The organism is Daejeonella sp. JGW-45, from assembly GCF_029360805.1.
Taxonomy (GTDB): Bacteria; Bacteroidota; Bacteroidia; order Sphingobacteriales; family Sphingobacteriaceae; genus Daejeonella.
Genome location: NZ_JARKNC010000006.1, coordinates 347,784 through 405,454, shown reverse-complemented (window position 1 = coordinate 405,454; position 57,671 = coordinate 347,784). Strand labels below are relative to the sequence as shown.

Here is a 57,671-nt window from a genome sequence, read left to right as displayed (position 1 = left end):
TTCGGGTGAGATCGATCCATCGGAAGTTGTGCCCTTTTTCGGCTCGATACTGGTAACCCAATTCAGTGTGGATGTTGTTAAAGCTTACTATGCTAACAAATTGCGATACAGGATCAAGGAAAAGACGATTTCCAACCTAAATCGTATCGCTGGGGTTCTGATACTTGTTTTCGCTGCGAGACTTCTTTACAATTTACTGAGCGGGCACTCACTTATTTAGTTGAGAGTGGAGAATGGAAATAGTTCTCAACTCTCAATATGCTCTCTGATTCTTCCCTTCCATCCAGTTCATAAAGGCTTTATTCACTACTTTATTACCGCCCGGTGTTGGATAATTCCCTGAGAAGTACCAGTCGCCGAGATGTTGCGGAGTAGCTTTGTGAAGATTGTCAAGTGTCTGATAAATAACCTGAACTTCAGTTCCAATTTCTTTCGGAGTAATGATCTGAGCGATACGGTCGGAGATCTCCTGATCGGTAAACTGGTCGTAGATCTGCTGAACATAGTTCTTGACCTGCTTGTTTCCAAGCTTCTGTGATTCAATACAATTTTGGTAGACTTCGTCGATAACATTCTCCCTGCCCGTTTCCTTTAGCAAAGAAATAGCAGCCTCAAATGCAACAAACTCTCCCATCCTCGACATATCAATTCCATAACAATCCGGGTAACGTATCTGTGGTGCAGAAGACACCACAATTACCTTCTTAGGCCCCAGCCTGTCCAGAATCTTAAGAATACTTTGCTTGAGGGTAGTTCCCCTTACAATCGAATCATCCAGGACAACCAGATTATCGGTGCCTTTCTTTATGATACCATAAGTAGTATCATAAACGTGGGAAACCATCTCTCCGCGGTCGGCATCCTGGGTAATGAAGGTTCTTAATTTTACATCTTTAATAGCAATTTTTTCTACTCTCGGAGCCATGGCAAGCACTTCCTCAAGCTCCGCATCAGTCACACGGTCGGCCCTGTTTAAAAGCACGTCACGCTGGTATTGCTTTACATATTTGTGTACGCCCTCTACCATTCCGTAAAAAGCTACTTCCGCCGTATTGGGGATAAACGAAAATACAGTGTTTTTCAGGTCATGATCGATAGCGTTCAATATCTGCGGGCAAAGCAGGCGACCTAACTGCTTTCTTTCACGATAGATAGACGCGTCGCTTCCCCGGGAAAAATAAATTCTTTCAAAAGAACAGGACTTTTGTTCCTCTGTTTCGCGAAACTGCTCTTCTGTAACCCGGCCGTTCTTCTTAACGATAAGAGCATGCCCCGGTCTGATCTCTTTAACAGATTCGAGGGGAATATTAAAAGCCGTTTGAATAGCAGGCCTTTCAGAAGTAACAACTACGATCTCGTCGTCATAATAATAAAATGCGGGTCTGATGCCAGCCGGGTCACGCATTACAAATGCATCTCCATGCCCCAGAATACCACTGATGGTGTAGCCGCCGTCCCATGTTTTAGCTGATCTCTTTAAAATAGATGCGACATCGATTTGTTCGGCAATCTGGTGGCTGATCTCCTCATTGGAAAAGCCTTCCTTTTTATATTTATCAAAAAGCTCCTGGTTCTCTGTATCGAGGAAGTGCCCTATTTTTTCCAGAACAGTAACGGTGTCGGTACGCTCTTTCGGATGCTGCCCCAGCTCAAAAAGCTGCTCAAGCAATTCATCCACGTTTGTCATATTGAAATTCCCGCTGATAACCAGATTACGGGTCATCCAGTTATTTTGCCGAAGAAACGGGTGACAGCTTTCAATGCTGTTCTTTCCATGAGTGCCATAGCGCAGATGACCCATTAAGACCTCTCCGGTAAAGCTTATATTTTCCTTCAGCCACTCTGTATCCTGCAAAAGCTCCGGCGCATTTTTCTGAACATCGGCAAACTTATTCTGAACATATTCAAATATTTCGGCAACTGCATTAGACCCCATTGCGCGGTGCCGGCTGATATACCTTTTCCCAGGCTGAACATCAAGCTTTATCGTAGCGATACCAGCACCATCCTGCCCCCGGTTATGCTGCTTTTCCATTAACAGGTACAGCTTATTCAGCCCGTAAAGTGCCGTGCCGTATTTTTTCTGATAATAAGATAGAGGTTTTAAAAGACGGATAAGTGCGATCCCGCACTCGTGTTTTATCTGCTCGCTCATAAATGGTTGTGAGACTGCAAAAATAGATATTTATTCGCTAAGAAGCCAATGAAAATTGCCAGCTGCAACAAATTGACAATGTGATTATTAATGAAGGTTTACTGTTTCAGAGCATAATTTAGCTATGATCAGATCGTGGCGTTCAACCCCTCCGGGGTTGAGGTTAACCGGGTTTAATAACCACAGGCTTTGCCTGCGGTTATTAATATTCAAGCCCTTCAGGCTTGAGACAATCCTGTAATTAAAGCTCTATCCGCTCCGATTCCTAAAGATAGTCGCGATGTACAAGCCTGTAGCGCTTGAATAGCCATAACCCCGGATGAAGTCGGTGGACAGAGGAATAACATAGCCGACATCCCAAACCTGAAGGGCTTGAATAGCCATAACCATGGATGAAATCCGTGGACTAATGAATAACATAGCCGGCATCCCAAGCCTGAAGGGCTTGAATGCCCATAACCACGGATGAAATCCGTGGACTAATGAATAACATAGCCGACATCCCAAGCCTGAAGGGCTTGAATAGCCATAACCATGGATGAAATCCGTGGACTAATGAATAACATAGCCGGCATACCAAGCCTAAAGGGCCTGAATGTCCATAACCCCGGATGAAATCCGTGGACTAATGAATAACATAGCCGACATCCCAAGCCTAAAGGGCTTGAATGTCCATAACCATGGATGAACCCGGTGGATAGCGTCACGCCATCTCTACAAAAGCTTCTGTATCGGTGAAGGAAAAAGAATAAAAAAGATCAGCAGAAAAACCAGGAACAAGGTGATATAAACCTTTGGCGAACCTTTGATACCGGTGACCTGGTTCTCCCCTGTTCTTAAGAATGCATTCAGAGGAATCCTGAAATAATAAAAGAGCGACACAACCGTACTGATGGCTCCTGTGATGATAACGATCATCATTAACGCCGACCCTGATAAATTGTACGCTTCAATGGCGGCTGAAAAGATCAGGAACTTCGCAGTAAATCCCGCTGTCGGTGGTAAGCCGGTAAGCGACACCAGCACAACCACCATGGCGATCATGAGCACGGTAAACGATTTGCCAAGCCCTTTATAGTCGTCGATATTCTGCTTACCAGTCCGTTCTTCAATCTCGTCCACTATCATGAATGCAGCCATATTCATGATAGAATAGATCACCATATAAAATATAAGCGCCTTGAAACCGCTGGCCGAGAACACAAATAAGGCCATCAGCATAAATCCGGTATGCCCGATAGAAGAATAGGCTAACACTCTCTTCACATTATTCTGCCATATTGCTCCGAAATTTCCAACAACCATACTCGCTATCGCCATAACCGCCAGAACAGTGGTCATACTAAATATAGAGCTGTCAATACCTGATAAATTAAATGGCTGAAAAGGCGCTAAAATCCTGATAAGCAAAGCAAATCCGGCTATTTTAGGGCCGGTGGAAAGAAAAGCGGTAACAGGTGTCGGCGCGCCTTCATATACATCGGGCGACCAGAAATGAAAAGGCACCAGGGAAAGCTTAAACGCTATGCCTGTCAATAACATGATCAGACCCAGGCCCCAGGAAGCAAATGGTGTGGTGATCAGAAAGCTTGCAAACTGCGGCGAATAAATTTCGAGACTCCCGGTAAAGCCATAGAGCAAGGACATGCCGTAAAGCATGAATGCCGAGCACACAGCTCCAAATAAAGCGTACTTCATTGCGGCCTCACTTTGCTTGGGATTCCCCGACAGGTAACCCACCATTAAATAGGAGCCGACAGAAACCATTTCCAGAGAAAGATAGATCATCACCAAATTTTGTGACATCACCATAAGATGAAGGCCCAAATGTACAGCCAGCAAAATACTGTACAGGTCTCCCGTTCCTTTGCTGCTATTCTGCAGACTTTGATTATATCTCACGAATAACACAAAAAGGACGCTTACGAAGCAAAAAATAATCTTAAAAACCACTGCGAGACGATCCACGATGATCATACCCCCAAAGGCTGCCTCAGCGGGATACCCTAGCTGCGAAAAATTTAAACAGCCAACCAGGGCGAGACATAATATGGTTAGCATGAACGAAGCCTGAGGACTTCGCCTATGGAAGAAAAGATCCGCCAGAACAACGAGAATAAAGCCTGTTGCTATGCCAATCTCGGGATAAAATAAGGATAGGCTCCTGATCGTGTCGTTGATAGACGGCGATATATTTTGGATAAAATCATTCATCATCCGGAGAATAATTGAATGAAAGCCAGGATTGAAGCATTCATCTTGCTGAAAGCCAGGGATGGGAATATCCCCAAAGCAAGTGCAAGAACAGCCAGAGGCACGAGTGCAACTTTTTCACGGATATTTATGTCTTTAAGCTGCGACAGCCAGATGTCACCGCCCTTCAGCCGTGTTTGACCAAAAAACATCCGCTGCAGTGTCCACAAAAAGTATGCTGCACTTAGCAGTATTCCAACAGCACCGCCGATTGCCATCCAGCGGGGCAGCAGGCCATTTATTTCCGCAGAAGTAAAAGCTCCTATCAGGCTGAATGCCTCTGCCATAAAAGCTGAAAAACCAGGCAATCCGAGAGAAGCAAAAAAAGCGATGACCACGAATGCAGTAAATTGCGGCATAATTAGCGCCAGGCCACGAAAACTGGCTATGTCACGATCATGCACACGGTTGTAAATCATCCCAACCAAAAAGAAAAGCATTGCAGACAAACCGCCATGGCTGATCATTTGAAGCATTGCACCACTTACGCCTTCAACAGTACCGGAAGCTATGCCCAATAGTACAAATCCCATATGAGAGACGGATGAATAAGCGATCAATCGTTTTAAATCAGTCTGCGCCAGCGCGTTTAGAGCCCCGTAAAGGATCGATATCACGCCTATAAGGCCTAGCCACCATGCCGATTGAACGGCAGCTTCCGGGAAGATACTGATGCAAACTCGCAGTATTCCGTAGCCGCCAACCTTTAGAAGCAAGCCTGCGAGAATAATAGAAACTGGTGTTGGCGCTTCAACATGGGCATCGGGAAGCCATGTGTGCAACGGAACGACAGGAACTTTGATTGCAAAAGCAATAAATAAAACAATGAAAGCCAACAGCCTGGCTGAGATACCGAAAAGCTCCTGATTAGCAACAGTAGAAAATATGGAATTTCCAATATAATTGGATGGGTCCATCATCAGGATCATGTTAAAGGTGTGGTTCCCTGTAGCCGGGTTTATTACTGAGAAGTAAAGCCCGATTATAACCAGCAGCATAAACACGGAACCAAAAAGCGTATAAAGGAAAAACTTTATGGCAGCATATTCCCTCCTGGCGCCTCCCCACATCCCTATAAGGAAATAAAGAGGGAGAAGCATAAGTTCGTAGAAAACATAAAACAGAAAAAAATCAAGGGCACAAAAGACTCCCATGACCGCGGTGTTCAGCAGCAGCAGCAAGGCAAAAAAAGCTTTGTGATTAGTTTTGATTTCCCAGGAGGCCAGCGTTGCAACAAACATCACCAATGCGGAGAGTACGAGGAAGGGCATCGACAAACCGTCTATCCCTAAGAAGTAATCAATCTCCAGTTTCCCTATCGACCCAAGATCAAGCCTTATCCAGGGAATTTTCTCGAGAAGCTGAAACTGGCTTTCCTTATTTATTCCTGCAAAAGCAGTTGAACTGCTGAAATCAAGATATATGGCAATACTGATGAACAATTGGATAACCGTTACAGCCAGGGCAATATATTTAAATCGCTCCCTGAAAGACGAGCCCAGCACAATTATAAGCAGCGCGGCTACCAGGGGAAGAAAGATTAGTATAGAAAGTATATAGTCCATTTTTTTATTGCTCTTAAACTATTTTTTGCTCATGAATGCAGTCATTATAACTATATGAAGTATGTTAGAATGAAAAATCCTACAACCAATGTTAACATTGTAATGAGATAATGCTGGAGTCTTCCGCTTTGGAACTGGCGTGCGAAATTGCCTGTGTGGCGGGCAAGCACCGCTGCTCCGTTAACAGCACCATCTACGATATAACGGTCGAGCCAGTCTGCTACTCGAGACAGGACACCCATTCCAGCACCGGCTAAGTTGACTACTCCATCAACTATAAGTTTATCAAACCTATAGCTATAATGTGCGATGCGTTCAACTGGCTTAACAAACATTAAATTATATGCTTCATTAAGATACCAGGCACGATTTGAAAAACGATAAAAGAAACCTTTCTCGCGGAATGTTCTGCCATCGCGCTTTGCATATATCCTGAAACCAATCAATACCATGAGAATGCTGCCGATAGTTACAACTATTGGTACGATCGAATGAAATACCTCAAATGGCTTAACGCCTGAACCTGTGAAACCAGCCAGGATCCATGAACCCTCATACGATAAGGGATTAAAGGATACCAGTATAAACAGGCTGCATATTGCCAGGACAATAAGGACCCTGCTCATTGATGACGATGCCTCCGTTATTCCTTCGTATCGTAGCTTACCAAAAAAAACTTTAAAAATCAGCCTTGCTATATAAAAGGCGGTCAACCAACTTGTCAGCACCAACACGTATGGAACCAATTTCTTAAACCCATGGTATCCCGAGGCCCATTCGAACGACGTTATAAGGACCGCATCCTTAGACAGGTACCCGCCAGTCAGGGGAAGTCCGGCAAGTGCTGCTGCTGCAACACACATTGATATAAATGTCACCGGCATCTTCTTCCCCAGGCCGCCCATCAGACGGATATCCTGGTGATCAAATTCGAGCTGGTGATGCTCTTTGTAATGATGAAGCTGATGGATCACGGCTCCGGCTGATAGAAATAATAAACATTTAAAGAAAGCATGGGTTGCAAGGTGGAAAATACTCTCTCCGTAAGCGCCAATTCCCATAGCTGCAATCATGAAACCTAACTGGGAAATGGTAGAATAGGCAAGAATACGCTTGATATCGTTTTGAGTGAGCGCGATGGTAGCACCCAAAAATGCTGTCAGAACGCCTATAATTATTATAACATTGAACACAAGGCTGTCAAACAGGGGATATACTCTGCCCAGAAGGAAAACACCTGCGGCGACCATTGTAGCAGCATGAATTAATGAAGACACAGAAGTTGGGCCTTCCATAGCATCAGGCAGCCAGGTATGCAGCGGGAACTGAGCCGACTTCGCCATAGCACCTATAAAAAATGCAAACCCTGCAACACTAAGCCATACTACCGGCATCTGGCTTACAGGGCTTATCCAAATCCCGTCAATGATGGATGCCGAATCAACAAGCCCCATAGGACCAAAAAGCTTTACTACGTCGAAGGTTCGGAACTGAGCATACATGATCATAAGTCCGGTCAAAAGGCCAATATCACCTATCCGGTTTATGATAAAGGCTTTTTTTGCAGCCTGCGATGCAGCGTCCCTGGTAAACCAAAAACCGATTAACAGATAGGATGAAAAGCCAACAAGTTCCCAGAATATATATATGAGCAATAAGCTGTCGGATACCACCAAACCCAGCATAGAAAAGCAAAATAAGCCAAGATAAGCCCAATATTTGTTAATACCGGGATCTCCCTTCATGTACATAAGAGAATACACATGCACCAGCAATGATATCCCCGACACCAGAACCATCATTAATACAGAAAGATTATTCAACAAGATCCCCGCAGTGAAAACATTTTCACCAATCGTGAACCAACCGGTCTGCAGGTGAATAACTTCTTTATTCCATACGCAACAAAACACTATAAAGGATGCTATGAAACTGATGAAAGCATTAAAAATTGCTATATGCCCCAGACTATCTTTTGAACGCCAAAGGATAGTGAACAAAGAAATGAATGGAAAAGCAAGCGCTATCAGTGAAAAAGCGCCAAGTGTACCAGCTGAAAAACTTAATACTCCCATTTAATCCTTCAGTGAGTCAATTTTGGCAGGATTAATCGTCCTGAAATGTTTATAAACATTTAAAATAATAGCTAATGCAACAGCCACCCCCGCCGCAGCAAGAACAATAGTAAACAGGGCAAACATCTGTCCGCCTCCAGTTGCTTTATCAAACCTGCCAAATGCAACAAAATTCAGAATCGCTGCATTGATCATAAATTCGATGCCTATCAGCACCTGTATCGCATTCCTTTTGGTTAGTACAGCATATAGTCCTAAACAAAAAAGAACAGCGCTTATGAACATAAAATGAGACAAGGGTATCATGATCTTTTCTCCTTCCTGGCCAGGTGGGCCGCACCTATAAGAGCCATTAATAAAAACACCGATACCACTTCAAAAGGAAGAAGGTAGCGGGTCATCGTGTTAATCCCGATTTGATGGACGGTATTATCACCGGGACTGATCTGCTGGCTTTCTTTTATCCATGGCAGGTTTACAATATCTGTCGAGGCGATTGCCATATAAAGCAGAAAAAGAAATCCCAGGCTTATCATTAAGCCTGCAAAATGACTCATCTTAAAACCCGTCTGTACCGCTTGCAAGCCGCTAAGCAACTCCCTGTTTGAAAGCATAAAAGCGAAAAGCATCAAGACCAGCACCCCCCCAACATAAATCACCACCTGCGTAACTGCTATAAAATCTGCAAGTGCAAAAACAAACATCGCGGCGAGCGAAAAAATAGTCACAAAAAAAAGGAAGATACTCCTCACCAGATTCTGCATGGTTACCACCAAAAACGCTGAAATTAACGTTAAAGCGGCAAAAAAGTAAAACAGAATTTGTTCGGGGCTCATTATTTATCCTTAGTTGATTGCATTGCTGCTTCTTTAGCCGCGAGGCGTTCTGCATTTAATTTTTCCAGTGCTATCCTCTTTTCTTCAGCTTCTGCCTGAGTCATGTCTGAGAACTTATAAATCATCTCATTCAATTTCAATGTGCTCCTGTCATACTGGTCGGTCATGATGATACATTCTGTAGGGCATACCACGGTACACAGGCCGCAATACATACACTTTGCCATATCAATATCGAACTTTGCCGCGTATAAGCGCTTGGTTGTACCGTCCGATGTTTTACCAATAGCTTCTGTTGCTTTTATGCTTTCTATCTCGATACAATCTACAGGGCATATTTTTGCACAAAGGTCGCATACTATACAGTCGTCGATCTCAACATCCAATTGATATCGGCCTACTTCCGGCAGGGGTAGTTTTTGATGCGGGTATTGAATTGTCGTTGTACCGCTATCCTGTGCGAAGTAATTATTGTCCATGACAGGCTTTACTTTCCGGCTTTCGCTTGCTGCAAAGAAATGTCCGAGGGTAAGCCGCAACCCCTTTCCTACGGTTTTAATAACATTCAGCAATGCGCTGTTCATGACATCATGGTAAGCCTCCACACTCCGGATATTAGCATGCACAAGAACGCCAGAGGCGTTAATACTTTCCAGCAAAAACTCATCAGCTGATCGACCCTCAGCCGTGGCAAGGTCCACCTGATCCATATCTGCACCGCCACTACAATCAATGTTTTGACAACGATCCAGAATATGCCCCATCCTATCCCGGTAGTCCAGGCAGCCAGCTTTATTGAACCAATGTTTGGAACAGGACTATTCCAGCCGCCCAAAAACAAAATTACCCCGATCATACCTACCAGGAACATCATCGAATATTCTGCAAGAAATATAAATGCAAAACGGAGCCCGGAGTACTCAACATGGAAACCCGCTACAAGTTCAGATTCAGCTTCCGGAATATCAAAAGGTGCACGGTTACATTCTGCCAGGGAGGCAATGAAATAAATGACGTAAGCTATAATGAGATGCGGCGCCTGAAAAATACTCCAGGCCAGAAATCCTCCGATTGCTTTAACGTCCCAAACACCCAGAAAAAGAATTCTTTCAGGCGATAAAATGCCCTGTTTAATGCTTATCTCCTGCATATTAAGAGATTGAGATATCATCACAGCTGAGATCAATGCGATCGCGGCAGGAATTTCATAGGAAACCATTTGAGCTACAGACCGCATAGAACCCAACAGAGCGTATTTGTTATTTGACCCCCATCCAGCCATCAGAATACCTATTGTTTCCATGGATAGAATGGCAAAAATGTAAAATATGCCTAGGTTTAAGGATGAGGGAATCACGTCGGGCGCCCACGGCAACGCAGCAAATCCCAGGTACACCGATACAAAGATAACTATCGGAGCGAGCGTAAACAGGATCTTATCAGCGGCTGAAGGAATAATGAATTCCTTTTGGAGCATCTTCAGAATATCGGCGAAAGCCTGCAACGAGCCATATTTACCCACTTCCATCGGACCAAGGCGATCCTGTATGAACGCCGAAATCTTTCTCTCAGAATATAGGGCAAACAGGGTAAAAAGTGCTGTAAATGCGAATAAAGCGGTAGCTACTAATACATATGTCAGATAGAAATTCAATTCTCCGGGCTTATGTACGCAAACTTACATAATTTGAAGCGAGAATCAAGAACCAGGACAGTGCCCCTTTTAACAAATTATCCCCTTTTTGCTTATTGTTTGGAAGAATTACCTGTAGCAGTCGTATTTTCTCTTAGTCCCATATCGGATTAAGGATGAGATTGATCTTCTCGCCAAAAAACAACCTGGTACTCTTTGCAAATGAGGGGGTATAATCAGACACAAAGAACTGATGCTTCTTCGGTGTCCCGTCATTTAATAAATTAAGATCTTTCAAACGATCTTTGACATGCTCTGCAACAATCTCTGCAGTATTAACAATCCGTACCTTTTCCTTATAAAAGGCTGATATTTCTGATCGTATCAGCGGGTAATGAGTACACGCCAGGATAAGACTGTCGATCTTTTTCAATTTTGCCGAGGATAAATAAGAATTTATCACCGTTTTGCTGATATTATTATTGAAAAACCCCTCTTCAATCATTGGCGCCAGCAATGGCGTTGCCAGCGAGCTTACCTCCAGCTTAGGATTAGCCGCCTTAAACTTTTTTGCATAAATATCTGAGCGGATTGTTGACTTTGTTCCAATAACACCGATCTTCTTATCGTCGGCATTCTTTACCATCAGGTTGACCACCGGATCTATTACATTAATGATCGGGATCCGGTCACCTAAAAAATGTACCAGTTCATGAAATGCGTGAGACGAAGCCGTATTACAAGCTATCACGATAACCTTACATCCTTTATCCATCAGGAACTTAGCGATCTTAAGGCTGTAGAATTTTATGGCTTCGGGAGATTTATCACCATAAGGCATATGGGCCGTATCGCCGAAATAAATGAGTTGTTCATTCGGCAGTATTTTACGAATGGCATTCGCTACGGTTAGCCCGCCGATGCCGGAGTCAAAAATCCCAATAGGCAGTGCTGAACTCATTTGGTAAAATTATAAAAAACTAGTTGAAACCCGATAGCTATTGGGTTGAAAGGGGAAAGTGGAAAGCGAATTGAAACGTGCATTAGTCCTATTACTCCGACCACAAACATATTTCTTGAACCCCGAAGGGGGTTATATGTTTATAGAAAATCAACCTTGCCGTTTTTCCGACCCCAAAGGCGGTCGTATGTACCCGTCCTGGCTCCTGACTCTTGATTCTTGACTCCTGGCTCTTGATTCCCGACTCCTGACTCCTTTCTAAAAGACATAAAAAAAGCGTAACCACACGTGATTACGCTTCCTTCTAATAATATAGAGATGCTCTTATTTACTTGCAGTAGTGATGCCTAATTTGGTTTTAACCGCTGCTAAAAGGTCTTCGCCACCATCGAAATATACAACCCCTGGCTGAGAGACATCGAAAACGTATGCGAAACCTTTTTCTTTAGCTACAACCTTAACTGCATCCTCGGCTTTCTTAAATACCGGCTGATAAAGTTCAGTACGTTTTGTAGTTAATTCCTCCTGAGACTTTTCCTGAGTTTCAGTGATCCGTTTCTCCATATCCTGGATCTCCTTTACCAAAGCTTCGATCTCTTTGCCTAAAGTTTCCTTGTTCGCTTCGCTTAAGGCTTTTGTTTTGTCGTTGTATAGGGTGATCTTCTTGGTACGTTCTGCATCCATTAATTCTAACGCAGTTTGCTTTTGCTTAGCAAAGGTCTGAAAGCTTGCATCTGCTGTTTTCATTTCAGGCATAGATTGCAAAAGATCCGCAGAATTGATATGCCCGAATTTCTGCTGAGCATTTGCGGCGCTTCCAGCCATGAATAATCCTGCTGCAACTAATCCTATTCTTACTAATTTCTTCATTGTTTTTATTGCTTGTTCTGTTTTGTTTTTAATTTATATAGAGCTTTAATTGGTAACAAAAGTGCCTGGTTTAAAACCCAGCCGTGTAATAACGTCATTGCTTTTATCTAAACGCGGACTAGCATACAATAGTGTGATCTCACTAGTCTTATCAAAGATCATATCCAGTTGCTGCGCATCTGCTACGGCCTGTATGGCCTTGGCCACACGGTCCTGGATAGGTTTGATCAATCGTGTACGCGCCTGGAAAAGCTCGCCTTCAAATCCAAACTTAACCCGCTGGAATTCTTTTGCCGCGTTTTCTTTTCCAATAATTTCTGCCTCTCTCCTCTTGCGCATCTCCTCGGTTAATAACACCTGGTCTGCCTGGTAAGCTTTGAACAATCTTTCAATTTCCGCAAATTTTCCGTCTACATCTTTCTGCCATTGAGCCGATAAGGCGTCTAACTGCTTCTGTGACGAAGTGTATTCCGGAATATGCTTCAATATATAATCGCTGTCAACATACGCAAAACGCTGCGCAGATGCAGACAATGTTATACAAAATAATAATAAAATACCTAAAATTAATCGTTTCATTTTAATTAATTAAATCCTCCGTTTAACGCTTGTGATATACTAAACGTAAAAGGTTGTCTGCCATTGCTTTCCAGTCCAGGTATTTTATCAAACGCAAAACCGTAATCGATACCAAGCAAACCAAAAATAGGTAAAAACACCCTCGCTCCAAATCCTGCAGCACGTCTCACATTAAAAGGGGCGAAATCTCTGAACGAATTCCAGGTATTACCGCCCTCGGCAAATGCAAGAACGAATATTGTAGCCGACTGGCTTGCAGTAATAGGGTGCCTCAGCTCCAGAACATATTTGTTAAAGATCGGGCTTCCTGATCCCTGGGCAATTGTAGGATTGGAACCCGCCGGAATAACGGCATTGTTTGCATACCCACGCATGGCTATAATTTCTGATCCTTGCAGGTAATCAAATCCCTGCATACCATCACCTCCAAGCTTAAAACGTTCGAAAGCAGATTGTCCGACGGCCGTATTGTATATTCCCAACAAACCGAACTGCGCCTGGGCCTTCAGCACCAGCTTTCCGTAGATCCTCTGGAACCATTGAGATTCAAACTTCCATTTATGGTATTCGGTAAACTTATATTTTTCCTTATCGGTTGCTACCGCATAGTTCTTATTGTTTAGCAAGGAATATGGCGGTGTCGCCTGGATGGTCAGCTTAAGGTTAGACCCTGAGGTCGGGAAGATCGGCGCATCTACCGAACTGCGGCTAAGCTCCTGGGTCAGGTTGAAGTTATACGAAGTTCCTGTTGAGAAAATGAACTGGTTATAATTATTCAGCTTATACTGCTGAAGATTGATCGACGTATTTGCCTGGAAATAGTCATCCGGCCATTTTAACCGCTGGCCGAGGGTAAATGTCAAGCCGTTTAAGCGGATCTTCTGCTGGTCAATATCACTATCCCTTAATCCGTTCGACTGAAGCGAAGTAAATGCACTGATACCGAAATAAATAGGCTTCTTGCCGCCAAGCCATGGCTCAGAAAATGAAAAGCTGTAAGACTGATAGAATTTTCCATTGGTCTGGCCCCGGATGCTTAGCTTCTGACCATCGCCTTTAGGAAGCGGCTTCCAGGCGCTCATGTTAAATAAGTTCCTTGCCGAAAAATTATTAAAGGTTAAACCCAGAGTACCTACAACACGGCCGCCACCAAAACCACCTGAGAGCTCGATCTGATCGGAAGGCTTTTCAACCACATTATATTCGATATCTACTGTTCCCTCGTTGGGATTAATATTTATCGGACGGGGATCTGTTTTAGTATCATCAAAGTTCCCAAGCTGAGCGATCTCACGCGTACTTCTTACGATAAGCTCTTTGGAAAATTTCTGCCCCGGCTTAGTCCTTATTTCTCTCAGGATTACCTTGTCATTGGTCAGGTCATTACCCTTTACCATCACTTTATTGATCGTGTATTGAGGGCCTTCATACATCCTTATTTCAAGATCAATGGTGTCACCGTATATCTTGGTCTGCACCGGGTCAACATTAAAGGTCAGATAACCATCATTAAGATACAAAGAAGAAATATCGTCGCCATTAGGGCTGCTGGAAAGCTTTCTGGTTAATTTCTCTTCGCTGAAAACCTCTCCCTTTTTAATTGAAAGGAGGGTTTCAAGAAATTCCACAGGATATTTAGCGTTCCCCGCAAAAGAAATATTACCAAAATAGTATTTAGGCCCTTCATGAAGGTTTATCTGTACGGTTACCCCGTTCTCACTTGACCGGTAAACAGAGTCACTGACTATCTCTGCATCCCTGTAGCCCTTTTCGTGCATTTTAGCCACCATGGTGCGCTTATCCTCGTCATATTTAGACTGAAGAAATTTAGCTGAACCAAATACTTTGTAGAAAGCACGTTCTTTTGTCTTCTTTAGATATTTTTTAAGGCTTTTGTCCTTAAAGTCCTTATTACCTGTGAAGACTATCTCATCGACCTTTACACGTTTCTTTTTATCGACGGTTATATCCAGGATCATATTATTCGCTTCCGCGGTATCCTTTCTTTGTGCAATAGACACCTCTGTAAATAAATAACCCTTTTCATTAAAATGCTTCTTAATAATGTCAGTTGTTGTCTTTATCAGGTTTTCGTTAACCACCTTCCCTGTCTTATCGTTCAGCTTGGTACGTATATCCGTAATTTCGCCTTTTTTTAGACCAAGAAGGTCAATTCGCGTCAAACGCGGGCGCTCAACCACTACTATGTTAAAAAAGATAGAATCTCCCCTGATTTCAGCGATATTTAATTTTACATCATCAAATAATCCCTGAGCCCATAAATTCTTCACAGCATTTGAAGTCGCATCACTCGGTACTTCAATCTTATCTCCTTTTGTGAGCTTGGATATAGTTATGAGAACGTCCTTATCTAAAAATTCAGTACCGGTCACGGTAGTTCCGCCAATCGTAAATTCCTGCGGGTTCAGGTAACTGATTTCAGACCTGGTAGCCGTACTCCTCGGGGGTGTCGGTGTCCCCGTCCTTCCAAACTGCGCCATCGCAGAAGTACCTGAAATAAGTAAAAATATTATTATTAAAATGCGGTTCATTTGTCGTGTTTAACGGTGCTAAAATAAGCTAATCACTTGTTAAAAAGTGTTAAAGTTAAAAATTAGTTGAGCTGCTCGCTGGTCATTCCAAAACGCCTTTCACGTTTTTGAAAATCAATGATCGCTTCAAAAAGATCTTCTCTTCTGAAATCGGGCCATAGCTTAGGGGTAAAATACAGCTCCGAATAGGCCAGCTGCCATAAAAGATAATTACTTATCCGGTGTTCGCCGCTGGTTCGGATCATAAGTTCGGGATCCGGCATGCCAGAAGTGCTTAAATATGAAGCAAAAGCTTCTTCTGAAATGTCATCTGCCTTAATTTTTCCGTCTTTCACATCTTCAGCAAGCTTTCGGGCAGCATCAGTTATTTCCCATCTTGAGCTGTAGCTTAAGGCGAGAGTGAGAGTGCATGCTTTGTTGTCCGACGTCTTCTTAATTGTTTCCTGCAGCTGGCGGTAACATTTATCCGGGAGCGATTTCAAATTGCCGATTGCATTCAGCCTCACGCCATTTTGCATCAGCGTTTTGGTCTCCTTATTAATGGTTGCAACAAGCAGCTCCATAAGGGCCATCACTTCTAACTTAGGCCTGTTCCAGTTTTCTGTAGAAAACGCGTATAAAGTGAGGTATTTGACACCAAGTTCAACAGCTCCTTCAACGGTGTCACGAACAGATACCACACCATTCTGGTGACCGAAAACCCGGAGTTTTCCTTTTTCCTTGGCCCAGCGCCCATTGCCATCCATTATAATGGCAACATGCTGCGGCAAACGGTCTTTATCTATTTGTTCAATCAAACTCATTGACTCATATTGGTGCCTAATCTGTACAATTAGAATTACTCTAAAATTTAGAGCTGCAAAGGTATGAAAAAATGTAGTTCACAGTTCATATCCCATATCTAAAACGTAGGACATTTAACAGGGACAAAAGTATAGGTGAGGCTGATAGCGGTGATCATGTAGGTATCGCGCTTCCGGAAATCCCCCCGTTGCTGACCTCTGCGGTCTGCTGCCGTCAGAGAGCGATCTGACAGGGCAGGGCTCAGGGGGCTCACTGGTGGTGTGACCGTAAAATCAGGATATCGTCCGCTCAGGTCGTCGAGGTAATCCGTAAACGCTGTGCGGTAGCCGATCTCACCAATGACGTTCCAGTTGCCTTTAATGTTATATTTTACTCCCGCGCCATAAGGAATGCTGATTGCATTCCTTTTGTACTCAACTGCTTCAGTCTGAAGAGGCTGGAGTTCAATCTCACTTCCGTTATAATCGGTTACAGGGTTGTAGGAGAAGCCGCTTATGCCAGTAAAAATATAAGGACTTAATCTCTTTGAGCCGAAGCCCGGAAGTAAGCCAGGCAGATAATTAAAGAAGTTAAATTCCATTTGAAGCGACAGCTCAGTAATATCCGACCGGAAACTCAGATTACGGTTCACTTGATCCGCATTGTCTGATTTACTGTCATCCGCCTGGATCCTGCCGTGGGTAAAACCAACTTTAGCCGACCAATAGCCATTAAAATTGCGCTTAACAAGGGCACCAAATGCCGGGTCGGTAAACTTATAAAACTTAACGGGGTTGATATCGCCCATATAACCCGAAGCACCAACTGAAACACCGGCCTCCCATGTCTGAGCCAGGACAATCAGGCTCTGTGAAAAGAAACAAAAAAACAGGACCAGTCTGCGCATTAAAAAGAGTTACTTAATAGTTTCTTGTATCTATTCCCCAAAGTAATTTGTTTCTTAACGTAGATAAATAGTTTTCATTATTCAGCCTGATGAGATTTATTCCAAAATCAGCCTTCTTAACGGTTATCTTGATAGATGTATCTATAACCTCGGTTCGTGAATCACATGTTACCAGGTATTTAGAGCTTCGTCCCTCAATCTCAAACGACAGTATGTTACTGTCCGAAAGGACAATGGGCCTTACATTCAGGTTGTGTGGCGAGATCGGAGTTACTACCATGTTTCCCGATCCCGGGAATATAATAGGACCTCCACAGCTTAAAGAATAAGCCGTAGACCCTGTAGGAGTGGCGACAATAAGACCGTCAGCCCAATATGAATTCAGAAAATCGCCGTTAAGATATGCATGAACAATCATCATCGCCGACGTATCGCGCTTGTGGATCGTAATGTCGTTCAGTGCAAAATTCTCACTGCCGAAAAGATTAAGGTCTGATTCTAGCTTTATCTGTTCCCTCCTGTCCAGGGTAAACTCCCTGTTTACCAGCCTTTGAATAGCCGAATCGATATCAACCTTATTAATACTTGCGAGGAACCCGAGCCTTCCAAAGTTTATACCTATCACCGGGATGTTTGAATCACAGATAAGAGTAACCGTGTCGAGCAATGTGCCATCCCCTCCAAGACTGATCATCACATCTACTTTAGCGGTTGTGAGGTCATGGTAGTTTCTGAATATCTGGAACTTTTTCGGAAAGAAGATCTTGCCCGAAATAAAATGGTTGTACTTATCGTACACGAAAGTCTCTATATCATATTTTGCCAGGCTATCAAAAACCTGTTGAACATAAGGCAGAACCGTATTATTGAACTGCCTGCCGTAAATTGCAATCTTCATGCTGATTTTTTAGATATCAAGGTAATTCATAAGCTGATCATATCTGTCTGAAGTGCCACCATCTGATTTTGAATCATTAAAAGTAGCCCTTACATTATAATCATACCTCAAAAATGAAGCTAAGATGGATGATATATCTGTCCGGTTGAGTTTTAAAGTAACTTCCAGACGGGTTGAATCCGGGAAAGACTTTATATAGGAACTAAGGATCTGCGCATTATCTGACTCAACTATCTGAGCGATGTGAGAAAGAGAATTATTCCTGTTGCTGATCTCGAGAATAACAATGCCGCCTGGCTCCTTCACCGAGGTCATTGTGGCAATGTACTCCATCATAGTATTGATTGAAATAAGTCCCTTGTAATTCTTGTTTATATCCAGAACCGGAACGATGCTCAGCTTCTGCTCATAAAACAAGCGGATGACGTCATAAATATGCTGTTCTTCGAAAACAAAGGGATTATGAAGCGAAAGACTTAAACCACCGATCGGGAAGCTGCTATCGGGAACCTCGATCAGATCTTCGTCAGACACTAAACCAAGGAATTGCTTATCATTAACTATAGGCAAATGATTCACCCTGAACTCCGTCATCCGTTCCATAACTTTCTGAATGGTATCAGAAGTTCTTACCGGAGGTATGGCGTCGGATATGAGTTCATGTGCATACATAACTATTCTTTTTGCTTATCGAGAAACTTCCTCAGATACATATTAAATTCTTCAGGCTGCTCCATCATAGGCGCATGCCCGCATTTGTCGATCCAGTTTAATTCTGAATCAGGGAACAGCTGATCAAACTCCACGGCAACATCCGGTGGCGTTATCTTATCATCCTTGCCCCATATCAAACATACGGGAACTTTGATCTTATGGATGTCTTTCGACATATTATGCCGGATCGCAGATTTAGCCATCGCTAATATCCTGATTACCTTTACACGATCATTGACCGTCTGATAAACTTCATCAACCAGTTCTTTGGTTGCTGTTGCAGGATCATAAAATGTAAATTCTACTTTCTCCTTAATAAAGTCATAACTCTCACGCCTTGGGAAGGAGCCACCGAAAGCATTCTCATACAAACCCGAACTGCCGGTAAGAACAAGGGATTTTACTTCTTCAGGGTGATTGAGCGTGTAGATTAACCCAACATGCCCGCCGAGAGAATTACCCAACACCGTTATATTTTGAAGCTTCTTATACTTAACAAACTTATGCACAAATTTTGCGAGGGTCTTTACCCCGGTAGTCAGCAGCGGAAGGTCGTATAGCGGCAAAAGTGGTATAACGACCCGGTATTCTTTCCTAAATTCAAGAACCACATCAGTCCAGTTGCTTAAAGCACCCATCAATCCATGAAGCAGTACAAGCACTTCGCCTTCGCCTTCGTCAATGTATTTAAAACCGTTTTCTTCTTTAATCGCGAACTCCATAGAATCGTTAAGTGCGTATAATCGTGTTACTTGCTAAGATAAAAGTCTAAAAGTAAAATCAGTATAAAAACTAATTTATATGCTTATAAATATAAGTTTTTACGATCAATCCCTGAAATAGCCCTTCCTGGCTCAGGCCAGCAATTCTTTGACCACCTCGGAGATGGTTTTGCCGTCGGCCTGACCGGCCAGTTCCTTATTTACCTGTCCCATTACCTTGCCCATATCCTTGATGCCCGCCGCTCCTGTCCTGGCGATAACATCTTTAACATGGACTGCAACATCGTCGCGGCTCATTTGTTTCGGAAGGTACTTTTCGATCACCTGCATCTCTTCGACCTCTATCTGATAAAGATCGTCCCGCTTTTGAGACAAATAGATGTCTGCAGATTCTCTGCGTTGTTTGACGAGCTTCTGCAAGACCTTTATTTCGGCTTCATCTGTTAACACGTCTGAAGCTCCCTTCTCAGTTTTTGCGACCAGTAAGGCTGCCTTGATTGCCCTTAAGCCCCTCAGCCGCCCGCTATCCTTTGCCAGCATGGCAGATTTAATATCCTGATCTATAGTTCCCTGAAGTGACATTTGGTTATTTGTGAATTGGTTAATTTCCTGCAAAACTACGGAAATGATATGGGTTGAAGGGAATTTACCTCAAATCTCCCGCAACAAATGCGTCGTATTTGCCTGAGCTGTTGGCATCACGATCATATCATTTATATTCACGTGAGGGGGGCGTGATACTACGAACCAGATTGTTTCAGCGATATCCTCGGCATGAAGTGGCTCATAGCCATCATAGACCTTTTTTGCCTTTTCTGTGTCCCCTTTGAAACGGACTTCTGAAAATTCTGTCTCTACAGCTCCTGGATGAATGGCGGTTACCCTGATTTTATAAGGGAGAAGATCAATCCGCATCGCCCGGTTCAGCGAGTCAACAGCATGTTTCGTGGCACAATACACATTCCCGTTAATGTAAGTTTCCTTTCCGGCGATCGAACCAAGGTTGATGATATGCCCGCCGCCGTTCGAAATCATCCAGTTCGAGACTATTTTCGTAACGTACAACAGTCCCTTCACATTCGTATCGATCATAACATCCCAGTCGGTTGTACTCCCGGCGTTTATCGGATCGAGTCCCTGAGAAAGGCCGGCGTTATTGATCAGAACATCTACCTTTTTCCAATCTGCAGGCAGGGCCTCAAGGTTCTGAACCTCTTCCCTGATCCTCACATCTGCGACAAGCGTTTTAACTTCAATACCAAATTCTTCACTAAGCTTTCCGGCGAGAGACTCCAGGCGGTCCGCCCTGCGGGCCAGAAGGATCAGATTATATTTTTGTTGAGCAAAAAGGAGAGCACATGCTTCGCCAATTCCGGCGGTTGCGCCTGTTATTAAAGCTATTTTTGACATAATGGGATTAAAATCCGAAAGTAAGGAAAATAGTGGGGAAATGGAGAATGGGAAAATAGAGAATGGGGGAATGGGAAATGGAAAATGGGGAATGGAATTGAACGCTCGACTATTTTCCTATTCCCTATTCTCTATTTCCTATTCCCTATTCCCCTACTCAAAAAACAAACTAAACTGAAAATTCCGCAAAAACATCTTATCAATCGGAGATGTATAGGGGTTTTCAGCCCTGTCCCGGTCCAGCAATACACTTTTGGTTGTCTGCGCAAATTTAATCTCGGGGGAGAGTTTGAACCATTCAAAATAAATATCAAGGCCTACACCTGCTTCATACCACAATGAGTTGGGCACGCTTTTAAGAAACTTTTCAGAGCCGATGAATCCGCTGTCGTCTTTCTTCTTTCTGGAAACGATATCCATCGAATACTTCGCCCCGGCTATCAGGTATGCGCGGTAATTGTTTTGACGGTTAGATTTTAACTTGAAACTAACCGGCAGATCGACAAAGGTGGCCTGCACTTTCTTTTGGACATTATAAGATGGGTCTGCAAACTCATAATTTGCAAGAACGTCAGAAAACACAAGTCCCGGCGTAAAACGTATATTGGCATTTTCCGTCAGTTTATAATCGGAAACGAATCCCAAAGCAAAGCCCTGGGATACCGGTGAACTAATGCTCGTTAACGGGCTGGGAATAAACAATGTGCCATCTGCCGGATCCGCAAGAGGTTCCTTCCAGTCTGCCCTTTTTAAGATCTTATATTCTGCTGAAATGTACTGAAACTTAAACCCGAAATGCAGGGTCTCGTTATCAACTCCTCCTCCCCAATTCTGCTGTGCAACTGAACTAGCAGTAAATAACACAGTCAGCAATAAGACAAGGATAACGCCTTTTTTCATTTAGTACCGGTATAAATGGAACAAATCCCAAACGCCAGGGGACGCCATTTCGTATTTCCGTACCCAACTTTCTTCATCAGGTTTAAAAACTGCTCCCCGTCGGGGAATGCAGCCACAGACTCAGGTAAATAAGTGTATGCACTCGCGTCCCTGGAAAATAGCTTTCCTATTGCCGGGGTAACATATTTAAAATAAAAATTATAAGCCTGTTTCACCGGGAAAACCCGTGGTTTTGAAAACTCCAGAACAACCGCCTTGCCTCCCGGCTTTAATACACGCAGCATATCAGCAAGGCCTTTCTCCAGATTTTCAAAATTGCGAACGCCGTAGGCCACGGTAACCGCATCAAAACTTTCATCATCAAAAAGGAGCTTTTCGGAATCGCCAAGGTTCACCTCGAACTTGTCCTGCAACTTTCGCTTGATTATCTTCTCCTTCGCGATTTCCAGCATTCCCTCAGAAATGTCTACCCCAACAATTTTCTCAGGCTTCAGTATTTTTATCGATTCAAATGCAAAATCTCCTGTACCTGTTGCAACATCAAGGATATATTTCGGCTTATCAGGCAACAGTTCCCTGATCGCCATTTTCCTCCATATCACATCAATTCCCAGCGATAAAAAATGATTCAGGAAATCATAGGTGCCGGAAATATTATTGAACATCTTTGCGACCTGATCTTTCTTGGAAGCATCGGAATCGCGATAAGGGGTGACTGGGTTTGACATACGGGACAAATATAGTTATACGTTTTACGTTTTACGTTGTAAGTTGCTAAACGCCGTGATGCATGACGTCTATTTAAACACCCGGCTGAACACCGTTCGGACAGGCAGGGAGCGCATGGCTAAAAGCATAGGGCTAAAAGCGTAGAGCATGCATATAGCACTAAGCGATCTCCGCCCGGCCTCAGCGTCCTCTGCGTTTAAAAATGCCGGAGGCATTCGGTAGGAACGTATAACGTAAAACCCTTACCTTTGCGGCAATGATCATCAAAAGCGCAGAATTTCAATGCAGTAATACCCGGACCGATAAATTACCCCCGCCGGTATTGCCTGAATACGCATTTATAGGCCGTTCAAATGTTGGCAAATCCTCCTTGATCAATATGCTGGTTCAGAAAAAGGGGCTCGCCAAGACATCCCAAACTCCCGGTAAAACCCAGCTGATCAACCATTTCCTGATCAATGAGAACTGGCAGCTGGTGGATCTTCCCGGCTATGGCTATGCAAAAACTTCGCGCAGCAACCGGGCAGACTGGCAAAAATTCATCAGTTTTTACCTGCGCAACAGGGAAAACCTGCAATGTGTCTTTGTGCTCATCGACAGTCGTCTTGAGCCTCAGAAAATAGATATCGAATTCTGCTCCTGGCTCGGCGAAAATGGGCTTCCTTTCCAGCTGATCTTTACAAAAGCAGACAAACAGTCGCGGGTTAAAACAGATCAGGCCGTAGCTAAATTCAGAAAGGCATTGTTAACGATCTTTGAAGAAGTTCCTCAACACTACATTACCTCCTCAGAAACGCAGGACGGACGGGACGATATCCTGAATTTTATCAACGAGTTAAACAGGTCATTCTCGCGCTAGCTATGAAGAAATATTTATCTCTGGTATTGTTTGCACATACAGTGTTCGCCATGCCTTTTGCATTTATCGGCTTTTTTCTTGCTGTGACAACCACCAGTCATCATTTCAACTGGATCAAGCTTTTGCTGATGGTGCTGTGCATGGTATTTGCAAGGAATGCGGCGATGGCCTTTAACCGTTATCTTGACAGGGAAATTGACGCTGCAAACCCGAGGACCGTTGTACGCGATATCCCCTCCGGCCGGATATCATCCGGGGAAGCGCTTGCGTTTACGATTATAAACTGCCTGCTATTTATTGCTACCACCCTGCTTATTAACCGCCTTTGCTTTTATCTTTCCCCTGTTGCCCTCGCTGTTGTTTTGGGATATAGCTATACCAAACGGTTCACTCCCCTGTGCCATCTTATCCTGGGGCTCGGCCTGGCGCTTGCACCCATTGGCTCTTATCTGGTAGTAACAGGCGAATTTGCGATGCTTCCGGTATACTTTTCCCTGGCGGTTCTATGCTGGGTCAGCGGCTTCGATATTATATATGCCCTTCAGGATGAAGAATTCGACCGGCAAAATAATTTAAACTCCATACCCGCATGGCTTGGAAAAAGAAAAGCCCTGCAGGTATCAGCGGTCCTCCATTTTCTGGCTGTCGTATTTATCAGCATACCCTATTTCCTTTCCGGGCTGAGCTGGTTCTACCTGGCCGGGATCCTCTTCTTTATCCTGTTGCTGGTTTATCAGCACCAACTGGTCAGGCCCGATGACCTGTCGAAGGTAGACCGGGCATTCTTTACAACTAACGGCATTGCTTCAGTAGTGTTCGCAGTGTTCTTTATGTTAGACGTTTATTTGAGAAATCAATTATAATCATGAGTACCCTTAAGATCGAAAAAAAACCTCGCACCTATATCCCTGAAAATCTGAAGGTGAAATGGGATAGTCTGGAACCTATTTTTAAAGAATTACTGTCGCGGAAACTAGACTCAGTTCATGCTTTGGAACAATGGCTCAGGGACAGGAGCGAACTTGAGGCAGCCCTTGAGGAAGATTTTGCCTGGAGATATATCAGGATGACCTGTGATACCACAGACGAAAAGCTGCTGGCTGATTTCCAGTTTTTTGCAACCGAGATCGAACCAAAGATCGCGCCCCTGAATAATGACCTGAACAAAAAATTTATTGAGAGCGAATTCGCAGACCAGCTGGATAAAGGAAAATACTTCGTTTACACCAGGGGCATCAGGAAGGCACTGGAATTATTCCGGGAAGAGAATATACCATTGCAGACCCAGATACAGGTAGAACAGCAGAAATACCAGGCAATTACCGGAGCTATGTCGGTCAAGTTAAACGGAAAGGAATACACGCTCGAACAGGCAGCAGTATTTTTAAAGGATACCGACAGAAACGTCAGACAGCAAGCATGGGAAGCGATAACCGCGAGAAGGCTGCAGGATAAGGAGAAACTAGATGAACTGTTCAACGGTCTTTTAAAATTAAGACACCAGGTAGCATTGAATGCCGGATTTGAGAATTTCCGCGACTATATGTTCCAGGCTTTAGGCCGGTTCGACTACACGCCGCACGACTGCTATAAGTTTCACGAAGCAATAGAAAAAGAAATAGTGCCTGTTCTTCGTGAGCAAGCTGCGGCACGGCAGACGGCCCTCGGGTTAAAAGCGCTGAAGCCCTGGGACATGGATGTCGATGTTTCCGGCAAGCCTGCATTGAAGCCGTTCAAAACTGGCGAGGAGCTGATTGATAAATCTATAAAGTGTTTCCAGGGCTTGAGCCCCTATATCGGCGAACGGCTGGAAATAATGAAAGCTAATGGCTTCTTTGATGTGGAGAGCCGTAAAGGGAAAGCACCCGGCGGTTATAACTATCCCCTTGCTGAAAGCGGCGCACCATTCATTTTCATGAACTCTGCAGGTACATTTCGCGACCTAACAACGATGGTGCATGAGGGTGGCCATGCCGTGCATACATTTATTTCTGCTGACCTCGAACTGAACGATTTCAAGCACCTCCCTTCGGAAGTGGCCGAACTCGCTTCCATGAGTATGGAGCTGATCTCCATGGACCAATGGGATGTCTATTTTGACAAAGCGGAAGATCTCAAGCGCGCTCGCAAAGACCAGTTAAAGGATGTGCTGAAGACGCTGCCGTGGGTAGCAGTTGTAGATCAGTTTCAACACTGGATCTATACGAATCCGGACCACACGAGTGAAGAACGAAGCGAGGCCTGGAAAAAGATCTTTGAGCCCTTCGGAAATAACTTTTCCGACTGGTCGGGGCATCCTGAAGCTCTTGAGAACTTATGGCAGAAGCAGCTTCACATTTTTGAGGTGCCCTTCTACTATATAGAATATGGTATCGCACAGCTTGGCGCTATTGCGGTCTGGAAAAACTATAAAGCCAACCCGGAAACCGGGCTCAAAAACTACCTCGACGCCCTTAAACTGGGATATACGAAAACCATCAAAGAAATATATGAGACCGCAGGCATCGAATTTAATTTCAGCGCCCGGTATGTAAAGGAACTGGCGGAGTTTGTTAAGAAGGAACTGGCGGAGATTGAGACCCGATAGCTATCGGGTTGAGAGTTGAGAATTCAATTAAGGAGCCTCACCCAGTTCCAAAAATGACCAAACTGGAATTAGGGAACGCCAGGCTTGATCACCACGTCCTGTCTTTAAGCAACTCCTGCATTTCTGCTTTGGAGAAAGGCAGCTTACCCGGGTTGGCATTGATCCATTGTGCAAAATCTGCTTCAATAGCATCTGTCCAGCGGCTATCAATCTGCCCCGGAGTATATTTTCCCTCGCGAAGCCTTATCTGGCCAAATTCATCACGTACCAGTACCAGCTCCCCGGTTTTAACTACCCGCTCTACCAAATGGGGAGGAATGAACATGACGCCATCCAGATGACCTAATATTATATCCCCCGGCAACACAGTTACATTTCCTATCCGGATAGCGACATTGATCCCCGTAAGCATCATCTCCTGCTGATAAGACGGATGATCTCCCCTGACAAACGAAGTAAAACCAGGCATCGCTTCCAGGTCTCTCAGATCCCTGACAGCACCGTTAAAAACCACGCCGTTACCCGATTTCGCAAGAATTGCCGTTCCAAGGTTGCTCCCAATAATGGGGCCGTCTTCCAACTTTCCATAGGAATCGGCCACATACACATCGCCTTTGGTCAGCATATCGATCGGCCAGGAAACCATATCGCCCACCCTTCCGTCCTTTGTAGCTTCTTTTTGGATCTGTTCTTTTACCTCCGGACGTACCGGCATATACTGAACCGTTAAGGCCCGCCCAACCAGGACTTCTCCGGCACGGATATTTTTCCAGTTCTTTTCGTACTGGTGAGTATAACCCTCCGCCCTGAGAACACCCCAGGCCTGCTCAACGGGCACTCGCTTCATTCGCTTCAAAAGATCGTCAGACACCTTTGGCCTGCCGTCAGCAAACCGCTCACCTTTCCATTTGGGAGTAAGCCCGATCATTTCTTCCCGGCTTAAAGTCAGGTTCTGGCTAAAAAGATGTGTTGGAAGGAGTAAGACGGCAAGAAGAATATAAATATTCAGAAGATTATTTTTCATAAAAGGATTCATTTGTTTTTAATTCAAGTTTAAGTTTCTAATATCCAGCTACCTGGCCATCTTTCCTGGATTCCGAAGCTCCAAAATAAACCTTCCGCACGGGATCATATCGGATGGCCTGATACCCCCCATAGGCCGAAGGTGCAGCTGTATAGCCGACCAGGTGACCTTTCTGCAGCAGTTCACGGATAACCTCGTAAGGATACCCGCTTTCAAGTGTTATCATTCCCCCTGTCTCAACCATCTTCTCCCCTGTTGGTTCCGAGGATCCCTCATGATTCATTCGCCGAAAATCTCCGGCCTCCTGCACATTCATACCGAAATCAATAATATTCATCACTATCTGAACATGGCCAAGCGGCTGAAACGTCCCGCCCATTACGCCAAAACTCATCATTGGCTGACCATCTTTTGTCATGAAGGCGGGAATGATCGTGTGGAAGGGTCGCTTTCCGGGTGCATAAGAATTCATTTCCCCCTCAGTCAGACTAAACAATTCACCCCGGTTCTGCAGGATAAATCCAAGCTCATCGGGCATCATACCTGAACCAAAGCCCCGGTAATTACTCTGAATTAGTGAGACCATATTGCCTTCCTTGTCGGCAACAGTCAGATAAATAGTATCTCCATCCTTCAGGGCAGGATTTCCGGAATCAAAATGTACAGCAGCTTTATCAGGATTGATAAGCTTTCTTCTTTCCGCTGCATATTCATCAGAGATCAGCGATCGTACGGGAACCTTGGCAAAATCCATATCCGCATAAAATTTTGCCCGGTCTTCAAAAACCAGCTTTTTAGCTTCAGCAAAAAGGTGAATATGCTCTGCACTGCCTGGTTTGATCTTTGAAAAATCATACCCCTCGAGAATATTAAGCATTTGCAGAACAGCGATGCCCTGTCCATTCGGCGGCAGCTCCCAAACATCATAGCCGCGATAGTTCACAGAAACAGGATCAACCCAGGTCGAGGTATGACGGGACATATCTTCATAACTAAGAAATCCCCCGCTCTTTTTCATGAAAGCATCTATACTGCGGGCTATGTCACCTTTATAAAACACATCCCTTCCCTCCTTTCCTATCCTTTCCAGGGTATTTGCCAGGGCGGGATTCCTGAAGAGATCTCCTTCCTGAGGAAGGTGTCCACCCTGGTAATAATGTTTTGCCACATTGGGAAAATTAGTATATAGGGCTGGGATCCGCGGTAAGGCAGCAAATAATTCAGCATGGACTGGAAAGCCATTCCTGGCATAGGAAACAGCATTTTCGAGTACCTTATTCATTGGCATGGAGCCAAATTTTTTATGCAGTTCAAACCAGGCATCCACACATCCGGGCACTGTAACTGACAAGGGTCCGTATGGCGGTATATGCTTAATACCACGCTTTTGAAATTCAGCAAGCTGTAATGATCGGGGCGACCTGCCGGATCCGTTCAGTCCATATAGTTTCTTTGTTTTAGCGTCCCAAACTATCGCATAAAGGTCTCCGCCAATCCCATTCATGTGAGGCTCAACAACTCCCTCCATGGCACTTGCCGCAATCGCCGCATCAATAGCATTACCTCCGGCTTTCAAGATATCCAGCGCCACCTGGGTAGTTAATGGATGAGATGTGGCTGCCATTCCATTTTGAGCGATCACCTGCGAACGCGTTGCCCATAATTTCCCATAGTACCGATCCTGGGCATAAACGCCAAGCGGTAATAAAAATAAGATCAGAATATATTTCATTTCAGCTGATTAATTAACGGATATTGATCACCGCTCCAGGAATTCATAACCTTTCGGGGGCCACGGACCTATACTCGCTCCGGTTGGACGCGGGTTCCCGGGCAGGATGGGTTCATATCCTTCGGCTGTGTATTTAATGCCCAGGAACGGCGTCTGCTTGGGCTCACCATCATTGAGGGATCGAAGTACGGTGTCCATTATGCCGCTGGTCAGCAGATTGCGCTCTATTGGTGCTGTCGGCTTTCCCGTCACTATAAACTTCTGGATATTAAGCGGATAGTATCTTGAGATATTCTTGCTTCTGTCCAGCACAAATTCAGTTGCTACCATTTTGCCTTCAGCATTGGCGGCATAGGCCCAGTGTTCATCCATATATCCCTGCAGCATCAGTATTGATCCTTTGGTGCCATCAATGTAATGAATTAATACCGCATACGGCATTTTAACAAGATCCCGCATAGAACCTGCCGGCTTATTTTTAATCAAATTAACTCCCGCATTAACCAGTTCTTTGGAAATTTTGCCTGAATCTATCGCTGCCCAAACATCATTTCCCGCCAGCGTGTGTACGCTTCTGACACCCGTTTCCCCCCCTTTCCGGCGCTCAACCATGCACTGAAGGATTTCGATAGCATGAATGCCATACGAGTCAAGCGAAGCATAGCCTATAGCTACGGCCTCTTTAATTTTAGTTCCCAGAGGATGCTGAAATACGGGATCGCGCCACGCATAAGGCAGAGTTGAACCAGCCATCATGGGCACGTTCAATTCTTTAGCCCGGTCATATATCCACTTACTGTCCAGCCAGCTATACGACAGGTGCTTATCACTAAAAAGCGGAACAACTTTCTTAGAAGCGTCAAACACCCGGAAGATCTGTTCCAGATAATTCATCCTCGGATACATGGTCGCTCCAAGGCGGCTTTTTTTATACGTTCCGTGCTCGCCAATATAAATGACGGCATCAACAGCCAGTTTATCGCCTCCAAGTGTAAGGGCCTCCGCAATGGTGGGATAAACTGCTGCGCCATGCATTTCAGATAAACGAACGCCGGTATCCGTAGCATCAATCTGGTCAATCCACATAGACACAATTTTTACCTGGGGGCTTATCATGCCTTCATCCGTGGGAATCCCGAGAAAGAGTTTAGTCCCTATTACGTCGGCATGTGAACGGTTCCTGTAAACATTGGCGATAAAAGCCACGGTTTTGATGGAATTCTCCGTCTCATTGTTTTCTTTTGATTGCATAATCTATGTTCACCGTTATACGTTTATACTACCTGGCTTTCCCGTATTCCCGGGCTGCAATACCATTCAGATCCCATACTACTTTTCCGTCACGGATCGTCAGCACGGCCTGAAACTTTTGATCCCCCCCGAGCTTAAATCCCGCTGAATCAATAAAACCGAAATTTCCTTTCTCGATGTTTAGTATTGCTATGTCTGCCACGGCGCCTTCACTCAAATGCCCCAGGCCGAATTGCTGTATCGATTTGGCGGGCAGCCAGGTGGCCCGGGCAATGATGTCGTTCACACTCATCCCCATGGCCAGGAATTTTGACATAATATCCAGCATATCCTTCATCCCGGAGTTCATACTAAACCTGTGCAAGTCCATTCCAAACGAATCGGGCAAAAAACCTTGCTTTACTGCAGGTATGGCCTGGCTAAACCAAAAACCAGCACCCCCATGACCGACATCAAACAGTACCCCCTTATTTCTCGCTTCCAGAATAAAAGGCTGTACAGATCCCTTTTCGTCAACCAGGGTTTTTCTTTTATCATTGGGCACCGGCTTTCTTGCAGCAACATCCTGGTAAGCATGCGTTACTATGTCACCGGGCCTCAACCTTTCCAGGATCTTTTCATACGGGAGTTCGGGCAGCAAGCATTCTACGAGAATCGGGACTTTGCGATCATTTGCAACCTGGATACCCTTATCAAAGGGGATCCATTCTTTGCCGTGATAGTGACCGATAACGATCCCTACGATCAGGCCGGGGTATTCTCTAATCATGTCCGACATGCTGGCCGCGTCGATATCATCTATACCGGGAAAGCCTGTAAGCGCCGGCCATTCACCGGTCAGCCCCGCACCGAAAATATTCAAAAAAGAAAGTATCCGGGTTTTAGACTGATCAATGACCTGCTTCTTGAACTGCGGGAAATTACGCCAGCCTGATGTGCCCGCATCAACAACCGTTGTAATTCCTGAACGAAAAGAAAAATCATCAGGAGAAACACTCAAAACGCCATCGGCAAATGTATTAGGCTTGCTGCCGACAAAAACATGGGTATGTATATTTATCAAGCCGGGGGTTACCAGATAACCTTTCGCATCGATCACTTTAGCAGATTGCCCTGCCGAGATATCCTTGCTTATTTTAGCTATCTTCCCTCCCCTGATTGCGATGTCCATCTTTGAATCTATACCGTTCTTCGTGTCAATCACCTGTCCGTTCTTAATCAGCAAATCGAATTCCTGGGCGTGTACAAGCATCGGAACAAGGAATAAAAATGCGGCAAGCGAAACAGCGAAGGGCCTTAAGATCGCTGAGGGCTCTTTGACAATCTTCCTAACATCATTCATCGAATTCATGCATTATAGATTAAAATGATCATTATAATTCAGGGCTCTTTAAACGCCTTCTGTTACTTTCCGGATAACCCGCAGCCAGTTCAATCCGCAGATCTTTCTAATCCGCTGATCAGTGTAACCCAGGTCCTGCAGCGCTTTCAGCATTTCCGGATAATCGCTTACGTCCTTAATTTCTCTGGGGAGCTGCGGACCACCGTCGAAATCTGACCCTAACGCAACGTGGTCCTCCCCAAGTAAACGAACTCCGTAGTCTACTACTTTAGCAAGCTGGCTTACGCCCATCCAATACTTATCAGGGATCAATCCCTTAAAAACAAAAGGTAAACCGGTGGCAACCTGTTTATCGATATCCTCGATAGTTGAATCATGCGACACTTGCAATACCTTCGGTTTTTCAACTGGGTTCTGAGATTTTATCCAGGCAGCGTATTCAGGATTATTGAAACTGCTTCCAAATTGAATTCCGATAACACCCCCCTTCGCCGCAACGGCTTTTGCGCTTGAATCGCTTATACAACGCTGGTTATCCACAACCCCTCTGAATCCGCCGTGGCTGTAAATTACCGGGTGATCACTTGCAGCTGCAGTTTGAAGAATAGCTTCGTCAGATGCATGGGCGACATTGATCAGCATGCCCAGCCGGTTCATTTCACGAATGATATTCCGGCCGTGATCGTTAATTCCTCCCCATAACCTCTTGCCATAACAGGAGTCAATAAAAGCGTTGCTTTCGTTGTGCGCTGTCAGCTGGAGCGAGCGGACTCCCAGACGATAAAGCGCTCTCAGGAGCCCCAGATCACCGTCAAGGTCAAATCCCCCCTCAACATCAAGAAAAGCAGCTATCTTTCCCTTTTTGCTGATCTTCTCAATATCCCTGGCATTAAGGGCAAGTTCTATCACCCTGCTGTTCTTTTCGATCTGGTCCAGCGCCAGTTCTACCACCCTGAACGTATTTTTAATTTCATGCCGTCCGGGATAGTAGGGTTCAGGGGTATAAACTGAAAAAAATACGGCATTGAGCCCTCCTTCAATCATACGCGGAAGATCCACGGAACCATCTGTATACCTCTGACCAATATCCAGGCCCTGTAAAAGCTGCCTAGACATCACATGGATATGGCCATCCATCACAAAAGGCTTGGCAGCACTTGATGAAGTTAATTCAGAAAATGAAATATTGTCATCCATCAAGGGAGATATGTTTGCATTTGCCGGGAGTATCCTCCCGGCCAGCGGCAAAATTGTTAAGTACCTTATAAGGCTTCTTCGTTTCATGTTTAGATCAGATCCGGGCGCTATTTCCGCCAGCCCAAAAACTCATAGCCCTGGGGCGGCCATGGAACGGCGTTCGTCGGTAATGGATTTGGCGACCGGAACGGCTTATAGCCTTGTGCTGAATATTTAATATTCAGGAAAGGCGTCTCCTTTAGTTTACCCTCATTCAGGGATCGGATCCCCATGTCAATAAGTTCGCTTGTTAATAAGTTCCGTTCAAACGGTGCCTGCGGCTCCCCGGTCTGGATCATCCTGTCAACATTATAGAGTAAATAACTAAAATGAGAACTGCGTAGTCCGATGTCCAGGTAGAACTCTGTTGCAACGGTCTTGCCATTGGCTTTTGCAGCATATGCAAATCCACCCGGCCGCGGCGGCAGGTCATCGTTTCTCTTACCGGCCGTCCCGGTTAATATCAGGATAGCTCCTTTAAGGCCGTCATTATATTTCACAATCACGGCAGAAGGGTTTTTAACCAGTTCCCGCAAAGAACCCGGAACCCGGAAAGAAATGGTATCACAGGCTGCATTTACCAGGTCCCAGGAGATCTCCCCTGAGTCCATAGCAGCCCATACCGCATCACCCTGTAAGCCCCGTACACTGGCAACACCTGTTTCCCCGCCGGCCCGGCGTTCTACCATGCACTGAAGAATTTCTGTAACATGATGGCCGTAGCCATCAAGCGTACCGTAGCCCACTGCCACGGCTTCAGTAATTTTTACGCCCATAGGATGCTCAAGACCTGACGGGCGATAAGCGTACGGGAGCGACGAGCCCGACATCATGGGCACCTTTAATTCTTTAGCCCGGTCATAGACCCACCTGCTATCAAGCGCGCTATAGGACAAGGCCTTGTCGGAAAAAACCGGCACTGATTTTTTGGAAGCGTCAAACACTCTGAAGATCTGTTCCAGCGTATTCATCCTGGGATACATTTTTTGCCCCAGCCGGTTGTACGGATAATCACCATGCTCTCCGGTATATACAACAGCGTCAACAGCCAGTTTATCGCCGCCCAGCGTTAAAGCCTCGGATACGCTGGAATAAAGAGGTACCCCATTCATTTTTGCGATCCTGACGCCAATATCTTCGTCTGTTATCTGGCCAATATGCATGGAAACGACTTTTACATTCATACGTTTCATGCCGTCATCCAACGGAAGCCCGACAAAAAACTTAGTAAAAAGTACATCGGCATGAGACCTTCGGTAATAGGCGTGGCAAATTAAAGCCACGGTCTTCACACCCTCCTGCACAGGTGATACCTGGACTTTGTTATTATTGGCCGGGGTATTATTAAACTCCTCTCCAAAACCGAATGCAGGAATGATCGTCAAACCGGTAGCTGTCAGAACTGATTTTTTAATAAAATCCCTGCGGGTATTACTTTTATCTGTTTTCATAAAACATCTTTGTTAAATAGATTAATGAGTTAATTGCTTTGTCCTGTGCCCGGCCCTACATCCCACCACATTCTGCCTTGCAGGAGATCCGTATTTTGTTCAGTAAAGTTTTGTCTTTTAATAGCGTCTTGGTAATTGACGGAATTTACGTCCCTTTCACTGAGCGGTAAAGAGAACCTTCTGAACATTTTACCTCCCGTAACGTTTCCGGGCCATGGGATCCTGGCAGTACCGGATACCCAATTTGCGTAGTTGAACACAGGATATTTAGTACGGCGCCAGTTTGAATAAACTTCGAAAACATCGCCATGCATGCTTATCCACTTCTGGGTAGATATTTGCTCAAGCTGCTTCGCAAAGGTGTCATTAACTAAATAAGGATTTGCTGTCAAATATGCATTTACAGACGAAGCTGGAATCACTCCGGAGACAGAACCTACAGCCGGCCATAATGCCCATTCTGCCATCGCAGCACGTACCCCGTTTTCATACGCCGTTTTAGCTGTTGTTCCAACATTCCAACCTCTGGCGGCGCCTTCTGCCAAAAGAAGGTAAGCTTCGGCCGCACCCATGGTAATAATAGGCGCCGCACGGTTTAAGTAAAACAACGAGGGCTCAGAATAGGTATCAAAATCTGCCGGCAGTAAGTTCATAGTACCGTTTATCATTCCACGCTGCTTAGCCGGGGTATTATCCGGATTATAGGTACTGCCGGAGCGCACCCATACAACGGAAAGCATAGGTAAACGAGGATCATTCGTTGCTTTTAAGTGATCAATGAAGGTGGCAGCCCATTTGCCTCCGCTCGAATTGTCGCCTCCGGGGGTTGCAAAATCAACACTGATGTACTGATCTATCCGCGGATTTGTCTGCCCGGCAACATTTGCATACTTGATATATGCAATATCGCTGAAGTCGGCCATTACCCCCCCGGCGACAGCCTTTTCTACCCAAATCTTAGCAGTTGCAGGTTCAACATCCGAGAGACGCATGCCCAGGCGAAGCATCAGGGTATAGCCGAATTTCTTCCATTTGGTTATATCGCCTTTAAAATAGAGATCCGACGATCCAAAAACATTTGGTTTGGAAGCATCCATGGATTTTAAGGCTGCGTCCAGTTCGTTCAGCATGGCTGTGTAGATACTTTTTTGAGTATCATATTTTGGCTTTAAATTGTCCAGGCCCTTCATAGCTTCCGTATACGGCATATCGCCTGCAACATCAGTTACTCTATGTATGGCAAGTATCCTGAGTATGTTACATGCAGCTCTTTTATTGACGTTCTCGGGGCCCGGTATCTGGGCAACAATCTGAATAAGCCGGTTCCATTGATTTTTAAACACGTCGAAATTGGCGATGGTACCACCAAAGGAGGAGAACCGGTCGCCCGGGGATGATACCGTATTTTCCTTATAGGTAGAACGATATTGAAGGCCCGTTTCAAGAGTGCCGTAACTTTGAGTGGGGCCGGATTCCAATACCGCTGAAGTAAATGAATATTGAGGCACTGCATATTCTATGGCGTTCGGATTCTTGTTCAGGTCAGTCAGGTGTTCCGAATTGCAAGATGGAATAACGAAAGCAATAAGAAACATGCAAGCGACATATATCGATTTAATGAATATCTTTTTCATGTTCTGGGATTTATTAGAATTTTAAATTGAGGTTGAACCCAATATTCCTCGTGCGGGGCATAGAAATTCCCTGGGTACCCTGGGCATTCGTTACAGACTCCTGGATCTCCGGATCGATACCTGCCTCCTTGATGCGTTTATCCTGGTAGAGGATGGCGAGATTTAAACCGGTAATACCAACAGAAGCCGACTGGATTTTCAGGAATTTGAGAGAATTGACCGGCAGGTTATATTTTAAAACAACTCGCCGAAGCTTTACAAAATCCGTTTTATAAATAAATTCTTCCCGGTTATTATTTCCATAGTTATTATAATAAGTGGCAAGGGTTGCAACCGGCCATACTCTCGTGAACGGAGCGCCGGTCTGATCGACACCACTTACGGTCAGTCCATTTTCCCTGCCTGGCAACGTACTCTTCGTTTTACCAAACCGGGCGGCATATTGCATCATATTACTGTAGCCTACCGCACCAAATTTTGAATCGATATCCACTGCCATAGACAGACGTTTATACCTGAAAGAGTTACTGAGGCCCATCAGGTATGGCGGATTGCCTACTCCAACATCCTTAAGGCCGACCACCTGGAATCCGGATGTTCTGTTGAAGATCTGCACTCCGTCGGCATTCTTTAAAAATACATTTGCGCGTAAGGTCGAATAAGGCAGGCCAACTGCATTGATCATACTCACCCCCCCGATGCCGCTTCCCAATGAAAGAAAATCGATTCCTTCTGCAAGCTCAACGATCTTACTTTCATTATAGCTGAAATTGTAATTCACATCCCAATTGAAGTTGTCTTTCCTCACCGGGGTACCGCTCAAGCTTATTTCCCAGCCCTTGTTGGTTACCAGGCCCAGGTTTTGCCGGCCGGCAGCATACCCGGTCGTCACGGAGATAGGAGGAGTGAGAATATCGTCCCTGGTACTTCTGGAATAATAGTTCACGTCAAGACCTAAGCGGCTGTCTAACATCTGAACCTCGAATCCGCCTTCTACAGTGGTCACTGCAACCGGGCGAATATTTGGATTTTGCAAAGTATTCGGATTAGACAGGCCCGGTGCATTATACGCGTTCAACGTGTTAATTGTATACGTTTGATTTATACTTCCCGCATTCACCGTAGCGCTTCCTACCTCGGCCCACGATGAACGAAGCTTAGCATAATTAAACAGCGAAGGCAATTTCACTACATCTGAGAGAATAAAGCTTAATCCCACAGATGGGTAAAAGATGGAATTAAAGCCTGGATTTAAAACAGAGAACCAATCCTTACGCCCGGTAACTGTTAAATACAGAAAGTTCTTATAATCGATATTTGCTTCGCCGAAAAGAGAATTAGTTCCGCTTTTATTTTCATTTAAATTAACAAGTTCCCTGTTTACAAGATTGGAAGGGCTATAGAAATCAGGCACTATCCATTCGGTTCCATTTGCGGTTTGGACCCTGCCAAAATCTCTTTCACTTTGAGAACCGGCAAGAATGTTAACTCCTAGCTTGTCGGACAAAAACCTTTGATTATAGTTTACAATTCCCTGAAAATTGGTTTTATCTTCTCTCCTCGTTTGAGAATCGAAATAACCCAGCTGAAAATATTCGTTTGTATTAGGAACATAATTTGATTCGCTGTAATCATTATAATCCTTTGCGACCGTACCTTTGACATAGAGATTCGGAAGCAGATTAACCTGAACACTCGCCCTGCCTATTAATCTTTGAAGGTCGTCTTTGTTACCTAACTGATAAGCTGCGTAGTAAGGATTGACGGACGCTAAAGAAGAATTCCATCGCTGTTCCCGCCCGGTCGCAGGGTCAATGCCGGGATTTTCCGGATTGCCGATCATATTCCTGATATCAACTGAACTCGCCACCATGTATACACCCCATGCCGCATTTAATTCAGCATACCCCACATTCGGCCTGTTCCGGCCTTCGACCATATTGTACTGAACATTGGTTTCAACGGTGATAAAATCATTTTTTCCCATCTTTCCAATTACATTCAGATTCGCAGTTTTCCGCTTATACTCTGAATTCGGCTGCTGATCTTTGGCGCGAAGATCGCTGACAGATAATCTCATCCTTAAGTTTTGATTGCCCGCATTGAATGCAACGGTATTTGTTATATTTTGACTTGTCCTGAAGAAATTCCGGATATTGTCTTTAGCATAAAATGGAGAATAAGGGCGCATAACCCCATCAGCCTGCATTGCCAGTGACCCATCCATTTTTGCGCCGAATGATAAGCGGCCTGAAGCCACTGCTTCTGCCTCTGTTATTGGTTTTACGCCTGTAGAGCCCTGGCCGTATTCATACTGAAAATTGGGAAATACAGAGGGCATCCCAAAGTTTGAGTCTGAGGTAACGTCGATACCAACACCCTTTTGTATACTTCCTTTTTTTGTCGTAATAAGTATCACCCCATTTGCCGCCTGACTTCCATAAAGCGCCGCAGCTGCACCACCCTTCAGAACAGAAATTGTAGCTATATCGTCCGGGTTCATGCTGGATATGCCATCACCACGGTCCACATTCAAGCCGCTGGAACTTGGATTTGCAGACCGGTTTGTATTATTGATGGGCATACCATCAACAACATATAAAGGCTGCTGGTTACCATTCAGCGATGTATTTCCGCGAATAATAACACGGCTTGAGGCACCAACGCCTGAGTTGACCTGGGTGGCGTCGACACCAGCAATTTTACCGGTTAAGGAACTTGCAATATTATTCTGACGTGCCTCTGTAAATTCTTCTCCGCGAACCTCCTGTACCGCGTAACCCAGCCCTCTTTTTGACTTTGTTACACCCAGGGCGGTGACAACAACCTCACTCAAAGCTGCATTCGCAACTTCCAGCACCATATTGATCGACGTCCTGTTACCGATGGGAACTTCCTGACTTGTGTAGCCTATATAAGTGAAAACAAGGATGCCGGAATTATCAGGAACCGTAAGGGTATATTTTCCATTCAGGTCGGTTGTGGTTCCCATGGTCGTCCCTTTGATCTTTATACTCACACCGGGAAGTGTGATCCCATCTTTATCTTTAACCTCACCCGTGATAGTGACCGGGGGGATCACCTCTTCAACCGCAGCTTTAAATTCAACAGGCCTCTCTTTTTCTTTAATCGTAACTGTGTTTTTATTGATGCTATACGTAAGAGGCTGTACACTGAAGATCTCTTTCAGCACAGACTCCAGAGTTGATCCCTTTACTACGATATCAACAGGCCCGGCCATTTGCAGGAGGTCATCAGTATAAATAAAGTTAAACCCGCTTTGAATCCGCAGTTCCTTAAGCACTGATTTTAGCGGGGCATTCGACTTTGACAGGGTGATCCTCTGTGCGAAACCCGCCGCGCTGACCTGCATGAATGTAGCTATTAATATTACCGTTGTCAGGCGCATAACAAGCCCTATTCTTCTGGAATCGGGCATACCCAATTCCTTCATATAATTTTTATACATTTGTCTGTTTGGTTTTAAGCAGAATACCTTGGTTTCGAGGCTGGGGTATTTGCTGATGATCGTTGATAAGTTAATTATTGGCTTTGCCAAACATGAACCAGGAATGTTTCCGCATTTCTGGTTTTTTTGCCTTAGCTTTTCGTTCGTAAGTATTTCTCCATAGCGCTTATTTAAGTTAATAATGTTATTTCCTGGCTTATTTGGTCACAATGATGCGTTTTCCTTCTATCTTAAACCTGACCCTCCCCGTCAATTCAAGAGGCTTCAAAACTTCCGAGACGTTGTCAAACCTCGATACGGAACCTCCAAATTTGCTCTCGGGTATAGGCCCCCTATACTCTACCTCCACGTTATACCAGCGTGATACCATTCGCATAATGTAGCGTATGTCGTCACTTTCAAAAACGAACTGCTGGTTCTTCCAGGCAACGGCAAGTTCCGTGTCAATATTCGCGATATGTATCGTGTTTCCTGTTAAAGCTAACTGCTGACCTGGTTTCAATATTCTGTTGCTGCCATTATTAGTGTTTACTTTAACACTTCCCTCCAGCAGGGTCGTTTTAACAGCAGGCTCATCTTCATACGAGTTGACGTTAAAGTGCGTCCCCAGGACTTCAACCTCCTGTGTCGCCGTTTTAACAATGAACGGGCGTGAATGATCTTTGGCGATCTCAAAGTATGCTTCGCCGGTTAAGTCAACTTTACGGTTTGTATGAGAAGAGAAACTTGAAGGGTAAGTTAGCTTTGAGGCAGCATTAAGCCACACCGTTGAACCGTCGGGCAGATGTATTTGATACTGTCCTCCCTTAGGTGTCTCAATGGTATTAAACTGATTACCGGTGTTCAGGTCCTGCTGCGACGGGTCTAATATTTTATAGACTAACTGCCCGTCAGCGGTTTTACTAATTTGCACGCCGGCTTGTTCGGCAAGTGTGCCATTGCTGGCATCGCTTAAAATGATCTTCTTACCATTGGCCAGGGTAAGCATCGCCTTATTTCCGCCGGGAACGATCTGCTCCTGTTCAACACCCTGGCCGGCAAGCGGGGCTGGCTTATCTGCCTGCGGCTGGTAAAACAAGCCAATCGCGATTACAACTATCGCAGCGGCGGAAGCGGCCAGTCTGAAAACGATTCTTCTCTTCTTCCTGGTCATATCAGCCTGGTGCGATAAAATATTTTCGCTGATCGAGTTCTTCAGATCAGTTTTCAACTGTGCACGTTCGTTTTCCTCCAGACCGGCGGTATAGTCAGCGCGCAAGCCAAATGCTTTATAATAAGCGTCAAGAAACCCCACCTCTTCCTCAGAAGCGTTCCCGGAATTATATTTCTCAAGAATTTCAAGAAACCGTTTCTTTTCGAGCTGATCCATGTATGGGTTTTATATACATGTGTCCTGAAAGCCTGGTTTTGCCCAGCGGGATTGAAAATAAATTTTAAGGTTCCTTTTTAAGGGCGCTCAGTACTTGTCTGTAAGGATAATAAATAATTGGAGCAGCATGAAGGTTGTTTTCAACTTCAATAAGGCCCTGCCCAGGTGATTTCTAACAGTTTTCGGGGAAAGACTGAGGGTGGAAGCTATCTGATCGGGACTAAGCTCATCGTGGTACCGCATCTTAAATATAATACGCTGCTGATCCGGGAGCGAGTCAACTAAGGCATTATAAGCCCTGATAAGCTCCTTTTCTATGATAGCAGCATCCGTACGGTCGCTGCAGCTAACCAGTTCAGACAAAAGGTCGGGGACGGATACATATCGCTGCTGCTTTTGCAGGAGCTTATACACCTGGTTTTTTGTTACTGTGTATAGCCACGCCGGAAGATTTTCAATAGGCACTTCCTTATTCCGGGTCCACATGACAGTAAATACTTCCTGGGCAATATCTTTTGCCTGATCTTTATCTCCAAGACGCTTATAAGCTTCGTCAACTACGTTATGCCAGTACTTTTCATACAATACGTCAAAAGCATGGCTGCTTCCTTCGCCTAACTGAATAAGAAGAAGCCCGTCGTGTGCTGTATGTGATTTCCCTGTTAACATGATCCTGCCTGACAAGGTCTATTGCAAGTAATTAATTCCATAGGAAAGCATGAAAATCCTATAATAAAAATTATACAAATTATAATTTCTCTGCTATGTTTTCCGGGTAGTTACATGATACTGCCTAAGGGCTATACATGAAGGTCTTTAAATATATGGAAATAAAACAGTCAATTGCAACAGAAAAAGAAAGATCTCTATGTCCTTTACCTCAGGGCATATGGTTGTCGAAACAGGTTAACTATACATAGGCAATACAGTCTATTTCAATAATTGAATTGCCGGGAATACCACCCTTGGCTGCTGCTATAGTTGATCTTGCAGGTGGTTTTTTGCCGAAGCGACCCTTATAAACTTCATTCATTGCGTCAAAATCGGCGATGTCATTCAGAAACACCGTCACTTTAAGAACCTTATCCATAGATGAGCCCGCGTCGATCAATCGCTTCTCCATTTTTTTGAGCGCAAAATCTGTATCTCTTTTTATGTCGTGCACAGACGCAGCATCAGGGCCTGTACCGGATATGAATACCAGCCTGCCAAACTGAGTTGAAGCTGCAAACATTGGGACGTCCTGAAAATTCGTGACATCAAGCACCGATTTTTCGTCGTGTTCCATTTCTTTTGCGCTTACTAGACTTCCTGCGCCTGCGATCCCAATAAATGTGGCCATTAGTCTTTTCAGTACCGACCTTCGTTTTAATTCCATGTTCCTGTTTTTTTATTATTAATACTAGTGTTTAAATGCAGCTCATTTCTCACCTTCCTGACCCCTGTTCCGTCGCCGGCTTTGTGCGCGGGAACTTCTTTGCCAGCCGGACCGGCAAAACTTGAATCCGGGATAATGCTCAATCCAATGTACCAAATACTGTTTGCTTAATGAAATCCCTGCGCAGATTCTCGCTTTTTAGCTCAGTCTTCTATATACTTATGAAGGATACCTTTCTTATTTCCCTTCCGTTACTTCCCTGATCACACGGAGCCAGTTCAGACCGCAGATCTTATTTACCCGCTGATCAGAATATCCCAGGTTCTTAAGTGCCTTTACTATTTCCTGATAGTCACTCACGTCCTTAATTTCCCGCGGCAGAGGCGGCCCTCCGTCAAAATCTGAACCCAGCGCAATATGATCTTCGCCCACTAATCTGACCCCATAATCGATCACCCTGGCGAGCTGATCTGTTCCCATCCAATACTCGTCTGGAATAGTTCCTTTGAATACAAACGGAAGCGTTTCAGCTTCCATCTTATCAATATATGCTATTGGTGCATCCGCGGGAATTGGCGTCAGCTTCGGCTTTTCGACAGGATTTTTAGATTTTATCCAGGCAGCATACCGGGGATTGTTAAAGGTGCTGCCAAACTGGATCCCGATCACACCTCCTTTAGCGGCCAGCGCCCGGGCTGCTTGGTCACTTATGCATCTTTGGTTATCCACAATTCCGCGAAAACCGCCATGGCTATAAACAACCGGCTGCCGGCTTTCTTCGACGGTTTGCAGGATGGCATCATCAGATGCATGGGCTACATTGATCAGCATGCCCAGCCTGTTCATTTCCGAAATCAATAAGCGGCCATGATCATTAATTCCTCCCCATAACTTTTTTCCGTAACAGGAGTCAATAAAGGCATTGCTTTCGTTGTGTGCTGTCAACTGAAGCGAGCGGACGCCCAGGCGATAAAGCGCCCGCAGGAGTCCCGGATCACCGTCAAGGTCGAATCCCCCCTCGATATCAAGAAAAGCCGCTATTTTCCCTTTTTTGCTGATCCTCTCAATATCCCCGGCATTGAGTGCAAGTTCGATGACCTTATTGTTCTTTTCTATCTGGTCCAGGGCCAGTTCTACAACCCTGAAGGTGTTTTTTACTTCATGCCGGCCAGGATAATAAGCCTCAGGCGTATAGACAGAAAAAAATACCGCATTAAGTCCTCCTTCGATCATACGGGGCAGGTCTACGGTACCGTCCGTGTATCGCTGGCCAATATCCAGGCCTTGCAGCAATTGTCTTGACATTACGTGAATGTGGCCATCCATAACGAACATCTTCCTTTTGAAACCCTTACTGTCATCCAAAATCTCATCCCCATGGAAAATCCTGCCACCAGTACGAAAAACTGCTGCCCCGCCAACAACAGGAAGGCATAAAGCCATACCTGCCAGGCTTAGATCAAGAAAATTCCGCCTGTTCATCCGTTTAGCCGGTTGCTCATTGCCACCTTCAGTGAGAGGCGGAGACTCCTTTATAAAACGTGACGATTTCATATATATACTATGCCTTTAATTACAGTTCCAATTTTCTTCTTCCCTCACCTGTTATAAAACCAGAATTCCACATCGGAATCCAGGTTTGGGTTAGTGTAACGTTTTTTACACCAGGCACCTTCATTAATGCTTCCGGGATGGTCAGGGATGCTTTGCCTGTCCCAGGCCCCTGTTGTACTGAACTTGACCCATGGGTGAAATAAGCACCAAGCGGCCTGCCCCGGTGCGGCATACAAAGTACAATATTGACCGTGTCACCTTGTACCGTTACATCATACACATATCCTAACTCTACTATACTTATGTCGGAAGAGTAGAACTGCGGGTCCTTGCAATGCTGAAGCGCTTTCCAAAGTAATTCCTTCGATACCGGGCTATCGCCCGATTCACCCGTCTTTGCCAAGACTGGCTGTGACCGGGCGACAACCTGATTTTTCGGCAGTATACCGGCTTTAACAGTTACCGGCGCTTTCAATTCATTTCTTAAGCGTTCTACTTTACCCGGGCCTTCTTCACTGGTAAACGGCAAGCTCACATAAGCACTTTTTGAAAAAATAGCTGATCCCTCTTTCATAGGCCCGCTCCGGTAAGGATACCTCGCCCAGACCTGGCCATGAAACTTAGTGGTTTCTGTTCTTGGCACCCCGGTATGCAGGATATCGACTCCCTGTCCGGTATGCTCCAGATGAAGCGCCATAAATGAATCTGAAGTATCCTTATTGAAAAATCCTACGCCCCATAACTTTTCTGAAAAGGCAGGAGGTACGGCACCTGTATTTAGTTTACCATCAGGGCCAATCCATAATACTTCCGGAAGCGACTTCCCGGGAAGTACCCATTCATCATCCCTGATCGCACCTACATTGAACGTCTTTACTGCACTCATGCGCGAAAACTTGTGAAAATATGGCAAACCTGCATAAAACCGGTATTCAACATCGATATTCAATCTGGCTGGTGAAAAAACCGGATGCAGGGGCGAATACGGAAAGCCCCAGCACCTGACTATCGTACAAACCGGGCCCCGTACTACTTCGTAATCGGGAGATTCATCCCATAAAGCGATCCTGAACTTTTGAAATCCGCCCTCAGCCATATAATCGTTTGACCAGTCGATGTTTCCGGGCTCACCATGCCCCACACCGCCGGGATATAACACCAGCCCGTGATTTCGCTTGATGGTCAGCCTTTCTATTTTGCCGGCCTGAGGTGAAAGATTAGCTTTATAGAAGTTGTTCTCTATTTCAAGCCGGTAGCCCTCACCTGATGTTGTAAGATCACTTTTATAGACAGGTAGTTGCGCATTATCATTTCCGAAGAAAATAAGATAAAATTGCTTTTCATTTGCTTTTGCCCCGGCAAGAAATATTACTTTGCAGAACCGGTCATTCCCTCGGGTCGACTCTTCAAATACCTGCGACTTTATCTCTGACAATTTTCCCGCTTCTATTTTCGCGACCCTTACTTCGCGGCTCAGGAACTTAACCTTGTCGCCGGGGAAACCTAAAAAGGCCTCAACCGGTTCCAGCTCCCGCGCAAAACCACTTTTTTCTTCTGTAATCAATACTTTGTAATACTTCCATCCCTTCGCAAACTTCTGCCATTCCGGCGAAAGTGCGCTAACTTCATGGAAATCTAACGACCCGGAGACCGGGGTATCCAGCGGGCCTTCCTCAATCCGGGCCTGAAGGCTTGAAATCCTGATTGAGTTGGCAAGCGCCCTGACTTGCCGGAAATCTTTACGTTCCCAGGCAGACTTAATCAGTTCCTTCTTGATCTCGAACTTGTCGGTTCTATCCCAATAAGATCTTTCAATCCCGGTAACCATCCGCAGCAATGAGGATCTTTTCACCTTTGTTTCTATAATTCCGGCCATCGCAGAAATCGAGCATAGGGCCATACTTGTTACTCCGCCAACTGTCAATCCCAGGAAACTCCGTCGTCTTATCTTTGTTAACGGCACATCTTCCGTCAGATACGTTAGCGATTGTGCGTCGGTAACGTGAGAATCATCTGGAATAACAGATGCAGGCAAATCAGCATCAGGCAAATTCGTGCTATTGTTAGTTTTGATCATATTATAATTTCTAATGTTTAGAGGCCAACATATAAGCCTGCTTAAATAATCTGGTTGATCCCGGCCCGGGCTGTTAAGAGATCATATTGCCGGCAGCTGCAGCTTTTTCCTGCCCTCGTCTGTGATCAGGTTTGACGTCCACACCGGATACCAGGTCTGCTGAAAGACCACTTTCTTTACCCCCGGGACAGTCAATAATGCCTGCGGCACATTTAGAGAACCTTTATAACTTACATGAGAACTTGACCCTGACTCAAAATATTCTGCCCTCGGCCTGCCCCTGTGAGGCATCGCAAATATGACAGTTACAGTGCCGCCATCGACGGCAAGATCATATACGAATCCCAGTTCGACTACGCTTAACAAGCCTGAAACAGGCGTTCCGCTCAGAAACTGTCCATCTTTCGCCATTTCTAATGCCTTCCATAAGGATTCTTTAGGAATGATCGAGTCCCCAGCCTCTCCGGCACGGGCTAGAGCTCCTGAGACCGTCTCATTTTTTGTCAGCACAGGAAGTTTACCGGCTTTTATGCGGAGGGGATTAATCAATTCCTCCCTCACATCCTCCACGATAGCCGGCCCATTGGATTCAGTAAATGGAATTACCAGATAAGCATTCTTCTGATACAGGGTTGAACCGGCAGGTACCGTAGTATTCTGCCCCAAAACCGCCCTGCTCCAAAGCTGGCCATGCCATTTGTTAACAAGTACGGGCTGCCCTGAGTGATTGATCGAGTCCAATCCTTCCGCTCTATGGTCCAGAAACAGCCCGATGATTGAATCCATGTTGTCGTCATGGTAAAAACCTGTACCCCAAAGATTATTTTTGCTTTTCGCGTCCGGTTCCCCCAAATTCACTTTCCCGTCCTTACTGACCCATAGCTTGTTAGTAAAGGCCTGACCTGTAAATACCCATTCATCATCCCGCAGATTATCGACCACAAGTTCTTTCAATGCAGTGAACTTGCTGGACTTAATGAAATAGGGTACTCCTGAGTAAAACCTGTATTCTACATACATATTGATACGACTCGGGGAAAATACCGGATGTATGGGCGAATAAGGAAAGCCCCATCTTCTGACTATTGTACACACAGGCCCGCGAATTATCTCATAGTCGGGGCACTCATCCCATAAAGTTGTTCTGAGCTTCTGAAAATATCCCTGCGAAATATAATCATGCGACCAATCCAGGCCCGGAGGCTCACCATGGCCATATCCCCCCGAATAGAGCTCAAGACCGCGCTCTCTTTTAAAGAAAATGCTTTCGATCTGACCTGTCTGGCGTGACAGCTTAATTCTGAAAAAGTCGTTTTGTATATCCAGGGCGTAACCGTCACCTTCTGTTTCCAGGTCGGAAACATAGGCGGGAAGCTCTGCATCCGGATTGCCAAAGAACACCAGATAAACATTCTTGACGGCTCCGTTACTCTCAGCGAGAAATGCAAGCTTGCAGTGCCATGAATCGCCCCTTCTCACTTCGTCATAAACCTGTGAAGGGGTTTCGGCCAAACGGCCGCCTTCTAACTTTGCTAAACGTATTTCACGACTTGGCGACCTAACCTGCGCAGATTTAAAAGCCAGGGATAACTCTACGGGTTCGTGGCTCCTAAACTGCGGATCAGGGATATTATTAACCGGGTACCCCAGAAGTTCGGCTTCCGGCGAAATTGTCCTTTTCGGCTTACTTACCTGTTCAAGACTGATCACTTTGAAATATTTCCATCCTTTGGCCCATTTCCGGAGGGGTTCAGGAAGTGCGGAAACTTCTGAAAAATCAGTCGAAGCTGAGTCGGGTGCCGAAACCCCGGCATGATCTGACTGCGCCTGAATTCCGCTTATTCTTAATGAATTTGAGATGGCGCTTGCCAGGCGGTAGTCCTTACGGTCCCATGCCGACTGGAGAGCGTCCAATTTTTCCTCAAACCGGTCGGTACGATCCCAGTAAGATGCTTCTTTAGGCTGCAAGCTTTCCCAGCCTGGTGTCCCGGCATCGCCTTTACCGCGTTTCGAAGCCGGTAAGGCCGGGACAGGCAAAGCTAAACCTGCAAATCCAAGCAAAGCTTTACCAAGAAAAGCCCTGCGCGGGGCAAAAGGGGCCTGGCCTGATATATGGTCGGGGCCGCCTGCTTGCTCGTGCGAGTGTTCTACAGATGAAGGATCTCTTTCCTTCTTCATCATTAATTTTTTAATTGATACTTTCATGCAGTGGAGTTAAAGCTTTCTAATCGCTATTTCGGGTTTTTATCCCACCAAAGGGGGGTTGCTACGTTATCAGGCCCACCCAGAAGAGGTACCGCAGCTTTAACAGCCTCCCCGTTAGCAATAATTTCCCGATCCAAAAAGGAGATCCTGCGGATCATTTTGTCAGGTGCTATATCCGGATTCTGCGAATTCAGCAGAGGATAAAATCTGGGATATCCTGATCTTCTGATTTCCGCCCATGCTTCATGAGGTTCGGGGAACAATGCCAGCCACTTCTGCGTTCCGATCTGTTCCCTTTGAATTTTGACATCGGCAGAGAACTTAACAGGAACGGTAGTCACAGGCGGGCTTTTGTACATATCGTTCAGTGCACTCGCACCTGTTGTCCCGTTAGTATAAGTGCTTATCGTGGCACTATTGGTAATTCCGTGCTCGTTCATTGAGGTTTCGATGCCCTTTTCATACAGGTCCTTTGCATTTCCACCCATGTTCCAGCCGTTCAACGCTCCCTCAGCCCTGAGGAAGTAGACTTCTGAAGCATACATGCATACCATAGGTGTAGTGTTCGCGGTGGACGGTGAATATTTGAGTCCCACGTTAGATAGATTAGTTCTTGAATGCACCGGCAAATTCTGATCGGCAACTGTCATACCGTTCCTTATTCCCCGGTACTGGCCGTCACTGGGAGCCGGACTCCAGTACACTTGCATGCGCGGATCATTATAGCCCTTCTGAATGCTTTCCATGGTTGCGCTCATCCGGCTATTGTTCCTGGCAATATGAGCATTCAGCCCGTGAGGAAAATCCGATGAAGATTTGATATAGGCACCGTCTCCAACTGCCATCATCACTCCTCCGGCGAACGCCTTTTCCGCTTCCTCTTTCGCCTTGGCCGGTTCAACATTCGAGATCCTGATCGCCAGCCTCAAACGCAGCGAATTTGCAAATCTCAGCCACTTTGCATTGTCTCCCTGGTAAAGCAGATCCTTATCTGCAAAAGACACCCGCGCCATATTGTTTTTCAATAAGACTGTGGCTTCATCCAGTTCCTTAAAGAAATCGTAATAGATATCTTTCTGAGCATCATATCTGATGCTTCGCTCCTTCGTCCCGATCTGGGAATATGGAATAGGCCCGAAGTAATCGGTCAGCCGCTGCAAGGTAACCACCTTCCATATTCTGGCTATGGCATTTAAAGTAGGTTCTTTACTGTCAGTGTTTTCAATGATACTTTGCAGATTAGACATGACATTGGTGTAGGTAGCAGGCCATATATCCATCCAGCGCTGAACAATTACATAACGATGCGATTCCTGGGCGGGCTGTACCCCGGCAAAGTGCTGGGAATACATTCCGGCGAACAGCATGGTCATCGTCTGCCAGTTGTAACCGGTTCGTTCAGTAAACACATTGTACTGAGCTGAAGGGAAAAGGCTCCTCACATCCGAGGGATCCAGAGTTTTCAATCCGCTTGGTTTGGTGTTTATTTCTTCGAAATCATCGGTACAACCAGGCGATAAGATGCAGACCATCAGTATCAGACAGGCAAATTTTCGTATACCGAACTTTATAGTAAAATTTTCCATGATTAATTACTTGTTAAAACCAATAATAATTCGACCCTTTTTAAAACGACAGTTTCAGGTTTAAACCAATGTTTCTTGTCGATGGCAGTGAAGCATACTCGATCCCTCCCCTGTTTGAAACAGCAGTTGCAATTTCAGGGTCAAATGGCGCATCCCGTTTGAAGAAATATAAATTTCGCCCTACCAGAGAAAGCTTTGCCGACTGAATGAACCCGGATTTTTTTACGAAATCGACCGGAATGCTATAGCCAAGAGCTACTTCCCTCAGTCTCAGATTGGTGCCGGAATATGCATACAAGTCCTTTACGGGGGTCCTGTTCCCAACTGCCTGGAAATAGGCTTCAGATGAAATAGATTTTGTATTCTTGACCCCTGCCTCAGTATAGGCGTCCAGTACAATACCGCCCTCCCTACCAAATAAGGAATTTACCGAAGTGCCGTTTGCATCCATGGCTGCCTGGGTACCGCCAACCACGGTTCCACCATGCCTGTAGTCGAGTAAAAAGCTCAGCGATAAGCCGGACAGGTTAAATGAATTGGATACTCCCAACAGGTAGTCAGGATTATAATTGCCGGCATATGCTGTTTTGGCTGTTACCACCAAAGGAATTCCTGCGGGAGATACTAAAAGGCGGCCCTGAGCGTCCTTTTTCCATTCTGCCATATACATCTCACCGTAGGTTCCGCCCTCTGATACTGTCTGCAATACTTGGCGGTCATCCCCAAGAACAACTGTTTTCAGCTCGTCTGTTAATTTGACAACCTTGTTTACGTTCTTTGAATAATTAAGCATTATATTCCATGAAAAATCATTCGTTTTCACCGGGGTTCCGTTCAGCATAAGTTCTATCCCACTGTTCCGGATCAGCCCGGCATTTATATATTCATTTCTGAATAAGCTGGCATTGGGTACAGAAAGGGTGATCAACTGGTTCTTGGTATGACTCTTATAATAGGTAACATCGAAGCCTAAGCGGCTCCCGAAGAATCTCCAGTCCAGGCCGGCTTCAAACGTGTTTGTAATTTCAGGTTTGTAATTTCCGAGAGACCTGGTTAAGGGTGGAGTTATGACCCCGCCGACCCCCACTGCATAATAATTATCTGTAAGATACTCTGTACCACCGTATCCGGCACTTGCCAGGGTTATCCTGGCTTTTCCATAGGAGACCCAGTTGGGAAGTTTAACCATATCGGAGATAATGCCGGTCAGGCCCAGCGACGGATAGAAATAAGATTGATTCTCTTTCGGCAGAGCCGAAGACCAGTCGTTTCTCGCAGTTACATCAAGATACAGGTAGTCTTTGAAAGCGACAGTTGCCGTCCCGTACAATGACTGAACCTGTGGAGTCCGGCCATAGGAATTTATATTTTGCGGGTTCTGCGCATTGCTCATGAAAAAATAGTCCTGCTTATTCAGCCCGTTTGCCAGAGACTGTACTGATTCGTACTTACTTTCCTGTATTGACGCACCAAGGTGTCCTGACACATCGATATGTTTGGTTATGTCCCTTTTTACCGAAAGAAGTGCATCCAGATTCGTCGATTTGCGCTTGCCGTTATACAAGGTAAATACCTCGCCGTAGCCGAGTAAATTATACGAGTCTTCATACAGCTTTTCCTCGGTGTCCTCGATCGTCTGATCTACACTTGCCCGTACCTGGAGATCCAGCCAGTCTGTGAACCGGTATTTTGCCGAGAACAATCCTAATACCCTGTCTTTATGCTCGAAAAACAACTGCCTGTTAAGCGTCCAGTAGGGATTCCCCAGGAACAGGGAGCCGGGACTCCAGTAGCTTTGCTTTCTGTTGTTCAGGGCATCAAAATATTCATACTTCTGCATCTCAGCCGGTGGAATAGAAACAGGGGCATAGTATATTCTTGATGTAGCGTCGTTCCGTTCACTTGTAAATGGCTTGTTGTCCACATCTTCCAGTATATAGGATATCTTGCCGAAAAGAGAAAGTTTTGAGCTGATATCGTTTTCGACCTTGAGGTCAAGATTATTTCTCCGGTACTCATGATTTCTCAGGATACCTTCAGCCTGAGTATTACCGTAAGACAAGTATGTGCGGAGCTTTTCGCTGCCCCCGCTTACACCGACGGTATTGGTATAATTCCCGGCAGTTCTGTAGAAATCCTTGATCCGGTCAGGATAAGCGGTCATATTCACCTGGCTACCGTTCCATAATGTAACTTGTTGTCCGGCAATTTCAGGGCCCCAGCTACTTTCAGACACCGCGGAGTATAAGCCCTGGTTTCCCTGACCGTACGCGGTTTGCAGTTCAGGCATGATGTTCGGTTGATCAAATGAAGCATTTGAGATAAAATCAACCGCGATCTTGCCTGCCTTTCCCCTTTTTGTAGTAATGATTATTGCACCATTTTGCCCCTGACTTCCATATAAGGCAGCGGCAGATGCTCCTTTCAGAATTGTCATGGTTTCGATGTCATCGCTATTGATCATTCCTATTCCGTCACCTCCATCCCGGCCTCCATTACTGCCACCCACACCCTGCTCCCGGCTTGTATTGTCCATGGGAACTCCATCTATCACGTATAGCGGCTGATTATTTCCTGTTATTGACCGGTTTCCGCGCAGAACGACTTTGGAGGAGCTTCCGGGGCCTGTAGCATTGCGGGTAATTGTGACCCCGGCTACCTTTCCCTGCAGGGAGTTGATCAAGTTAGTTTCTTTTGCCTCATTCAGCTTATCTGCTGTGAGCGTCTGCGCTGAGTATGAGAGAGATTTGGCCTCCCGCTCGATACCGAGAGCAGTGACAACCACTTCTCCTAAAGCAGTATCAGTAACTTCAAGCCGGACATCAATGGAACTTCGACCATTAACTGCTACCTCCTGAGTGAGGTACCCGATATAAGTAAATACCAATACACTTGAATTATCCGGCACCGTAATAGAATACTTTCCGTTTACGTCTGTAGAGGTTCCGAGCGTAGTTCCCTTGATCTTTACACTCACCCCGGGAAGAGTGATTCCCTCAGCATCCTTCACCTCACCGGTGACAATGATCGGCGGATCAGCCTCAACTGCCGTTGTCTTAGTCTCGGGGAATACTTTGGGAGGAATAAGATTAGTCTTCTTCTTAACTACGACTATGTTATTACTTAGCGTATAAGTTAAAGACTGGTCAACAAAACATTTCTCAAGAGCCTCCTTTAATGAGGCCCTGCTTACGTTTATATTTACCGGCCTGGCTTCAGTAACGTCCGGAACAGCGTAGACCAGATCTACCCCGGCTTGTGCCCGGATCTCCTTTAAGACCGTTTCGAGCTTTGCATTTTTAAATCTTAAGGTTACTGTTTGCGAGTATGAAGCAGCGCTGCTCATTTGAAGAAGTGCGGTGATCAATATAACAAACGTAAGTTTTATCATCAGTAGAATTTTAACATATCCAGATGGCTTGTACGAGGCATAAGAATAAATATTCATATATTTGATCGTTTGGGTTTAGGAATGATTGTTCGCAAAATATTCTGTTCTGCAACCCATGCTACAGGCCAGGAGCGGTGCAAACGTTCCTGGTTTTTCATGAATTGCTATAGTATCACTATGGCATAACCGTAATCCTCCTTCCCTCAATCTTAAAATGTATCGAATTGGTTAACTGAAGTGCATTAAGAACCTCTGTAATATCTGTCGAGCGGGAAATAGTACCGCCAAATCCAATATCAGGTATATTACCGCTGTAGCTAACCTCAACATCGTACCAGCGGGCAATTTTTCTCATTATGCTCTTAATGTTTTCATTCTTAAACATAAAGTACCCATTTTTCCAGGCGAGAGCTTCTTCAAGATCAGTATCCTTAACCTTCATTTCATCCTTTTCATAAACCGCCTGCTGCCCCGGCTTTAACACAACCTGCTTGCTGCCCTGACTGAGCCTGACTGAGCCTTCAAATAAAGTAGTTTTATCAGCCCCCTCATCAGTATAAGAGTTTATATTAAACTGCGTCCCAAGCACTTCAACGACCTGCTTGTTAAATTTCACCGAAAAAGGCATATGCTTATTTTTGGCCACCTCGAAATAAGCTTCTCCGGTGAGCTTCACAACACGTGATCCATCGCTGAACTTAGTCGGAAAGCTCAGGCTCGACGCGGCATTTAACCATACCTTTGTGCCATCGGGCAAATTGATCTGGTAGCTTCCGCCTACGGGGGTTTCAATAGTATTATACATTAGTTCGTTCCCCGATTGCGCGGCCGGCGCTGTTGAATTGGAAACCGAATATATCAGCTGGCCGTCTGCAGTTTTTTGAATAGATACGCCTGACTGGCTGGCTAAAACTCCCGTTTCAGCGTCATCCAATATTATTCTCGAACCATCTGATAAGGTAAGTGTCGCTTTGGTTCCGCCCGGAACTATTTTCGTTTCTATGACCTGTGCAAGCCGGGTATCCGTCTGTTGTGACCTATAAAAATATATCCCAAGTACCACGATAAATACTGCAGCCACAGCAGCTGCTATTTTGTAGAGCGGAAGCACACGATATCTCCTGGCATTCTGAGGTAAAGGCAGCGCATCAAACACGCTCTGAAGATCGTCTAGTCTTTCCTCTTCAGTCAAACTGGCGGCTGAATTATCCCTGTACTGTAAATACCAGGATTCTATTATAGCCTTCTCCTCGTCGGAGCAGTTACCTGAATTATACCTCTTCAGTAGGTTGATGATTTCGTTTCTGTCCATTCATTGGGTGTCAATAATATATAGACTGGAAGACACCCGGGGATGGGGTAGGTATTTTTTAAAAAAAAGTATCTGATCTAAAAAGGATGCCGGATATTCAAAAGAACTGAGAATAGGGTTAGCAAACCCAGTTTTACCCGAAGAAGCCTTAAAGCATTCCTCACCTGGGTCCGGACGGTTTGTTCCGATATAGAAAGCTCCTCAGCAATTTCCTTATGGCTTAAGTTTGAGATCCTGCTCAGCCGGAAAACCTCCCGCATCTTTCCGGGCAAAGCATCTATCTCCTTTTCAATAAGCTCAGCGAGCTGGCGCTCGCGGACACGATGATCTGTTATAAACTCACCCTTATTAATAAAATCGCCCAATGACGATATATACTTCGATTCCACCTGCCGGTGAGCGATCATGGTCAGCACCCTATTGCGAACGCCGGTGTACAAATACCCGGATAGATTTGATTGTACATGTATCGACTCGCGATTAACCCACAGATTAGTGAATAATTCCTGGAGTACATCTTTTGCTTCATCCCTGTCCTTAAGCATATTCAATGCATGCTGATGCAAGACCCCTTTATATCGATTATAAATTTCAGTGAATGCGTAAGTATCCCCCATGATCAGGAGGTGCTGAAGTTCAGAATCACATAGTTTTGAGTAGTCGGCCATCGCAGACTCAATTTACCTAAAATTTTAAAAAATGCAATTTTTAAACTGGCGGAGTTTGTTAAAAGTTGAAAGTGGAAACCCGATAGCTATCGGGTTAAAAGTGGAAAGTTGAAAGTTGAGAGTTGAAAGCGTCTAAACGCTGTGTGGTAGTGCTCAATTAACTGTGTCATTATATAAACGGTTACCAAAATAGGTATTTAGATCGTAATTAACATGCAGGCTGAATGTCCCAGTAATAACCTGCGGCGGAAGCCGCGGTATCATAACGAGATCCCCGATCCAGTCGGGGACGAGCACCGCCAAACACCCATCTGTGTTATACATTAACACAGTTATCTGAACATACTCTTTAGTTCACTTTCAGTTTTCAACTTTCCACTTTCAACTTTCAACTCTCAACTCTCAACTCTCAACTTCTAAGGCACACTTCTTGCAATACCCCTCCCCATGAAAGCAATATTCCTGACACTAGCCCTTTTTATTCTGTCGAATACCTCCTATTCTCAGGAATGGGAAACCGTCCGGATCGACAGCGCTGTTTCAGTAAAACTTCCGAAAGGATTTAATAAGACTGAGAAAAACGATAAATACAGCCTTGTTGCTGTAAGCCCATGGGGAACCATCCTGATTTTTAAGACGCCGGATGATCCTATGGTGACACCGGATATCGAAAAAGATAAACACCTTCAACAGTATTACGACGACTATATTAATAATGTAAGGACAGTATCAACGGGATCCGTCATTAAAGATGAAAAAAATGGCTTGCTGGGCGAGCTCAAGGTAAAGGATTTTACACTTCAGATCGATACCGGAAGCGGGGTTCTGTATCGGAACTTCAGGCTTTTACATGCCAGCAGTGCAACCTATATTTTCGAATTTCTCTACCAGGATCTGCATTCCCAGTTTGCAGTGCCTGAAAAAGAGAAGTTTTTTAACTCTATCCAGGTAAACGAAAGTTTAAATAAAAAAGACCAGTTTACCAGCGACGAGATCAACAGCAATAACGCTGCAAGTAAAAAATACCTCTACTGGGCTATCCCGGGAGGAATAATTTTACTGGCTTTAATTGTGTTTCTGGTTCGAAGGAGAAGAATTTGAGAGCGGCACTCTATCTCCTTTTCAATAAACTACCGTCCAGCGTCGGAGAATGGTACCATTCGGTGTTCTCCAGGCACCAGATCAGCTGAAAAGTTAAAACCACCCCGAGAACAGCTCCCGCAAAAACATCCTGGAAGAAATGCTGCGCCAGGTAGACCCTTGAAAAAGCAGTGAGCACCGCTATTGGGATAATGATCCAATGCCGGCTTCGATGGGACAATATGAATGATAACACAACCGCCAATGTAAATGCATTGGTGCTGTGCCCGGATGGAAAGCTATTCCATTCGTACAGCGGATATCCCTCGATGGTGCGGATAGGATTCAACCCTTCAAAGAACTTGCTTGGCCGTGGTGAATCGAATATTCTTTTCAGGATCTGAACAATAACCGATGAATAGGCATAAGCCAAAAAAGTGAGGACCGCAAAACGGTACCTGATAAACAGCATTGCTATGCAAATAACAAGGGTGGTTACCACATCCCCCAAAAGAGTACATATTTTAAAGAACTCATCAAAAAACGCATTGTGGTAGACATTAGTTCTGAGAAATAGTTCGGCCTTAGCGTTCGTCAATAGAATGACGAAACATATGATCACCAGGATTAAGAATGGGATAATGAAGGTAATATGTTCCCGAAGTATGTCCCGAAAGCTTTTGCGCATTTTTAAGCTTGTTGTGTATTCAAAATTAAAGAATTTTTAATAGTAAGAAGGTATGAGGTATGAGGTATGAGGTATGAGGTATGAGCTGGGCGGAGAAGCACAACGGATATCAAATGTCGGAAATCCATCATACCTCATACCTCTGAAAAACTCTCTGTTTATTCTACAAAAGCGATATAAAGTCACCCGCCAAGCTGACCCCGAAGTGGGTCAAATGTTTATAGTGAAGCATTAATAACGAGTTTGTCGACCCCGAAGGTGGTCGCATGTAACAAAACGACACATGCGACCACCTTCGGGGTCGGGGTTTCGGGCTAGAAAGATGTTTTATAAACATTTGACCCGTTCCGGGTCATTGCATTGATTAAAAATATAAAGTGGGTACACGGTAGGGCGCCAAGGGGCTTGAGCAAGCTTCATATATGTCCGATGCCTTCCAGGAGCTCCTGACCTCAGATACACTACCGCACCAAACATCCTATTTATTCTACAAAACAGACATAAATAAAATTTTATATCGCCTATGCCTATGAATGCAGAATTTAAATCATCTTTATAAAATTATTAAAAAGATTTGAGATCTTTTATTTTATTTTATTAAGTTTGATTTAAGAAGATCAAAAATGTCTGTAAAAGTTGAAAACGGCCAACGCCTCAGAGCGGATATCATTAAATATCTCTATTATAAAAAGACACTTTCCTTAACCGATCTGAGCAAGCTCACACAACGAAGCCTGCCGCTGGTCACTTCTACTGTGAATTCATTAATAGAAGACAAATACATTAAGAAACAGGGTCTAGCCCCCTCAACAGGTGGCCGCAGACCACTAATGTTTTTAAATAATCCGGCTAAGCAGAAATATATCGTGGCTGTGGCTATGGACCAGTTGATCACCCGTTTGGTGATCTTCAATTTGGCCAACGAGATCGTATTGAAGCTTCAGCTGCTCAATCTCAATATCAGCGAAGATCACCAGGCCGTGAATAAACTTATCACGTTTATTAATACCAGTATTCAAAAGTCCGGTATCGACAGGATAGCCTTATTAGGTATAGGGATAGGAATGCCCGGGCTTGTAAATGCCGAAAAAGGAATTAATAACTCTCACTTACCCACTCCTAGCGGAGCTAACCTGGCTGATTACCTGACGGAAGAACTAGCCTTGCCAGTGTTCATCGACAACGACTCAAGTCTGATCACCCTGGCCGAGCTCCATTTCGGTGAGGCAGAAGGAA

General features: G+C 45.0%; 46 protein-coding genes (2 of these 46 cut by a window edge). 6 read left to right on the top strand and 40 right to left on the bottom strand.

The features are described from left to right. Positions 1-220: the 3' portion of a LysE family translocator gene (locus tag P2W76_RS09205; protein ID WP_276347472.1), read on the top strand. 410 nt of this gene lie to the left of the window's left edge; only the last 220 of its 630 coding nucleotides appear in the window; the start codon falls outside the window, past its left edge; it ends in the stop codon at positions 218-220. A gap of 33 nt (positions 221-253) precedes the next feature. On the opposite strand, the gene P2W76_RS09200 is transcribed toward P2W76_RS09205, so the two are convergent. From P2W76_RS09200 to ubiE, 21 genes are all read right to left on the bottom strand, one after another. Continuing rightward, positions 254-2,155 carry an amidophosphoribosyltransferase gene (locus P2W76_RS09200; RefSeq protein ID WP_276347471.1) on the bottom strand — a complete coding sequence of 634 codons (1,902 nt, stop codon included), beginning with the start codon at positions 2,153-2,155 and terminating at the stop codon, positions 254-256. A gap of 714 nt (positions 2,156-2,869) precedes the next feature. Further along, a complete protein-coding gene (locus tag P2W76_RS09195; RefSeq protein ID WP_276347470.1) occupies positions 2,870-4,372 on the bottom strand; it encodes an NADH-quinone oxidoreductase subunit N in 1,503 nt (500 codons plus the stop codon). Next, positions 4,369-5,973, bottom strand: coding sequence for an NADH-quinone oxidoreductase subunit M (locus P2W76_RS09190; RefSeq protein ID WP_276347468.1), 1,605 nt, complete (start codon positions 5,971-5,973; stop codon positions 4,369-4,371). The genes P2W76_RS09195 and P2W76_RS09190 overlap by 4 nt, the downstream gene beginning before the upstream one ends. Before the next feature lie 50 nt (positions 5,974-6,023). Beyond that, positions 6,024-8,048 carry an NADH-quinone oxidoreductase subunit L gene (locus tag P2W76_RS09185; protein WP_276347465.1) on the bottom strand — a complete coding sequence of 675 codons (2,025 nt, stop codon included), beginning with the start codon at positions 8,046-8,048 and terminating at the stop codon, positions 6,024-6,026. Then, positions 8,049-8,354, bottom strand: a complete 306-nt coding sequence (nuoK, locus tag P2W76_RS09180) for an NADH-quinone oxidoreductase subunit NuoK (protein ID WP_276347464.1) — start codon at positions 8,352-8,354, stop codon at positions 8,049-8,051. Next, positions 8,351-8,884 carry an NADH-quinone oxidoreductase subunit J gene (locus P2W76_RS09175; RefSeq protein ID WP_276347462.1) on the bottom strand — a complete coding sequence of 178 codons (534 nt, stop codon included), beginning with the start codon at positions 8,882-8,884 and terminating at the stop codon, positions 8,351-8,353. The genes nuoK and P2W76_RS09175 overlap by 4 nt, the downstream gene beginning before the upstream one ends. Continuing rightward, entirely contained in the window at positions 8,884-9,468 is a 585-nt protein-coding gene (locus P2W76_RS09170; RefSeq protein WP_276347461.1) for an NADH-quinone oxidoreductase subunit I, read from the bottom strand. Before P2W76_RS09170 ends, P2W76_RS09175 begins: the two co-directional genes overlap by 1 nt. Continuing rightward, entirely contained in the window at positions 9,465-10,538 is a 1,074-nt protein-coding gene (gene nuoH / locus P2W76_RS09165; RefSeq protein ID WP_276347459.1) for an NADH-quinone oxidoreductase subunit NuoH, read from the bottom strand. Before nuoH ends, P2W76_RS09170 begins: the two co-directional genes overlap by 4 nt. Before the next feature lie 133 nt (positions 10,539-10,671). After that, on the bottom strand, positions 10,672-11,478 hold the full coding sequence (gene murI / locus P2W76_RS09160; RefSeq protein ID WP_276347457.1) for a glutamate racemase: 807 nt from the start codon (positions 11,476-11,478) through the stop codon (positions 10,672-10,674). Positions 11,479-11,802: 324 nt separating this feature from the next. Then, positions 11,803-12,348, bottom strand: a complete 546-nt coding sequence (locus P2W76_RS09155) for an OmpH family outer membrane protein (RefSeq protein WP_276347455.1) — start codon at positions 12,346-12,348, stop codon at positions 11,803-11,805. A gap of 45 nt (positions 12,349-12,393) precedes the next feature. After that, the gene (locus tag P2W76_RS09150; protein ID WP_276347453.1) at positions 12,394-12,927 is read right to left on the bottom strand and encodes an OmpH family outer membrane protein; all 534 of its coding nucleotides are present in this window, start codon (positions 12,925-12,927) and stop codon (positions 12,394-12,396) included. A gap of 5 nt (positions 12,928-12,932) precedes the next feature. Beyond that, a complete protein-coding gene (bamA, locus tag P2W76_RS09145; RefSeq protein ID WP_276347594.1) occupies positions 12,933-15,428 on the bottom strand; it encodes an outer membrane protein assembly factor BamA in 2,496 nt (831 codons plus the stop codon). A 113-nt stretch (positions 15,429-15,541) separates the two neighbouring features. Further along, positions 15,542-16,282 (bottom strand): isoprenyl transferase, encoded by a 741-nt coding sequence (locus tag P2W76_RS09140; RefSeq protein WP_276347451.1) that lies wholly within the window; start codon positions 16,280-16,282, stop codon positions 15,542-15,544. A 98-nt stretch (positions 16,283-16,380) separates the two neighbouring features. Beyond that, positions 16,381-17,169: a DUF6089 family protein gene (locus tag P2W76_RS09135; RefSeq protein ID WP_276347449.1), complete on the bottom strand. Its 789-nt coding sequence runs from the start codon at positions 17,167-17,169 to the stop codon at positions 16,381-16,383. A 13-nt stretch (positions 17,170-17,182) separates the two neighbouring features. Next, complete coding sequence (locus P2W76_RS09130; protein ID WP_276347447.1) at positions 17,183-18,067, bottom strand: NAD kinase; 885 nt, start codon at positions 18,065-18,067, stop codon at positions 17,183-17,185. Positions 18,068-18,076: 9 nt separating this feature from the next. After that, on the bottom strand, positions 18,077-18,739 hold the full coding sequence (locus P2W76_RS09125; RefSeq protein ID WP_276347446.1) for a CBS domain-containing protein: 663 nt from the start codon (positions 18,737-18,739) through the stop codon (positions 18,077-18,079). Between the two features lie 2 nt (positions 18,740-18,741). After that, positions 18,742-19,503, bottom strand: a complete 762-nt coding sequence (locus tag P2W76_RS09120; protein WP_276347445.1) for an alpha/beta hydrolase — start codon at positions 19,501-19,503, stop codon at positions 18,742-18,744. A gap of 132 nt (positions 19,504-19,635) precedes the next feature. Beyond that, positions 19,636-20,085 carry a GatB/YqeY domain-containing protein gene (locus P2W76_RS09115; protein WP_276347444.1) on the bottom strand — a complete coding sequence of 150 codons (450 nt, stop codon included), beginning with the start codon at positions 20,083-20,085 and terminating at the stop codon, positions 19,636-19,638. A 69-nt stretch (positions 20,086-20,154) separates the two neighbouring features. Further along, positions 20,155-20,913 (bottom strand): SDR family NAD(P)-dependent oxidoreductase, encoded by a 759-nt coding sequence (locus P2W76_RS09110; RefSeq protein ID WP_276347443.1) that lies wholly within the window; start codon positions 20,911-20,913, stop codon positions 20,155-20,157. Positions 20,914-21,066: 153 nt separating this feature from the next. After that, positions 21,067-21,813, bottom strand: coding sequence for an outer membrane beta-barrel protein (locus P2W76_RS09105; RefSeq protein WP_276347442.1), 747 nt, complete (start codon positions 21,811-21,813; stop codon positions 21,067-21,069). Beyond that, positions 21,810-22,541 (bottom strand): bifunctional demethylmenaquinone methyltransferase/2-methoxy-6-polyprenyl-1,4-benzoquinol methylase UbiE, encoded by a 732-nt coding sequence (ubiE, locus tag P2W76_RS09100; RefSeq protein WP_276347441.1) that lies wholly within the window; start codon positions 22,539-22,541, stop codon positions 21,810-21,812. Before ubiE ends, P2W76_RS09105 begins: the two co-directional genes overlap by 4 nt. 257 nt (positions 22,542-22,798) lie before the next feature. Here ubiE and yihA point away from each other — a divergent pair, with 257 nt between their 5' ends. The 3 genes from yihA to P2W76_RS09085 are packed head-to-tail and all read left to right on the top strand — an operon-like array spanning position 22,799 to position 25,988. Continuing rightward, entirely contained in the window at positions 22,799-23,401 is a 603-nt protein-coding gene (gene yihA, locus P2W76_RS09095; RefSeq protein WP_276347440.1) for a ribosome biogenesis GTP-binding protein YihA/YsxC, read from the top strand. A gap of 2 nt (positions 23,402-23,403) precedes the next feature. Further along, positions 23,404-24,264 carry a UbiA-like polyprenyltransferase gene (locus P2W76_RS09090; protein ID WP_276347438.1) on the top strand — a complete coding sequence of 287 codons (861 nt, stop codon included), beginning with the start codon at positions 23,404-23,406 and terminating at the stop codon, positions 24,262-24,264. Between the two features lie 2 nt (positions 24,265-24,266). Then, positions 24,267-25,988 (top strand): M3 family oligoendopeptidase, encoded by a 1,722-nt coding sequence (locus tag P2W76_RS09085; RefSeq protein ID WP_276347437.1) that lies wholly within the window; start codon positions 24,267-24,269, stop codon positions 25,986-25,988. 88 nt (positions 25,989-26,076) lie between these two features. Here P2W76_RS09085 and P2W76_RS09080 read toward each other — a convergent pair whose 3' ends face one another. The 18 genes from P2W76_RS09080 to P2W76_RS08995 all read right to left on the bottom strand — a co-directional run bounded on the left by P2W76_RS09080 (position 26,077) and on the right by P2W76_RS08995 (position 54,667). Then, the gene (locus P2W76_RS09080; protein ID WP_276347435.1) at positions 26,077-27,012 is read right to left on the bottom strand and encodes an RraA family protein; all 936 of its coding nucleotides are present in this window, start codon (positions 27,010-27,012) and stop codon (positions 26,077-26,079) included. A 37-nt stretch (positions 27,013-27,049) separates the two neighbouring features. After that, complete coding sequence (ggt, locus tag P2W76_RS09075) at positions 27,050-28,744, bottom strand: gamma-glutamyltransferase (RefSeq protein WP_276347434.1); 1,695 nt, start codon at positions 28,742-28,744, stop codon at positions 27,050-27,052. Between the two features lie 27 nt (positions 28,745-28,771). Beyond that, positions 28,772-29,995 carry a hypothetical protein gene (locus P2W76_RS09070; protein ID WP_276347433.1) on the bottom strand — a complete coding sequence of 408 codons (1,224 nt, stop codon included), beginning with the start codon at positions 29,993-29,995 and terminating at the stop codon, positions 28,772-28,774. Between the two features lie 28 nt (positions 29,996-30,023). Further along, positions 30,024-31,346: an amidohydrolase/deacetylase family metallohydrolase gene (locus tag P2W76_RS09065; RefSeq protein ID WP_276347432.1), complete on the bottom strand. Its 1,323-nt coding sequence runs from the start codon at positions 31,344-31,346 to the stop codon at positions 30,024-30,026. Between the two features lie 39 nt (positions 31,347-31,385). Continuing rightward, on the bottom strand, positions 31,386-32,621 hold the full coding sequence (locus P2W76_RS09060) for a dipeptidase (RefSeq protein WP_276347430.1): 1,236 nt from the start codon (positions 32,619-32,621) through the stop codon (positions 31,386-31,388). 20 nt (positions 32,622-32,641) lie between these two features. Continuing rightward, on the bottom strand, positions 32,642-34,024 hold the full coding sequence (locus P2W76_RS09055; protein ID WP_276347429.1) for a hypothetical protein: 1,383 nt from the start codon (positions 34,022-34,024) through the stop codon (positions 32,642-32,644). Between the two features lie 29 nt (positions 34,025-34,053). Next, a complete protein-coding gene (locus P2W76_RS09050; RefSeq protein ID WP_276347428.1) occupies positions 34,054-35,658 on the bottom strand; it encodes a SusD/RagB family nutrient-binding outer membrane lipoprotein in 1,605 nt (534 codons plus the stop codon). Positions 35,659-35,671: 13 nt separating this feature from the next. Then, the gene (locus P2W76_RS09045; protein ID WP_276347427.1) at positions 35,672-39,127 is read right to left on the bottom strand and encodes a SusC/RagA family TonB-linked outer membrane protein; all 3,456 of its coding nucleotides are present in this window, start codon (positions 39,125-39,127) and stop codon (positions 35,672-35,674) included. A 196-nt stretch (positions 39,128-39,323) separates the two neighbouring features. Next, positions 39,324-40,496: a FecR family protein gene (locus P2W76_RS09040; protein WP_276347426.1), complete on the bottom strand. Its 1,173-nt coding sequence runs from the start codon at positions 40,494-40,496 to the stop codon at positions 39,324-39,326. Between the two features lie 87 nt (positions 40,497-40,583). After that, positions 40,584-41,165: a sigma-70 family RNA polymerase sigma factor gene (locus P2W76_RS09035; RefSeq protein WP_276347425.1), complete on the bottom strand. Its 582-nt coding sequence runs from the start codon at positions 41,163-41,165 to the stop codon at positions 40,584-40,586. A gap of 241 nt (positions 41,166-41,406) precedes the next feature. Continuing rightward, positions 41,407-41,874: a RidA family protein gene (locus P2W76_RS09030; RefSeq protein WP_276347424.1), complete on the bottom strand. Its 468-nt coding sequence runs from the start codon at positions 41,872-41,874 to the stop codon at positions 41,407-41,409. Between the two features lie 237 nt (positions 41,875-42,111). Beyond that, entirely contained in the window at positions 42,112-43,428 is a 1,317-nt protein-coding gene (locus P2W76_RS09025; protein ID WP_276347422.1) for a dipeptidase, read from the bottom strand. A gap of 19 nt (positions 43,429-43,447) precedes the next feature. Continuing rightward, complete coding sequence (locus tag P2W76_RS09020) at positions 43,448-45,505, bottom strand: hypothetical protein (protein WP_276347420.1); 2,058 nt, start codon at positions 45,503-45,505, stop codon at positions 43,448-43,450. 81 nt (positions 45,506-45,586) lie between these two features. Beyond that, positions 45,587-47,710: a hypothetical protein gene (locus P2W76_RS09015; protein ID WP_276347418.1), complete on the bottom strand. Its 2,124-nt coding sequence runs from the start codon at positions 47,708-47,710 to the stop codon at positions 45,587-45,589. A gap of 26 nt (positions 47,711-47,736) precedes the next feature. Next, a complete protein-coding gene (locus tag P2W76_RS09010; RefSeq protein WP_276347417.1) occupies positions 47,737-49,296 on the bottom strand; it encodes a SusD/RagB family nutrient-binding outer membrane lipoprotein in 1,560 nt (519 codons plus the stop codon). A 40-nt stretch (positions 49,297-49,336) separates the two neighbouring features. Further along, positions 49,337-52,687: a SusC/RagA family TonB-linked outer membrane protein gene (locus P2W76_RS09005; RefSeq protein WP_276347416.1), complete on the bottom strand. Its 3,351-nt coding sequence runs from the start codon at positions 52,685-52,687 to the stop codon at positions 49,337-49,339. Positions 52,688-52,862: 175 nt separating this feature from the next. Then, complete coding sequence (locus P2W76_RS09000; RefSeq protein WP_276347415.1) at positions 52,863-53,999, bottom strand: FecR family protein; 1,137 nt, start codon at positions 53,997-53,999, stop codon at positions 52,863-52,865. 77 nt (positions 54,000-54,076) lie between these two features. Beyond that, positions 54,077-54,667, bottom strand: coding sequence for an RNA polymerase sigma-70 factor (locus tag P2W76_RS08995; RefSeq protein WP_276347414.1), 591 nt, complete (start codon positions 54,665-54,667; stop codon positions 54,077-54,079). A 447-nt stretch (positions 54,668-55,114) separates the two neighbouring features. On the opposite strand from P2W76_RS08995, the gene P2W76_RS08990 reads away from it, so the two are divergent. Then, a complete protein-coding gene (locus P2W76_RS08990; protein WP_276347413.1) occupies positions 55,115-55,768 on the top strand; it encodes a hypothetical protein in 654 nt (217 codons plus the stop codon). A gap of 10 nt (positions 55,769-55,778) precedes the next feature. Here P2W76_RS08990 and P2W76_RS08985 read toward each other — a convergent pair whose 3' ends face one another. After that, entirely contained in the window at positions 55,779-56,435 is a 657-nt protein-coding gene (locus tag P2W76_RS08985; RefSeq protein ID WP_276347411.1) for a phosphatase PAP2 family protein, read from the bottom strand. 623 nt (positions 56,436-57,058) lie between these two features. On the opposite strand from P2W76_RS08985, the gene P2W76_RS08980 reads away from it, so the two are divergent. Then, positions 57,059-57,671, top strand: the 5' portion of a protein-coding gene (locus tag P2W76_RS08980) for an ROK family protein (RefSeq protein ID WP_276347410.1). The gene runs 578 nt beyond the window's last position; the window shows 613 of its 1,191 coding nt (coding positions 1-613); the start codon lies at positions 57,059-57,061; the stop codon falls past the right edge of the window.

Coding starts and splice junctions, on each gene's coding strand:
- P2W76_RS09200 (WP_276347471.1), bottom strand. CDS start 2,155: ATGAGCGAGCAGATAAAACACGAGTGCGGGATCGCACTTATCCGTCTT.
- P2W76_RS09195 (WP_276347470.1), bottom strand. CDS start 4,372: ATGATGAATGATTTTATCCAAAATATATCGCCGTCTATCAACGACACG.
- P2W76_RS09190 (WP_276347468.1), bottom strand. CDS start 5,973: ATGGACTATATACTTTCTATACTAATCTTTCTTCCCCTGGTAGCCGCG.
- P2W76_RS09185 (WP_276347465.1), bottom strand. CDS start 8,048: ATGGGAGTATTAAGTTTTTCAGCTGGTACACTTGGCGCTTTTTCACTG.
- nuoK (WP_276347464.1), bottom strand. CDS start 8,354: ATGATACCCTTGTCTCATTTTATGTTCATAAGCGCTGTTCTTTTTTGT.
- P2W76_RS09175 (WP_276347462.1), bottom strand. CDS start 8,884: ATGAGCCCCGAACAAATTCTGTTTTACTTTTTTGCCGCTTTAACGTTA.
- P2W76_RS09170 (WP_276347461.1), bottom strand. CDS start 9,468: ATGAACAGCGCATTGCTGAATGTTATTAAAACCGTAGGAAAGGGGTTG.
- murI (WP_276347457.1), bottom strand. CDS start 11,478: ATGAGTTCAGCACTGCCTATTGGGATTTTTGACTCCGGCATCGGCGGG.
- P2W76_RS09155 (WP_276347455.1), bottom strand. CDS start 12,348: ATGAAGAAATTAGTAAGAATAGGATTAGTTGCAGCAGGATTATTCATG.
- P2W76_RS09150 (WP_276347453.1), bottom strand. CDS start 12,927: ATGAAACGATTAATTTTAGGTATTTTATTATTATTTTGTATAACATTG.
- bamA (WP_276347594.1), bottom strand. CDS start 15,428: ATGGCGCAGTTTGGAAGGACGGGGACACCGACACCCCCGAGGAGTACG.
- P2W76_RS09140 (WP_276347451.1), bottom strand. CDS start 16,282: ATGAGTTTGATTGAACAAATAGATAAAGACCGTTTGCCGCAGCATGTT.
- P2W76_RS09135 (WP_276347449.1), bottom strand. CDS start 17,169: ATGCGCAGACTGGTCCTGTTTTTTTGTTTCTTTTCACAGAGCCTGATT.
- P2W76_RS09130 (WP_276347447.1), bottom strand. CDS start 18,067: ATGAAGATTGCAATTTACGGCAGGCAGTTCAATAATACGGTTCTGCCT.
- P2W76_RS09125 (WP_276347446.1), bottom strand. CDS start 18,739: ATGTATGCACATGAACTCATATCCGACGCCATACCTCCGGTAAGAACT.
- P2W76_RS09120 (WP_276347445.1), bottom strand. CDS start 19,503: ATGGAGTTCGCGATTAAAGAAGAAAACGGTTTTAAATACATTGACGAA.
- P2W76_RS09115 (WP_276347444.1), bottom strand. CDS start 20,085: ATGTCACTTCAGGGAACTATAGATCAGGATATTAAATCTGCCATGCTG.
- P2W76_RS09110 (WP_276347443.1), bottom strand. CDS start 20,913: ATGTCAAAAATAGCTTTAATAACAGGCGCAACCGCCGGAATTGGCGAA.
- P2W76_RS09105 (WP_276347442.1), bottom strand. CDS start 21,813: ATGAAAAAAGGCGTTATCCTTGTCTTATTGCTGACTGTGTTATTTACT.
- ubiE (WP_276347441.1), bottom strand. CDS start 22,541: ATGTCAAACCCAGTCACCCCTTATCGCGATTCCGATGCTTCCAAGAAA.
- yihA (WP_276347440.1), top strand. CDS start 22,799: ATGATCATCAAAAGCGCAGAATTTCAATGCAGTAATACCCGGACCGAT.
- P2W76_RS09090 (WP_276347438.1), top strand. CDS start 23,404: ATGAAGAAATATTTATCTCTGGTATTGTTTGCACATACAGTGTTCGCC.
- P2W76_RS09085 (WP_276347437.1), top strand. CDS start 24,267: ATGAGTACCCTTAAGATCGAAAAAAAACCTCGCACCTATATCCCTGAA.
- P2W76_RS09080 (WP_276347435.1), bottom strand. CDS start 27,012: ATGAAAAATAATCTTCTGAATATTTATATTCTTCTTGCCGTCTTACTC.
- ggt (WP_276347434.1), bottom strand. CDS start 28,744: ATGAAATATATTCTGATCTTATTTTTATTACCGCTTGGCGTTTATGCC.
- P2W76_RS09070 (WP_276347433.1), bottom strand. CDS start 29,995: ATGCAATCAAAAGAAAACAATGAGACGGAGAATTCCATCAAAACCGTG.
- P2W76_RS09065 (WP_276347432.1), bottom strand. CDS start 31,346: ATGAATTCGATGAATGATGTTAGGAAGATTGTCAAAGAGCCCTCAGCG.
- P2W76_RS09060 (WP_276347430.1), bottom strand. CDS start 32,621: ATGAAACGAAGAAGCCTTATAAGGTACTTAACAATTTTGCCGCTGGCC.
- P2W76_RS09055 (WP_276347429.1), bottom strand. CDS start 34,024: ATGAAAACAGATAAAAGTAATACCCGCAGGGATTTTATTAAAAAATCA.
- P2W76_RS09050 (WP_276347428.1), bottom strand. CDS start 35,658: ATGAAAAAGATATTCATTAAATCGATATATGTCGCTTGCATGTTTCTT.
- P2W76_RS09045 (WP_276347427.1), bottom strand. CDS start 39,127: ATGTATAAAAATTATATGAAGGAATTGGGTATGCCCGATTCCAGAAGA.
- P2W76_RS09040 (WP_276347426.1), bottom strand. CDS start 40,496: ATGGATCAGCTCGAAAAGAAACGGTTTCTTGAAATTCTTGAGAAATAT.
- P2W76_RS09035 (WP_276347425.1), bottom strand. CDS start 41,165: ATGTTAACAGGGAAATCACATACAGCACACGACGGGCTTCTTCTTATT.
- P2W76_RS09030 (WP_276347424.1), bottom strand. CDS start 41,874: ATGGAATTAAAACGAAGGTCGGTACTGAAAAGACTAATGGCCACATTT.
- P2W76_RS09025 (WP_276347422.1), bottom strand. CDS start 43,428: ATGAAATCGTCACGTTTTATAAAGGAGTCTCCGCCTCTCACTGAAGGT.
- P2W76_RS09020 (WP_276347420.1), bottom strand. CDS start 45,505: ATGATCAAAACTAACAATAGCACGAATTTGCCTGATGCTGATTTGCCT.
- P2W76_RS09015 (WP_276347418.1), bottom strand. CDS start 47,710: ATGAAAGTATCAATTAAAAAATTAATGATGAAGAAGGAAAGAGATCCT.
- P2W76_RS09010 (WP_276347417.1), bottom strand. CDS start 49,296: ATGGAAAATTTTACTATAAAGTTCGGTATACGAAAATTTGCCTGTCTG.
- P2W76_RS09005 (WP_276347416.1), bottom strand. CDS start 52,687: ATGATAAAACTTACGTTTGTTATATTGATCACCGCACTTCTTCAAATG.
- P2W76_RS09000 (WP_276347415.1), bottom strand. CDS start 53,999: ATGGACAGAAACGAAATCATCAACCTACTGAAGAGGTATAATTCAGGT.
- P2W76_RS08995 (WP_276347414.1), bottom strand. CDS start 54,667: ATGGCCGACTACTCAAAACTATGTGATTCTGAACTTCAGCACCTCCTG.
- P2W76_RS08990 (WP_276347413.1), top strand. CDS start 55,115: ATGAAAGCAATATTCCTGACACTAGCCCTTTTTATTCTGTCGAATACC.
- P2W76_RS08985 (WP_276347411.1), bottom strand. CDS start 56,435: ATGCGCAAAAGCTTTCGGGACATACTTCGGGAACATATTACCTTCATT.